We start from the raw sequence: 54,842 nt of genomic DNA, 5'->3' as shown, positions 1-54,842 counted from the left end.
CGAGCGTCCCGTCGGCGCGGTGCCGTACTCGACGCAGCTCAGCGCCGCGATGGCGACCGAGTTGCGCGCCCGACTCGACCAGTAGGCGGCTGCGCAGTCGACGCGCCGGTCACCAGCTGCGCAGGCACGAGGATCTTCCGGGACCCGCTCTCGCCTCGTGCCTGCCGCAGCACCTGGGCCACCGCCTGACGTCCGACCCCGGGCTGGTCCTGCGCGATGTGCGTGAACCGGAACAGCTGGCGGTCGAATGTCGCATCCGGGTGGTCGAAGCAGACGATGGAGACGTCGTCGGGAACCCGCTTGCCCACCTGCTCCAGAGCGTCCCGGAGCAGCAGCGCGATGTTGTACTCGCCGGCGACGAACGCCGTCGCCTCGGGGTGGGCCTCGACGAACGCGACGAGCCGAGCGACGTCGTCCTCCGGGCGGTCCGTCGACCCCGGCAGTGTCGACTCGACGTCGTGGAACGCCAGCGCGTCGTCGAGCGCCTTGTCGTTCCGGGCGTGCGCACCGACCCAGCCGCGGCGACGGTCGTCGTTGGACGTCACCCGGCTGTCCGATGTGACGAGGGCCACCCGCCGGTGCCCGAGGCCGAACAGGTGCTCCGTCGCTGCAGCACCGGCACCGATGTTGTCCGTGGAGATGTCCGACACCGGGATGCCCTCGTACCGACGGTCGAGGATCACGACGGGGAACCCCGTGGGCAGGAGCTCGAGGACCCCCGGTGGGATGAACTCGGAGCTGCTCGGCAGCACGACCAAGCCCTGTACCCGTGCCGCCAGCGCGCGGATCGCCGCATCCTCGGCATCGTGGTCACCGTGGGTGCGCTTGACGATCACGTCGGTGTCGGTGCCGGCCTCGTCGAGCATGCCCTCGAGGACCCGGGTGCCGAAGGTGTCGTCGAAGTTGGTGAGGACCACCCCGACGTCGATCCGGTCGGTCGGCCGGAGACGTGCCGTCGGCTCGGTGCTCACGACGGTCGTGCCGACCCGTGGTCGCCGGGCGACGTACCCGTCCTCGCGGAGCATGTCGAGCGCTCGCCGCAGCGTGATCGCGCTGATGTCGTAGTGCGCCAGGAGGTCGGCTTCGGACGGCAGGCGCGCCCCCACGGGGAACTCTCCGGACCGGATGCGGGACCGGAGGTCTTCGAACGTCGACTGGTACAGCATCATCGGCTCCTCAATACGTACATTGATAATACGACAAGAGCAGATGAACGGGATGGATCCGCCCGAGAGTGCGAGAGCCGGCGGTACCATCGCGTCGGCAGGTCGGCGAGCGGAGACTCATGCGGGACACGGACGAAGCAGGCGGAGGTCGTCCTGCGCTGGACCCGCCGCCACACACCCGCTGGTCCCTCATCGCCCTCGTGGCGTTCGGCGGCGCGATCGGCACCGCGGTCCGGGCCGTGCTCGCCCAGGCGCTGCCGGCCGTCGACGGCATCAGCTGGACGGTCCTCGCGATCAACGTCGTCGGCGCGTTCTGCCTCGGCCTGCTGCTCGACGCCCTCGCCCGCCGGGGGCCGGACGTCGGACGACGTCGGGCACTGCGGCTGTTCGTCGGCACCGGTGTGCTCGGCGGGTTCACGACGTACAGCACGCTGGCCGACGACACCGCACGGCTGCTCGACGTCGGACGCTGGGCTGCCGGCAGCGGGTACGCGCTGCTGTCGGTCGTGCTCGGGCTCGCGGCGGTGGTCGCCGGGCTCGCGGTCGCGGGCGCGCTCACGAAGCGAGCAGCGCGATGACCGCCCTCACCCTCCTGCTCGTCGCGGTCGGCGGCGGTGTCGGCGCAGCGCTCCGGTTCGTCCTCGACGGGTTCCTCAAGGCCCGGGTGACGCGTTTCCCCATCGGCACGCTGCTGATCAACGTCACCGGATCACTCGTCCTCGGGTTCGTGACGGGCCTCGGGGAGTCCGGTGCGATCGCTGCCCCGATGGTCGCTGTGGTGGGGACGGGCATGATGGGTGGGTACACGACGTTCTCGACGGCGAGCGTCGAGACCGTGCAGCTCCTCCGATCCGGCAAGACCCGGCTCGCCGTCCTGAACGGCCTCGGGATGCTCGTCGTCTCGGTCGGCGCCGCTGCGCTCGGCCTCCAGCTCGGAAGGAACCCATGACCTCGGAACGCCCCGGCGAACTCGTCCTCGTCCGCCACGGAGAGACGGAGTGGTCGAAGAGCGGGCAGCACACCGGCCGCACCGACATCCCGCTGACGGAGAACGGTGTGGCCCAGGCCGAGCGCGCCGGTCGGTTCCTGGCGGACCGTGACTTCGCGCTGGCACTCTCCAGTCCGCTCGCCCGCGCCCGCGAGACCGCCCGCATCGTCGGCGTCGACCCGGAACTCGACGAGGACCTGTACGAGTGGGACTACGGCGCGTACGAGGGGCTGACGACGCCGCAGATCAAGGTCCAGCGGCACGGGCCGTGGGACCTCTGGACCGACGGGGTCCCGGCCGGCGACACACCCGGTGAGAACGCCGCCGAGGTACGCGTCCGCGTCGAGCGCGTGATCAACCGCGCCCGACCCGTCCTGGCCGAGGGGCAGGACGCCATCTTCGTCGCGCACGGGCACGTGCTGCGTGCACTCGGCGCCGCGTGGATCCGGCTGGCTCCGCAGGACGGCGCGGTGCTGAAGCTCGGCACGGCCACGGTCAGCACGCTCGGGTACGAGCACGGTCGACCGGTCATCGACGCCTGGAACATCACGCCGTCCTGAGGGTCGGTTCAGCCCCCGGCGCCGAGCACCATCGCCATGCCGAGGCTCGGCGCCACGTCGTCGAACCCGAGCGACCGGTACAGCCGCTGTCCGGGCGGGTCACCGATGAGCGAGACGTACGCCCCTGCGGGCGCGCGGTCGCCGATGTCGGCCAGGAGCCACTCCACCACGGCTCGACCGAGCCCCTGGCGCTGGTGTGTCGGGTCGGTGGCGATGTCGACGACGTGGAAGTACCACCCGCCGTCGCCGATCACCCGTCCCATCGCGACCGGCGTGCCCGCTCCGTCGACGACGTGACAGGCCGACCAGGCGCCGACGACGGCCGGTGCGCCCTGCTCCGCGGTGACGGGCGTCAAACCGGAGTCGCGACGCAGGCGCAGGTAGTCGTCGAGCGGCGGGGCCGTCGGGAGCAGTGTGTAGGTCTCGTCCATGCACCCAGGGTGCCGGACGCGGCCGACAGGGGCGGGCTTCCCGGCTGGCACGCGCGATCCGGACGGGAGGCCCGCTGCGGCTCGTCCGCACCGCGCGCGTCCCTCAGACGGTCCGGATGCTGCTGGTCGCGCCGAGCGCGCGTCCTCGACGCCGCTCGACGACCCGTCCCACGGCGAGGAGGCAGACGCTGACGACGGCGCCGAGCAGGGTCTGCCCGATCCGGTCGAGGGCGAGGAGCCCGGGCGCCTCGGGGAGGCTCAGCCACGACACCGCGAGGGCGAGGGGCGTGAGGAAGAGCAGGCAGACGGCGTAGTTCCGGGCGACGAAGACCTCCGCCATGAACTGCCCGACCACGGCGATCACGACGATCCACCAGGCCGAGGGCTCGAGCAGCAGGATGCCGACCGCGACGACGGTGCCGCCGACGGTGCCGACGACACGCTGCACGGCGCGGGAGACCGTGTGGCGCTGCCGGAGCGCAGGCAGCGTCGACACCACGGCGATCACCGCCCAGTAGGGGTGTCCGAGACCGGGCAGGACCTCGGCGACGGCGCCGGCGACGAGCGCGCCGAGGACGTTGAGCGCGATGGTCTCCCAGAGCGCCGAGGTGCCGAGGACCGCGAGGGACCGGTGCTTCCGGGCGGCGAGCGGACGGAACCGGTGCGGCGCGTGCGGGTGCAGGACGCGACGGAAGGCGGCTCCGGACATCGCGACCAGCCACGCCCAGACGACCGAGCCGAGGATGATCGTGGCGACGAGCGGCAGGTCGCCCGTGCGCACCGGGACGAGGGCGGACACGACGAACGCGAAGACCGGGAAGATCGGCTGCGCGGGGATCGTCCGGAGTGCGCTGAGCGTGGCGACCGCGACGACGAGCACCAGGACGAGCCCCGCGCCCTGCAACCACAGCGGCGCGCCGAGGAGTGACACCGCGATGCCCGCGGCCATGCACACGACCTGCAGCGCGCCGGCGACCCCGGTGGTCACGGCACGCTGCCGGTAGGGCTCGGTCGCGCCGAAGATCGCGGTGAAACCGGCGAACATCGCGAACGCGGCGTACTGCGGCATCCCGAGTCCGATGAGCAGCGCGAGCGGGACGCCGCCCGCGATCGCGGCGCGGGCCGCGCCCTCGAGGTTGGTGGTGCGGGTCGAGTGCGGAGCGGTCGTCATGTCCAGGCCATCCTCTCACCGCGACGGGTGTCGTCGAGGAGGGGTGGGCCTCCCGGCAGGGGTCTTTGATTGGTATACCAAGCTGCTAGAGTGCTTGCACGGTGCCGTGACAGCGGCATCGGAACGCGAACGAGGAGGCACGGGCATGGGCAGGACGCTCGCCGAGAAGGTGTGGGACGACCACGTCGTCGTCAAGGGAGAGGACGGCAACCCCGACCTCCTGTACATCGACCTCCACCTCGTGCACGAGGTCACGAGCCCGCAGGCGTTCGACGGCCTGCGGCAGGCCGGCCGCCCGGTGCGGCGGCTCGACCTGACGATCGCGACCGAGGACCACAACACCCCGACGCTCGCCATCGACCGGCCGATCGCGGACCCGACGAGCCGCACCCAGATCGAGACCCTCCGCCGCAACTGCGAGGAGTTCGGTGTCCGCCTGCACTCGCTCGGCGACAAGGAGCAGGGGATCGTGCACGTCGTCGGTCCGCAACTCGGACTGACGATGCCCGGCATCACGGTCGTCTGCGGGGACTCGCACACCTCGACCCACGGTGCGTTCGGTGCGATGGCGTTCGGCATCGGCACCAGCGAGGTCGAGCACGTCCTGGCCACACAGACCCTGCCGCTCAAGCCCTTCAAGACGATGGCCGTCACGGTCGAGGGCACGCTGCGCCCGGGCGTCACCGCGAAGGACGTCATCCTGGCGGTGATCGCACAGATCGGCACGGGCGGCGGACAGGGCTACGTGCTCGAGTACCGCGGCTCGGCCATCCGGGCGCTCTCGATGGAGGGCCGGATGACGATCTGCAACATGTCGATCGAAGCGGGTGCCCGCGCCGGCATGGTCGCCCCCGACCAGATCACCTACGACTACGTGCAGGGCCGCGACCACGCCCCGACCGGTGCCGACTGGGACGAGGCCGTGGCCTACTGGGACACCCTCGCCACCGACGACGACGCCGTGTTCGACGCCGAGGTCTTCATCGACGCCGACGCCCTCGAGCCCTTCGTCACCTGGGGCACGAACCCCGGCCAGGGCGTCTCGCTGTCCGAGTCCGTGCCGGACCCGGCGGACTACGCGGACCCGAACGACCGCGCCGCGGCGTCCCGAGCGCTGGAGTACATGGACCTCCAGGCGGGCACGCCGATGAAGGACATCGCGGTCGACGCGGTCTTCATGGGGTCCTGCACGAACTCCCGCATCGAGGACCTCCGGGCCTTCGCGTCCGTGATCCAGGGCCGCGAGAAGGCGCCCGGCGTCCGCGTCATGGTCGTGCCGGGCTCCGCCCGCGTCCGGCTCGAGGCCGAAGCCGAGGGGCTCGACAAGGTGTTCATCGACTTCGGCGCCGAGTGGCGGTTCGCCGGCTGCTCGATGTGTCTCGGCATGAACCCCGACCAGCTCGCGCCGGGGGAGCGCTGCGCCTCCACCTCGAACCGCAACTTCGAAGGCCGGCAGGGCAAGGGCGGTCGGACCCACCTGGTCTCGCCGCTGGTCGCCGCCGCGACCGCCGTCCGCGGGACGCTGTCGAGCCCGTGGGACCTGGAAGACGACGACGCTCGCCTGGCCGTGCCGGCGACCGCAGGAGGGAACCACTGATGGACAAGATCGGCACCGTCACCGGGATCGCCGCACCGCTGAAGCGGTCGAACGTCGACACCGACCAGATCATCCCCGCGGTGTACCTGAAGCGGGTCACGAAGACCGGCTTCGAGGACGCGCTGTTCTCCGGTTGGCGCCAGGACCCCGACTTCGTGCTCAACCAGCCCGCCTACCAGGGCGCGAAGGTCCTGGTCGCCGGACCGGACTTCGGCACCGGGTCGTCCCGAGAGCACGCGGTGTGGGCGCTGCGCGACTTCGGGTTCCGCGTGGTCGTCTCACCCCGTTTCGCGGACATCTTCAAGGGCAACGCCGGCAAGCAGGGCCTGGTCACCGCGATGGTGTCCGAGCCCGAGATCGAGCGGATGTGGGCGGCGATCGAGGCCCAGCCCGGGATCGAGGCGACCGTCGACCTGGCGACACAGCGCGTGTCGATCGGCGACATGGACGTGGCTTTCGAGATCGACGCTTACACTCGTTGGCGGTTGATGGAAGGGCTCGACGACATCGGGCTCACCCTCCGTGACGAGACCTCGATCACGGAGTTCGAATCCCGCCGCTCCCGTTGGCGGCCGAAGACATTGCCGGTGAAGTAGTGAACTCTCTCGTACAGGACGCAGCAGCTGCAGGGGCGCGCGTCGGTCTCAAGTCGGACGAGATCGTCATCCGCGGGGGCAAGCCCCTCGTGGGACGCATCGAGGTCCGCGGTGCGAAGAACCTCGCGACCAAGGCCATGGTCGCGGCGCTCCTCGGAGACACCCCGTCGATCCTCAAGGACGTCCCGGACATCTCCGACGTCAAGGTCGTCCGCGGCCTGCTCGAGGTGCACGGTGTGCGCGTGACCGACCCCGCACGGGGCGAGCTCATCCTCGACCCGTCGCGGGTCGAGACGGCGCACTTCGCCGAGATCGACGCGCACGCCGGTTCCAGCCGGATCCCGATCCTCTTCTGCGGCCCGCTGCTGCACAAGCTGGGCGAGGCGTTCATCCCCGACCTCGGGGGCTGCCGCATCGGCGACCGTCCGATCGACTTCCACCTCGACGCACTCCGTGCGATGGGGGCCGTCGTCGACAAGCAGGTCTCGGGCATCCACATCACCGCCCCGAACGGCCTCAAGGGCGCGAACATCGAGCTGCCCTACCCGAGCGTCGGCGCGACCGAGCAGGTCCTGCTCTCGTCCGTACTCGCCGAGGGCACCACCGAGCTGCGGAACGCCGCGATCGAGCCCGAGATCATGGACCTCATCGCGATCCTGCAGAAGATGGGCGCGATCGTCACGGTCGAGCCCAGCCGCACGATCTTCATCGAGGGCGTCAAGTCGCTCCGCGGGTACACGCACCGCGCGATCAACGACCGCAACGAGGCCGCGAGCTGGGCCTCCGCCGCGCTGGCCACCAACGGCGACATCTTCGTCGAGGGTGCCAAGCAGCAGGAGCTCATGACGTTCCTCAACGTCTTCCGGAAGGTCGGCGGCGGGTTCGACATCCAGGAGGACGGCATCCGGTTCTACCGCGAGCTGGACGTCCTCAAGCCCGTCGTCATCGAGACCGACGTGCACCCCGGCTTCATGACCGACTGGCAGCAGCCCCTCGTCGTCGCGCTCACGCAGGCCGAGGGTCAGAGCGTCGTGCACGAGACCGTCTACGAGAACCGCTTCGGCTTCACCGACGCGCTCAACGAGATGGGTGCCGACATCGTCGTGCACAAGGAGGGCCTGCCGGGTCACGACCGCCGTGTCGCCCGTCGTCCCTTCGAGCAGGCCGCGGTCATCACCGGCCCGACGAAGCTGCACGGTGCGAACGTCCGTGTCCCCGACCTCCGCGGCGGCTTCAGCCACCTCATCGCGGCGCTGACCGCCGAGGGTGAGTCGCGGATCACGAACGTCGGCATCATCAGCCGTGGCTACGAGCACTTCATCCCGAAGCTCCGCAAGCTCGGCGCGGACTTCGACTTCGCGGAATGAGCGCCGAGCCGGCCGACGCCCGCGCCGGTGCGGTGGAGCAGGTCACCACGGGCCTCCCGAACCCCGGGAGGCGCTGGAAGCGTGGTGACCTGAACGTCGCGTTCCGGATCACCTCGGTCTTCGTGATCCCGCTGTTCCGTGCGGTCGCGGCGTACCGCTGGCACGGCCCGAACCGCCTGCCGGCGGACGGGGCGTTCGTGCTCGCGCCGAACCACTACACGAACATCGACCCGCTGGTGGTCGGCACCGCCGTCTGGGTGAGCCGCCGACCACCGCTGTTCCTGGCGAAGGCGTCGATCTTCGACGTGCCCGTCGTCGGCAAGCTGATGTCCGGCATGGGACAGATCCCCGTCGAACGCTCCGGGCGGACCCGCTCCAGCAACCCACTGCAGGGCGGTGGCGGACTCGTCCGGAACGGCGGGGCGGTCATCGTCTACCCGGAGGGCACGCTCACCCGTGACCCGGACCTGTGGCCGATGCGCGGCAAGACCGGCGCGGCACGGATCGCGCTCGAGAACGACGTGCCGCTCATCCCGATGGCCCACTGGGGCACGCAGCGGATCCTGCCGCGGTACTCCAAGCGCCTCAACCTGTTCCGGAAGGCGAACGTCGACATCCTGTTCGGCGAGCCGATGGACCTGTCCGCGTATCGCGGCAAGCCGATCGACCAGGCGCTCCTGCAGCAGGTCACCGACGCGCTGATGGCCGAGATCACCAAGCTCGTCGAGCAGCTCCGTGGTGAGCGTGCTCCGGAGCAGCGCTGGGACCCGAGCGCCAACCGCCAGAAGGAGACCGGCAAGTTTGAGTGACGCAGCTGACCGGGGGACCGCCCCCGGTCTCCGACCGCACGACGACCGCCCGGACCCCTCTGTCGCCGCCCGTGGCGCCGTCGACACCGCCGCGATCCGCGTCGTCATGCAGTCGACGGACAAGCCACGCGTGGCAGTCATCGGCGCGGGCAGCTGGGGCACCACGTTCGCGAAGGTGCTCGCCGAGGGCGGCGCCCAGACCGTCCTCTGGGCCCGGCGGCCCGAGATCGCACGGGAGATCACCGAGACCAAGCGGAACTCGGAGTACCTGCCCGGCATCAACCTGCCGCGGACCCTGACCGCGTCGACGTCCCTCGCCGCGGTGCTCGCCGGCGCCGAGCAGGTGTACGTCTCGGTGCCGTCGCAGACCCTCCGCTCGAACCTCGCCGCGATCCGGGAGCTCCTGCCGGCCGACGTGCCGGTCGTCAGCCTGATGAAGGGCGTCGAGAAGGCCAGCGGGCTGCGGATGAGCGAGGTGCTCCTCGAGGGGCTCGGCATCGACCAGGACCGCATCGCCGTGGCCAGCGGGCCGAACCTGGCGCTCGAGATCGCCCGCCGACAGCCGACCGCCGCCGTGGTCTCGTCCTCGAGCGTGGACACCGCGACCGCCGTCGCCGCGGTCGCGACGAACCCCTACTTCCGCTCGTTCATCAACACGGACGTCATCGGCACCGAGTTCGGCGGGGTCCTCAAGAACCTCATCGCGGTCGCCATCGGCATCGTCGACGGCGTCGGCTACGGCGAGAACACCAAGGCCTCGATCATCACCCGCGGTCTCGCCGAGATGACCGAGTTCGCGGTGTCCCTCGGCGCGCAGCCGTCGACGCTGTCCGGGCTCGCGGGCCTCGGTGACCTCATCGCCACGTGCCAGTCGCCGCTCTCGCGGAACAACACCGCGGGCCGGCTGCTCGGGCAGGGGTACCGCTTCGACGAGGTCGTCCGTCAGATGAACCAGACCGCGGAGGGCCTGGCCTCGGTCGCGCCGATCCTCGAACTGGCCCGGGCGAACGGTGTCGACATGCCCATCGTCGGGCAGGTCGGCGAGGTCCTCGCCGGTAGGCTCGATCCGCGCAACATCGCGCCGCACCTCACGGAGACCGACGAGCCCCAGGGCGAGTGACCGGTCCCGGTACCCACCGCTTGGAGCGTCCATGAGCAGCACCGCGCCCGCACCCGAACCGATCGACGCAGCCGTCCCCACGGTGTCGACCGACGCCGAGCGGACCACCGTAGCCGTGCTGTTCGGTGGGCGATCGAGCGAGCACGAGATCAGCTGCGTCACCGCGGGCGGGATCATGGACGTCGTCGACCGCGACCGGTACGACCTGCTGCCGATCGGCATCACCAAGGACGGCGCGTTCACCCTGCAGCCCGACGACCCGTCGGACTGGGCGCTGCTCGGCCAGGAGCTGCCGACGGTGCCGGACAACGGCACCCGCGTCCGCTTCCCGGTCTCCGGCGACTCCCGGGAGCTGTTCGTCGAGCTGCCCGACGGGTCGGTGGAGTCCCTCGGGTCGGTCGACGTGGTGTTCCCGATCCTGCACGGCCCGTTCGGTGAGGACGGCACGATCCAGGGCCTCCTGGAGACCGCCGGCCTGCCGTACGTCGGCGACGGCGTGCTCGCCAGTGCCCTGGCGATGGACAAGCACGTCGCGAAGGCCGTCCTCGAACACGCCGGACTGCGGGTCGCGCCCTGGACGACCGTGCTCCGCCGACAGTGGCAGTCGGACCCCGTCGACGTCGCCGAGTCGGTCGCCGCGCACGGGTTCCCGCTCTTCGTGAAGCCCGCCCGTGCGGGGTCGAGCATGGGTGTCTCACGCGTCGACGACCCCGCACAGCTCGGGGCCGCGATGGACCTGGCGTTCGAGCACGACAGCAAGGTCATCGTCGAGCCCCGGGTGATCGGTCGGGAGGTCGAGGTCGCCGTCCTGGAGGGCCGTGACGGCACTCCGCGCACGAGCCTGCCGGGTGAGATCGTCGTCGCTGCGGACGGCTTCTACGACTTCACCGCCAAGTACCTGGGCGGCGACGAGCAGCTGCTCTGCCCGGCCCCGCTGAGCGAGTCCGAGACCGACGAGATCCGGTCGATCGGCGCCCGTGCGTTCGAGGCGATCGGTGGCGCGGGACTGGCCCGCGTGGACTGCTTCCTGACGGACGACGGCTTCGTGGTCAACGAGGTCAACACGATGCCGGGCTTCACGCCGTTCTCGATGTACCCGCGCTGCTGGGCGGCGTCGGGCCTGGCCTACCCGGAGCTGGTCGCCGAGCTCATCGAGCTGGGACGCATCGCGGTCCGCTGACGCTCGGGGACGTCGGCTGCCGGGACGTCGGCTACAGGGATCTCGGCGGGGCGGGACGTCGGCCGTGCCAGGGTCCTGAGCGCCCTAGCCGACGTCCTGCGGGTCGAGGCAGCGGTGCCCGTCCTCCGGCAGCGTCGACACGGCGTCGCCCAGGTCCTGCAGGGCATCCGACGTGGCCCGCTTCGTGTCGATGACGACCTGCACCGCGGGGGAGCGCCCGAACGTCGTGTAGACCACATTCTGCCCCCGGGCGTCGCGGATCCAGTCGACCGAGCCCTGTGCGAAGCACGGCAGGTCGGAGACCGTCGGTACGGCCACGCCGCAGTGGTAGAGCACCGCAGCGGGGGAGCCCCACGCGGCGGTCGCCTGCGCGGAGGTGTTCCGCAGCGGGAGCGTCCCGTTCAGGGTGGCGGGCAGCCGGACCTGCGCACCGGCGCAGGCGGCGGCGTTCGCCGAGGGCGCGGCCTGCATGGCGACCGCGTTGGTGCAGCCGGTCAGTCCCACCACGACGGCGGCGGCGAGGGCCACACCGCCCAACGCGCTGCCCAGCCGACGGCGGGCGTTCCGGGGGCGGCGGGGTGCGGTGTCCATCGACGTCCAGGCTACCGTTCTCGTGTGGACGCGACGCACGAGCACAGCCCCGGCACCCCGGCGGAGACGGTGGGAGCGCTCGGTGAACTGGCGGTGCTCGACCGCGTGACCCGGCGTCTGCCGCCCGGTTCGCCGCTGCTCGGCCCCGGGGACGACTGCGCGGTGGTCGCCGCTCCCGACGGGCGGTTCGTCGTCACGACGGACATGATGGTGCACGGTCCGGACTTCCGGTGGGCGTGGTCCTCGCCCGAGGACGTCGGCTGGAAGGCCGCCGCCACGAACCTGTCCGACGTGGCCGCGATGGGCGCGGCACCCTCGGGCCTCGTCGTCGCCATCGCCGCCCCGCAGGAGACCCCCGTGACGGTGCTCGAGGGCATCGCCGACGGGTTCCGGCTCGCGATCGAGACGCTCGCTCCGGGCATCGGCGTCGTCGGCGGTGACCTGTCGACCTCGGCGACGTTCTCGTTGACCGTGACCGCGTTCGGCGACCTCGGGGGACGCGCCCCCGTCGTCCGCTCGGGCGCCCGCCCCGGCGACGTGCTCGCGGTCTCGGGCGAACTCGGGCCCGCCGCCCGAGGACTCGCCCGCCTGTTCCGCGACGGGGTCGACGACGCCGGTGAGCCGGACGCCGGTCGGGTGCGGGCGAACGGTGCGGACGCCGATCCTGACGTCGCCCGGCAGCGCCGTCCGGTCCCGCCGATCACCGACGGACCGCTCGCCGCCGCCGCCGGTGCGACCGCGATGCTCGACCTCTCGGACGGCCTGGCGATCGACGCCGGCCGGCTGGCCCGCGCGAGCGGGGTGACGCTGGAACTCGACGTCGAGCCGGCGCTGGACCCGGTCGCGCTGCACGGCGGTGAGGACCACGGACTGTTGGCGACCTTCCCGGCGGGGGCGGGCCTCCCGGGCGGGTTCCGACGGATCGGACTCGTCCGCGCTCGAGTCGCGGACGACGACCACGGCGGTGACAGGGGCCACGGTGTCGACCTCGTGCGCGGTGGGGAGCCGGTCCCCACGACGGGCTGGGACCCCTACGCCGACTGGGACGGCGCGGCGGGCTGACGGCCCGCGCCCGACTGCGCAGTGGGCGGTCGGCGCGGATCAGCCGGCGGAGTCGGCAACGGCTTCCCACGCGACGGTGTCGCCCCATGACCGTTTGCTGAACGGCGTCAGCCCGGTCGGCCACGTCGGTTCCGGCGACCGCGTGCCCCGCTCGACGACGACGACCGCCTCGGCCGTCAGCCGGGACACCAGGGCGTCGAGGACGTCGGTGAGCTCGGACTCCGGGACCTCGTACGGCGGGTCGATGAACACCAGGTCGAAGGTCTTCGCCGTGGTCCGCAGGTACCCGAGCGCGGGCTGCGCGTGCACGGCGATGCGGACGCCGGGGACACGTTTCTGCACCGCCTTGGCGTTGTCGCGGCAGGCGGCCGCGGCGGGTGCCGCCCGGTCGACGAGGGACACCTCCACCGCACCTCGTGACGCCGCTTCGAGCCCGAGGGCACCGGTCCCGGCGTAGAGGTCGGCAACCGAGGTGTCGTCGATCAGCCCGCGCGCCTCCAGCGACGAGAAGAGCGCTTCGCGCACGCGGTCGCTCGTCGGCCGGGTGCCGGACTTCGGCACCCGGAGCGTCGTGGAGCCGGCGGCACCGGCGATGATGCGGGTCATGTAGTCACCGTAGCGGGCCGTCAGCAGCCCTCCGGTGTTCTCCACAGGCGTCCGGGAGGCCCGTGACGGGTCGGTCGTCCCGGGTACCGTTGGCGTGTGGTCACCTCCCGCGCCGACACCGCTCCGACGACCCCCGACGGCTCCGCCGACGTGCCGACCCCTGACGTGCAGTGGGGCACGGCGCCGCTCGACGTGAAGCTGGCGAGCGTCCTCGGCGGGCGGACCGCGAAGGCGATCGAGAAGGCCTTCGGGCACCGCACGGTCGGCGAGTTCCTGGAGCACGCCCCCCGGCGGTACGCCGAGCGCGGCGCGTTGACCGCCCTGGACTCGCTGGCCATCGGCGAGCCGGTGACGATCGTGGCCGAGGTGGTCGAGGTCCGCGAGCGCACGATGCGGGCGCGGCGCGGCTCGATCCTCGAGGCGAAGATCGGGGACGGCAAGGGCCTGTTGACGCTGACGTTCTTCAACCAGGGGTGGCGCACGAAGGACCTCGTCCCCGGCGCCCGCGGGGTGTTCGCCGGCAAGGTGGGCGACTACCGCGGCGCTCGGCAGCTGGCGCACCCGGACTACGAGTTGTTCGACCGCGACGACCCGCGGGCCACGGCGGACCCCGAGTCGGACGAGGCGATCCGGTGGTCGCGGCAGCCGATCCCGATCTACCCGGCGACCGCGTCGCTGTCGTCGTGGCAGATCGCGAAGGCGATGGGGATCGTGCTCGACACCCTGCCGGACGTCGCCGACCCGATCCCCGCCTCGGTGCGCACCCGTCTCGACCTGGTGCCGTTCCGGAAGGCACTCGAGATGCTGCACCGGCCCGAGAAGGTGGCGGACTTCAAGCGCGCTCAGGACGCCCTGCGCTACCGCGAGGCCTTCGTGCTGCAGACCGCGCTGGTGCAGCGCCGGATCGCGGCCCGTGCGACGGCCTCGGTGTCACGGACGGCCGCACCGGGCGGGATCCTCGAGCGGTTCGACGCGACCCTGCCGTTCACGCTCACCGACGACCAGCGGGCGGTCGGTGCGGAGATCGCGCAGGACATGGCGGGCACCTGGCCGATGCACCGACTGGTGCAGGGCGAGGTCGGTTCGGGCAAGACCCTCGTCGCGATCCGGGCGATGCTCACCGTCGCCGAGTCGGGCGGCCAGTCCGCCCTGATCGCCCCGACGGAGGTCCTGGCGGCGCAGCACCTCCGGTCGATCGTGAAGTTCCTCGGCCCCGACCTCGCCGCGGAGCTCCGACCGGTGATCCTGACCGGTTCGCAGTCCACCGACGAACGCCGGCGTGCACTGCTGGCGGCGGCCTCGGGCGGGTCCCGGCTCGTCGTCGGGACGCACGCGCTGCTCGGTGACCGCGTGGACTTCGCCGAGCTCGGTCTGGTCGTCGTCGACGAGCAGCACCGCTTCGGCGTCGAGCAGCGTGAAGCCCTGCGGACGAAGGGCGCGACCCCGCCGCACGTGCTGGTGCTCACCGCGACGCCGATCCCGCGAACGGTCGCGATGACGGTGTTCGGCGACCTCGACGTCTCGACCATCCAGGGCATGCCCTCCGGTCGCGCCGGGGTGGAGACCTTCACGGTCGGACTGGCCGAGCACCCGGGGTGGGAGTCCCGGATCTGGACACGGATGGCCGAGGAACTGGCCGACGGCCGACAGGCGTTCGTCGTCTGCCCGGCCATCGACGACGCCCACGGTGAAGACGACGGCGCCCCCGAGCCGACCGGTGGCGACCCGGACGGCACACCGGCCCGGAAGCCCGCGACGGTCCTGGCGACCGCCGAACGGATGCGCACGATGCCGGTGCTCGAGGGTCGTCGGATCGAGGTGCTGCACGGGCGGATGACGGCTGAGGAGAAGGACCGGGTGATGACGTCCTTCGCCGACGGGGCCGTCGACGTCCTCGTCGCCACCACGGTGATCGAGGTCGGCGTGGACGTCCCGAACGCCTCGATGATGGCGGTGCTCGACGCCGACCGGTTCGGCGTCTCGCAGCTGCACCAGCTCCGCGGACGCATCGGCCGCGGGCAGTACGCCGGCGTCTGCCTGCTCGTCACCCACGCTGAGGCCGAGACGGTCTCGCGTGAGCGTGTGGACGCGGTCGCTGCTTCCGACGACGGGTTCGAACTGGCCCGGGTGGACCTGGAGCTCCGCCGCGAGGGCGACGTGCTCGGCGAACGGCAGTCCGGCGGCCGGTCGTCGCTGACCCTGCTGCGGGTGGTGCAGCACGCCGGCGTGATCATCGACGCCCGGGAAGAGGCCGAGCGACTCCTCGAGCGCGACCCGGACCTCAGCGGGAGCCCGGCGCTGCGGGACGCCCTCGCACGACGCCTCGACGAGTCCGACGCGGCGTTCCTCGGCAAGAACTGACCGCTGGCCGGCCAGGACCGGGCTGGCCAGGACCGGGCTGGCCAGGACCGAGCCGGCCAGGACCGGGCTGGCCAGGACCGGGCGCAGGTATGGTCGCCTGCATGACGAAGATCGCCGTCGTGCCCGGTTCCTTCGACCCCGTGACGCTGGGGCACCTGGACGTCATCGCCCGTGCCGCCGAGTTGTTCGACGAGGTGCACGTGCTCGTCGTGCACAACCCCGACAAGAAGTCCGCACTGTTCGACGCCGGCGACCGCGTGCGGCTCATCGAGGAGTCCCTGACCGAGGTCGGCGTGCCCGGCACCGTCGTGGTCGGGGAGTGGACGTCAGGGCTGCTCGTCGACTACTGCCGACAGGTCGGGTCCAAGATCCTGGTGAAGGGCGTGCGCTCCGGCGAGGACGTGGCGTACGAGACGCCGATGGCGATCATGAACCGCCACCTCGCCGGTGTCGAGACGGTGTTCCTGCTGCCGGACGCCGCCCGTGCGCACGTGTCGAGCTCGCTCATCCGGCAGGTCTCCGGCCTGGGCGGGGACGTCACGCCGTACGTGCCCCGGGTCGTGGCGCGAGCGCTCGACGACCGGCACTGACACCGCGCTGCCGTCGACGACCCTCGCCACGGTCCGCGACACGCGTCGGGTGCTCGACTCCTCGGCTCGGGCGCGCTAGGCTGGTTGATCGTGTATTCCTCCGTGAACAGCCCCTATGCCCTGCGTGTGCGTGACCTCGCGCAACGGGCGGGCGACATGCGCGAGGTCTCGGTCGACATCGTCGTGCCGAGCACGCTCGGTGCCGGTCTGATCGCCGTGCGTGAGGGCGACCAGATGCACCTCGACGTGAAGCTCGAGGGTCTGCACGAGGGCATCCTGGTCTCCGGACACGCCCGGGCTGAAGCGACGGGGGAGTGCTCGCGCTGCCTCATCGACATCAGCGAGCCCGTCGAGGTCGAATTCGCCGAGGTGTTCGCGTATGATGCCTCGGAGGAATTCGACTACCAGGTTCACGACGACCACGTGGATTGTGAACCGGTGGTCCGAGACGCGGTGGTGCTGTCGCTGCCGTTCACCCCGGTCTGCCGACCGGACTGCCCAGGACTCGACCCGGTGACGGGTGAGCGTCTGGCAGACGTCGGCGAACAACCGGCTCCGTCGGCCGCCGATCCCCGTTGGGCCGCGCTCGGCGGGATCCAGTTCGACAACGACGAGCCCGACGACAACGACGAGCACGACGACAGCAACGAGCACCAGAACACCAGCGGGCACCACGACGCTGACCAGACCACCGCGGACGAGGAGCGGACGCCGGCCGACCAGGCCGAGTGACCGCCACCATCCGCGACTGACCACCGACCAAGCGAAAGAGAACCACCATGGCCGTCCCCAAGCGCAAGCAGTCCCGTGCGAACACGCACGCCCGTCGATCGCAGTGGAAGGCCGCACCGGTCCAGCTCGTGAAGACGATCGAGAACGGCAAGGTCGTCTACAGCCTCCCGCACCGCGCGAAGGTCGTCGAGGACTCCGCCGGCACCCCGCTGTACATGGAGTACAAGGGCCGCAAGGTCGCCGACGTCTGATCGGACTGCACTCATGACTGCGACGTCCGGCGCCGCGGGGTCCAGCCCCGTGGGGCCGGACGTCGTTCGTCTTCGTGACCTCCTCGGGGTCCCTGTGGACCTCGAGCTCCTCCAGCTCGCGCTGACCCACCGCTCGTACGCGTACGAGCACGGCGGGATCCGGCACAACGAGCGGCTGGAGTTCCTCGGCGACTCCATCCTCGGCCAGGCCGTGACCGTCAAGCTCTTCCGGGACTACCCGGAGCTCGACGAGGGCGAGCTCGCCAAGCGGCGTGCCAGCCTCGTGTCGACGGTCGCCCTGGCGGAGATCGGCCGACTCATCGGCCTCGGCGCGTACCTCCGGCTCGGCAAGGGCGAGGAGCAGACGGGCGGTCGGGACAAGTCCTCGATCCTCGCCGACACCGTCGAAGCCGTGATCGGTGCGACCTACCTGTCCGCGGGTGCGGACGCCGCGACGGACCTGGTACTGCGTCTCGTGGCGCCGCTGCTCGTCGACCCCGCGCGGTTCGGTGCGGCGATGGACCCGAAGACGAGCCTGCAGGAGCTGGCGTCCGCGCTGACCCTCGGCAACCCGGCCTACCGGATCACCGAGGCGGGCCCGGACCACGACAAGACCTTCCACGCCACCGTCGTGCTGCAGGGCGAGGACATCGCCACCGGCACCGGGACGAGCAAGAAGACCGCCGAGATGTCGGCCGCGCTGGACGCCTGGACGCGACTGTCCGGTCGGACCGCCGGAGCCTGACCAGGTGCCCGAACTCCCCGAGGTCGAGGTCGTCCGCGCCGGCCTCGAACCCGCGGTGACCGGCGCTCGGGTGCTGGACGTGCAGGTGCTCGACGAGCGCGCCCTGACCCGGCACGACGGCCCGGCCGAGGACTTCGCGCACCGGCTGACCGGCCGGACGATCGCCGCCGCCGTCCGCCGCGGCAAGTTCATGTGGTTCCCGCTCGAGGACGACCTCGAGGCCGAGCGCCCCGAAGCCGGACACCCCGCAGCCCAGCACCCCGCAGCCCAGCACCCCGAGGCTCTCGTCGCACACCTCGGCATGAGCGGCCAGATCCTCCTCGGCCGCGACCGGCCCGCAGCCCGACACCGGCGCATCGTCCTCGACGTGCAGCCTCCCGGCACGGACCGCGACGGCACTCCGGAAGCTCCCGTGCAGCTCGAGTTCGTCGACCAGCGCACCTTCGGGTCGATGGCGATCGACCGCATGCTGCCGACGATCGACGGTGCTCCCGCGGGGCTCGCCGGTGCCGTGGACACGACCGACCCGGACGCGGCCTGGCGTCGCCGGATCCCGTTCCAGGTGTCACACATCGCCCGCGACCCGCTCGACCCCGCGTTCGACGACGACCGGTTCCTCGCCGCCGCACGGAAGCGGTCGAGCGGCATCAAGCGGGTCCTCCTCGACCAGGGTGTCATCAGCGGCATCGGGAACATCTACGCGGACGAGTCGCTGTGGGCCGCGAAGCTCCACTTCGACCGCCCCGCCGACCGGCTGCCACGCGCCACCCTCCGAGGGCTCCTCGACGAGGTCCGGGCGGTGCTGCGGCGTGCGCTCGAGGACGGTGGCACGAGCTTCGACGCCCAGTACGTCAACGTGAACGGGCAGTCCGGCTACTTCTCGCAGCGCCTGGCGGTGTACGGGCAGCAGGGCGAGCCGTGCCCGCGGTGCGGGACGCCGATCGTGCGCGAGCCGTGGATGAACCGCTCCAGCCACCGTTGCCCCGTGTGCCAACCGAGACCCCGGGCGCGGCTGCGTTAACCTGACGCCGACCGAGGACCCGGAGACCGCATGTACCTGAAGAGCCTGACCATCAAGGGGTTCAAGTCCTTCGCGCAGCCGACCACCTTCGCCTTCGAGCCCGGCGTCACGTGCATCGTCGGTCCGAACGGTTCCGGCAAGTCGAACGTGGTCGACGCCCTGGCCTGGGTGATGGGCGAGCAGGGCGCGAAGACCCTGCGCGGCGGCAAGATGGAGGACGTCATCTTCGCCGGGACCGCCACCCGCGGGCCGCTCGGTCGTGCACAGGTCACGCTGACGATCGACAACGCGGACGGCCTGCTGCCGATCGAGTACGCCGAGGTGACGATCTCCCGCACGCTGTTCCGCAACGGCGGCAGTGAGTACGCCATCAACGGCGAGAACTGCCGACTGCTCGACGTGCAGGAGCTGCTGAGTGACACCGGCCTCGGCCGCGAGATGCACGTCATCGTCGGGCAGGGTCAGCTGGACAAGGTGCTGCACGCCACCCCGGAGGACCGACGCGGCTTCATCGAGGAGGCCGCGGGCATCCTCAAGCACCGTCGCCGCAAGGAGAAGACGCTCCGCAAGCTGGAGGCGATGCAGACGAACCTCACCCGGTTGTCCGACCTGGCGGGGGAGATCCGTCGCCAGCTCAAGCCGCTCGGTCGTCAGGCCGAGGTGGCCCGCAAGGCGCAGTCCGTCGCCGCGGTCGCACGCGACGCCAAGGCGCGGCTCCTGGCGGACGACGTGGTGCGCCTCCGCCGCGAACTCCGTGACCACCTGGCGGTCGAGACCGGTCGGAAGTCCGAACGAGGCGTCCTGCAGGAGCGGCTCGACCAGATCCGGCAGCGCCAGCAGCAGGTGGAGGCGAGCATGGTCGGCGACGACGTGGACCGCGCTCGCACCGTGGTGCACCGGCTCGAGAGCGTCCAGGAGCGCCTCCGCAGCCTGTCGATGCTCGCCAACCAGCGCCTGATGTTCCTGGCGCAGCAGGCCGAGGCGCCGCAGCAGGGTCCGACGATCACCCCGGAGCGGGTCGCCGGTGTCCGCGCCGAGGCCGACCGGCTCGACGAGCGGGCCCGCGACATGCAGGGCGGCACGACGAGCGTCGGCGACCAGGTCCGTGCCGCCCGTGCCGCGCTCGACGCCCTCGACGAGCAGATCGCCGCGCAGGCCGCCCTCGTCGCGCAGCACGACCTCGACGGGCAGCGTCTGGCCAGTGCGGTCGAGGTCGCCCGGTCGAAGCGCTCCGCGGCGGCGGGCGACCGAGAGCGTCGGGAGCGTTCGCTGACCGAGGCCGTCGCCCGCGCCGAGGAGGCGGCCACTGCGCTCGAGGACGTCGGCCGTGACCCCTCCCTCGACACGGACGAGGACGCCCTGTCCGCGACGCTCACCGCCGCGCGCGAGCAGCTGGACCACGCCCAGGGTGACCGTGACGGCCACCGTGATCGCCTGCACGCGCTCGAGCGGGAACGGGACGCGCTCGACGCCCGGATCGCGGCCCTGGCGCTGTCGATCGACGTGCGCGACGGGTCCCAGGCGGTCATCGACGCCGGCCGCGACGGCATCGTCGGTCGTCTTGCCGACGGCCTCACCGTCACGCCCGGGTTCGAGGCGGCCGTCGCGACGGCGCTCGACGGGTTGGCCGACGCCGTCCTCGCTGACGACCGCGCAGGCGCACTCGGCGCCGTCGAGCACGCCCGGTCCGCCGACCTCGGCCGCATCGACGTGGTCGTCGCCGACGTCGCCGGCTCCGGGTCCCGACTGCCGGCCGTGCTGCCGTCGTCCGTCCGGCGGGCACTCGACCTGGTGGACGGACCGCCGGCCCTCACCGCCCTGCTGGCCGACACGCTGGTCGCGGACACCGACGACGTCGACCTGGAGGCCGTGCTCGCCGCCGCCCCGGACTCCATCGTCGTCACGCGGTCCGGTGACCTGGTCCGTGCTGCCCGGGTGACCGGGGGCGGGGCACGGACCACCTCCCGCATCGAGCTCGTCGCCGACCGGGACGCCGCCGTGACGCGACGACGGACGGTCGTGACGGAGGCGGAGGACGCGGCCACGGGCCTCCAGGCCGCGCGCACGGCGGTCGAGGCGGCGCGACGTGCCGTGGACGAGGCCGACCGTGCCGCCCGTGAACACGCCCGCGCGAGTGCCGAGTACGACCGGGCCAGTGCGTCGGCCCGGGCCCGCGCGGAGAACACGGCCGCCGAGGTCGAGCGTCTGCGGGCCGCGCTGGCCGAGACCGACGGCACGACGGCCGTGACCGAGGCGGCGCTGGCAGAGGCGGAAGCGGCGCTCCGGCACTTCACCGACCGGCCGAGGCCGGTCGTCGACGCCTCGGCACGGCCGGCGGCGCAGGACGCGGTGGACGCCGCCCGGGCCGCGGAGATCGAGCACCGGCTGCAGGTCGAGACCGCCCGGGAACGGGCGCGCGCCGAGCGCCGACGTGCCGACCAGCTGGAACGGCAGCTCGAGGCCGAGCGGGCCGCGGCGGAGGAAGCGGCGAGGCTCGCGGTCATCCGCCGCGCCCAGATCGCGTCGGCCGAAGGGGTGCTCGCGGACCTGCCGGTCGTGCTGGCCGCCGTCGACCGGTCGCTCGCGGAGGCGCGGGTGCAGCTCGCGACCGAGGAGTCCGAGCGCTCCCGTCGTAACTCCGAACTGCAGACGATCCGGAACGAGGAGCGCGAGCTGCGCGACCGGCTGCAGACCCTCACGGACGGCGTGCACTCCCTCGAGATGGAGATCTACGAGAAGCGGCTGCACGTCACCGGGGTCCTGGACCGGGCGCAGAGCGAGCTCGGGTTGGGGGAGTCCGTCCTGGTCGCCGAGTACGGGCCGGACGTGCCCGTGCCGGTCGACGTGTTGGTGGACCCCCGTGTCCTGGCACGACGCCACCGAGAGGCTGCCCGTGCGGCTGCGGCGGCCGGAGCGCAGGCCGAGGCCGACGACTCGGAAGCCGCCCCGGACACGGAGGCCGACGCCGACACCGCGCTCGTCGACGCCGAGTCGACCCTGCCCGGTGGCCCCGCGCTCCCGGAGTTCGAGGCGCCCCACGTCGACCCGGCGGACGTCCCGACGACCCCCTACGTCCGCGAGGAGCAGGAACGCCGGCTCGCTGCCGCCGAACGCGACCTCGGGCGGCTCGGCAAGGTGAACCCGCTGGCGCTCGAGGAGTTCCAGGCGCTCGAGCAGCGGCACGCGTTCCTGTCCGAGCAGCTCGAGGACCTGCAGCAGACGCGCACCGACCTGCTCACGATCATCGAGGAACTCGACGGCAAGATGCAGACGATCTTCGCGTCGGCGTTCGAGGACACCCGGGCCGCGTTCGACGTCGTGTTCCCGATCCTGTTCCCGGGCGGTTCGGGCTCGATCTCGCTGACGAACCCCGACGACATGCTGACCACGGGCATCGACGTGCAGGTGAAGCCGGCCGGCAAGAAGATCGACCGGTTGACGCTGCTGTCCGGTGGTGAGCGGTCCCTGGCTGCGGTGGCGCTCCTCGTGGCGATCTTCACCGCCCGGCCGAGCCCGTTCTACATCATGGACGAAGTCGAAGCGGCCCTCGACGACGCCAACCTCGGCCGTCTGCTGACCGTGTTCGGCCGCCTGCGCGAGGCGTCGCAGCTCATCGTCATCACGCACCAGAAACGAACCATGGAGATCGCGGACGCGCTCTACGGGGTGTCGATGCGGCAGGACGGCGTCTCGGCGGTCGTCGGCCAGCGGGTGCAGCGACCGGAGCCGGGCACGGAGCCGAGGTCGGAGCCGGCGGTCGCCTGACCGCGTGACCGCCTGACCGCCTGACCGCCTGACCGCCTGACCCACGACGGACGGGAGGCCCGGTACCAGCTGGTACCGGGCCTCCCGTCGTGCGGTGCGGACGCCTACTTCACGTCGGCCTCGACCGGCTTGTCGCCCGTCGGGGTGAGGCCGCGCTGCTGACGGCGCTTCGACACCACGAGGCTCGCCACCGTGGCCACGGTGATCGTCACCAGGATGAACCCGAGCGAGAACCAGATCGGGATCTCCGGTGCCCACTCGACGTGCTGGCCGCCGTTGATGAACGGCACCTCGTTGACGTGCAGCGCGTGGAAGACGAGCTTCACGCCGATGAAGGCGAGGATGACGGCGAGACCCTGGCCGAGGTAGATGAGGCGTTCGAGCAGCCCGGCGATGAGGAAGTACAGCTGGCGCAGCCCGAGCAGCGAGAACGCGTTCGCGGTGAACACGATGAACGCGTCCTGCGTGAGCCCGAAGATCGCGGGGATCGAGTCGAGCGCGAAGAGCACGTCCGTCAGGCCGATCGAGACCATCACGAGGAGCATCGGGGTGAAGAGGCGCTTGCCGTTCACCCGCGTGGTCATGCGGTCGCCGTCGAAGTGGTCCGAGGTCGGGATGACGCGGCGGAGCAGGCGGATGAGCTTCGAGTCGCCGTCCTCAGCACCGTGCTCGTCGCCCCCCTTCGCCTGCGACCAGGCGAGCCAGAACAGCAGGAGACCGAACAGGTAGAAGACCCACGAGAAGTTCTCGATGATCGTGACACCGAGGGCGATGAAGACACCGCGAGCGACGAGGGCGATCGCGACACCGACCAGCAGGACCTTCTGTTGGAACTCCTTCGGCACCGCGAACGTCGTCATGATGATGAGGAAGACGAAGAGGTTGTCGACGGACAACGCCTTCTCGGTCAACCAGCCGGCGAAGTACTCGCCGCCGGCCTGTCCGCCGCCGAACACCCAGACGCCGACGCCGAACAGGATGGCGAGCGCGATGTAGACCACGGACCAGAAGGCCGATTCGCGGATGTGCGGCACGTGCGGGGTGCGCACGTGCGAGAAGAAGTCGAACACGAGCAAGGCGAGGATGCCTGCGATCGTGATGAGCCACACGTACAGGGGAACGTCCACTGGAACCTCCAGGTCAGGGGCGCACCACATCGTCCATCGACGAGCTCCGACCACGGAAGTGGTTCGGAAAACGGGTACGCCAGAGCCTGAAGGTCTCTTCCGCCGCGGTCCTGTCCGGTGTCCGACGAGGTCGGTTCCGATCTGGGCCGCGACCGACGCCCCGGGTCCGGGTCGTTCCGGGCCGTACTGACGGGGTCGCCGAGAGGGAATACTCCCCTTCGCGTCTCCGACACTACCGAAGGTCGCGCTCACCCGGGCCCCTCTAAGCTGGGAACATGGCGAGTAGTTGGTCACTGTCCTCCCGGCTCCGGGGTCTCTTCCAGCGGAAGACCATCGACGAGACGACGTGGGAGGACCTGGAGACCGCACTCATCGGCGCCGACTTCGGTCCGGACATCTCCGAGGAGATCATCGAGGACCTCCGCGCCCGGGTCGACCGGTACGGCACCACCGACCCCGCCGACCTCAACCGCATGCTCCGCGAGGTCCTCGAAGAGCGCCTGTCGAAGCTCGACACCACGCTGAAGCTCAGCGCCCGACCGGCCGTGGTGCTCGTCGTCGGCGTGAACGGCGTCGGCAAGACCACGACCATCGGCAAGTTCGCGAAGTTCCTCCGCACCTACGACCGCACGGTCCTGGTCGGCGCGGCCGACACCTTCCGAGCCGCGGCCGTCGAGCAGGTCGCGACGTGGGCGCAGCGCGCCGGCGTCGACGTCGTCCGGCCCTCGCAGCCCGGGCAGGACCCGGCCTCGGTCGCGTACCAGACCGTCGAGCAGGCGATCCGGCAGGGCATCGAGATCGTCGTCATCGACACCGCAGGCCGACTGCACACCAAGGCCGGGTTGATGGACGAGCTCGGCAAGATCAAGCGCGTCGTCGAGAAGCAGACCGAGATCGCCGAGGTCCTGCTCGTCCTCGACGCGACGACCGGCCAGAACGGCCTGGCGCAGGCGCAGGCCTTCATCGAGGGCGCCGGCGTGACCGGTCTCGTCATCACGAAGCTCGACGGGTCGGCGAAGGCCGGGTTCGTGCTCAGCGTGCAGGAGAAGACGGGCATCCCGATCAAGCTCATCGGGCAGGGCGAGGGCATCAACGACCTCACGGGCTTCACCCCCCACGTCTTCGTGCAGAACCTCGTCGGCTGAGCCTCCGCGCCCCTCGAGGCTGCCTGCCCCGGTCGTCGGGCACGGCGGGCGTGTACCGTCCGCCTGGTACGTGACCGACCGGGAGAGGAACCCCACATGCCTGCACTGTTCATCATCGCCTTGATCGTCGGCGTCGTCCTGCTGGTGACCGGCATCGTCAGCGCTGCGCTGAAGGTCCTGCTGTTCATCGGCCTGGTGCTCATCGTCCTGGCCGTCATCGGCTGGATCCTCCGCCGCGTCCGCGGTGGCGGGTCGCGCGTCTGACGCACGGCACGACGACGGACGGGAGGCTCCCCACCAGCTGGTGGGGAGCCTCCCGTCCGTCTGCGGCGGGGCCGGACCGGTCGACGGCTTGCCGCGCCTCCCGGGCCGCATGCCACGGACGGTAGGATGGTCGGATCATGGCGCAATTCGGTTCACTCTCCGATCGGCTCACCGAGACCTTCCGCAACCTGCGGAGCAAGGGACGGCTGACGCCGTCCGACGTGGACGGCACCGTCCGCGAGATCCGGCGGGCGCTGCTCGACGCGGACGTCGCGCTCGAGGTCGTGAAGTCCTTCACCGCCTCGGTGCGCGAGCGGGCGCTCTCGGACGAGGTCAACAAGGCGCTCAACCCGGCGCAGCAGGTCGTCCAGATCGTCAACGAGGAACTCGTCGGCATCCTCGGCGGGCAGCAGCGGCGCCTGGAGTTCGCGAAGCGTCCGCCGACGGTCATCATGCTCGCGGGCCTGCAGGGTGCCGGCAAGACGACCCTGGCGGGCAAGCTCGGCAAATGGCTCAAGAAGGACGGCCACACCCCGATGCTCGTCGCGGCGGACCTCCAGCGTCCGAACGCCGTGCAGCAGCTGCAGGTCGTCGGGGAGCAGGCCGGCGTGCACGTCTTCGCTCCGGAGCCCGGCAACGGCGTCGGCGACCCGGTCAAGGTCGCCAAGAACGCGATCAAGGCCGCGGTCGACCAGCAGTACGACACCGTCATCGTGGACACCGCCGGTCGCCTGGGTGTCGACGCCGAGCTGATGAAGCAGGCCGCGAACATCCGCAAGGCCGTCGACCCGGACGAGGTCCTCTTCGTCATCGACGCGATGATCGGTCAGGACGCCGTCACGACGGCCCGCGCCTTCCAGGAGGGCGTCGACTTCACCGGCGTCGTCCTGTCCAAGCTCGACGGTGACGCCCGCGGTGGTGCGGCCCTGTCGGTCGCGTCGATCACCGGCCGCCCGATCATGTTCGCGTCCACGGGTGAAGGACTGGACGACTTCGAGCCGTTCCACCCGGACCGGATGGCGAGCCGGATCCTCGACCTCGGTGACATCCTGTCCCTCATCGAGCAGGCGCAGTCCGCCTTCGACGAGGACGAAGCCCGTGCGGTCGCCGAGAAGATCGCGACCGACAACTTCACGCTGAACGACTTCCTGCAGCAGATGCAGCAGCTGCGGAAGGCCGGTTCGATCAAGGGCATGCTCGGCATGCTCCCCGGCGCGAAGGGCATGCGGGAAGCGCTCGACAACTTCGACGAGCGCGAGATCGTGCGTACCGAGGCGATCATCCAGTCGATGACCCCGCAGGAGCGCGAACTGCCGAAGCTCCTCAACGGGTCCCGGCGCCTGCGGATCGCGCGCGGTGCCGGCTCCACGGTGACCGAGGTCAACGCGCTCGTGAACCGCTTCGAGCAGGCCGCGAAGATGATGAAGACCGTCGCCCGTGGCGGGGTGCCGCAGATGCCCGGCATGGGCCCGATCCCGGGCATGCACGGCGGCAAGAAGCAGCAGCCGCAGGGCAAGAAGAAGAAGGTCGGCAACCCGGCGAAGCGCGCTGCGCTCGCCTCCGGTACCGCCCCCGCGCCGCAGCAGGCGCCGAAGGGCGCGGGCCTCGGGCTCGGCATGGGCGCCGGCAAGAACGGTGGGGTGCCATCCGAGGAAGAGCTCGCCTCGTTGCAGAAGTTCCTCGGTCGCTGACCCGACCACCTGACGGACGGGCGCGCCCCGCTCAGCGTGACGCGCCAGCGGCACGCGGGGCGCGCCGACCGAGCCTGCGAGGGAGGGGTACCAGCTGGTACCGGGCCTCCCGTCCGTCCGTGGTCGCGTCGCGACGGTTCAGAGCGAGTCGCGGAGTTCGCCGACCAGGTGCTGGACGACCGCGCGGAGGTCTCCGCCGTTCGCCTGCGCGACCGCCAACTGACGCTGGTACGAAGCACCGCGCTCGATCATCGTGTCGAGGTGGTGCAGTTCCTCCTGACAGCCGAGCCGTTCGGCGATCGGGTCCAGGCGGGTGACCAGGTCGTGGACCTCGTCGGTGACCAGCCGTTCGTCGCCGGCGACGTTCGTGATGATCTCGGCATCCATGCCGTAGCGGGCCGCACGCCACTTGTTCTCGCGGACGAACCAGGGCTGCATCGCCTGCAGGGTCTCGCCGGCGTCGATCCGGTCCGAGCTCTCGGTGACCAGGCACTGCACGAGGGCCGTGACCGCGCCGACCTCGTGGAGCGTGGAGATGCCGTCCGAGACGCGGTTCTCGAGCGTGCCCCAGCCCGGCGAGGGACGGATGTCCCACCGCAGGTCCTTCACGCCGTCGATGACGCCGGTGTGCACGAGGTCGCCGACGACCTCCTCGAAGTTCGCCCACGCCCCGAGCTGCGGCGGGAGCCCACCGGTGGGCAGCTGCTGGAACATCAGGGCCCGGTTCGAGGCGTACCCGGTGTCGGTCCCCGCCCAGAACGGGCTCGAGGCCGTGAACGCCTGCAGGTGCGGGACGTAGCCGAGCATCGCGTTCATGATCGGGACGGCCTTGTCACGGTCGTCGATGCCGACGTGCACGTGCACGCCCCAGATGAGCATCTGCCGACCCCACCAGCGGGTGCGGTCGATGAGTTCCGTGTAGTGCTCGCTGTCCGGCGTGATCTCCTGCTGGTCCCACACCGCGAACGGGTGGGTGCCGGAGCACATCACCTGCGCACCGAGGGGCTCGGCGGCGTCGATGACCTGGCCGATGATCCCGGAGAGCTCGCGGGTGGCGCCACCGACGCTGCGGTGCACGTCGGTGACGACCTCGACCGTGTTCGTGAGGAGCTCCTCCGTCACCCGGTCCGGATCGTCCAGGCGTTCCCGGACGGCGGCGAGCACCGCCGGGGCGCGCGGTGTGAGGTCACCCGTCGCACGGTCGACGAGGGGCAACTCCCACTCGACGCCGATCGTCGACGGGGCGGATTCGGAGAACCGGATGTCCATGGGGCCATCCTGCCCGTCCGCCCCGCGGGAACGACGGAGAGCCCGGCGTGTCCGGTCTGCCGGTGAGCGGGCACGTTCGCCTAGTGTTCGTTGCGTGACCGCTGTCGTTCCGCCCGTTGCCGACGTGCCCGCCGAGCTCCGCACCGTGGCCTCGTCCTGGATGCTCGGCCCCCTGCACCTGTCCAACCGGGTGGTGATGGGGTCGATGCACACCGGACTCGAGGTCCTGGACGACGGCGGGGTCGCGATGGCCGAGTTCTACCGGGAGCGCGCTGCCGGCGGTGCCGCGTGCATCATCACCGGGGGGATCGCGGTGAGCGACGAGGCTCGCGGCGGCCCGGACTTCGCCGTGTTCGGGGTCGGCGGTGCGGACGAACGCTTCCGCCGGGCGGTCGCGTCCGTGCACGACGAGGGCGGCACCGTCCTGGCGCAGTTGTTCCATGCCGGCCGCTACGCGCTCGTCGGCGGTCTGACGGACCGTTCCGGTCGACCGCAGCGCGCCGTGGCCCCCTCGGCGCTGCCCTGGGCGGCCGCGCGGGGCGTGCTGCCGGAGGAACTGACCGCGGACGAGGTCCGGCGGACGATCGAGGACTTCGCGACGGCCGCCCGGACCGCCGCGGCGATCGGCTTCGACGGCGTCGAGATCATGGCCTCCGAGGGGTACCTCGTCAACCAGTTCCAGTCGCCGCTGACGAACCTGCGCGACGACGAGTGGGGCGGGACCCCCGAGCGTCGGCGTCGTTTCGCGGTCGAGGTCGTCCGGGCCGTCCGCGCCGCGGTGCCCGACCTCGCCGTCACGGTCCGACTCTCCGGCGCCGACTTGATGCCGGGGTCCTCCACCGACGCGGACGTCGACGCCCTGGTGCGCGAACTGCTGCCGCTCGGACTCGACGCGATCTCGGTCGGCATCGGCTGGCACGAGTCGCGGACCCCGACGATCCAGGCGTCCGTGCCACACGGCGCGTGGATCGAGCAGGCGGCGCGGATCGCGGACGTGGTCCGGGCCTCCGACCACCCGGAGGTGCGGGTGATCGCGTCGAACCGGATGACGGACCTGCGTGACGGCGAAGCGGTCCTCGCCGACGGTCGGATCGACGCGGTGGCGCTCGCCCGGCCGTTCCTCGCCGACGCGGGGCTCGTCGAACGCTCCCTGGCCGGACGGTTCGACCTCGTGAACACCTGCATCGGGTGCAATCAGGCGTGCCTCGACCGGTCCGTCGTCGGCGCGCCGGTGTCGTGCCTGGTGAACCCGCGGGCCGCGCGCGAGGTGCAGTTCCCGCTCCGTCCGACGACCGCGCCGAAGCGTGTGGACGTCGTCGGCGGGGGACCGGCTGGGCTCGCCGCCGCCGTCGACGCTGCTCGGCGTGGACACGACGTCCGGCTCTGGGAAGCGTCGGACGTCCTCGGCGGACAGTTCGGACTCGCCGCCGAGATCCCGGGGAAAGAGGACTACGCCGGCCCCGTGCAGGCCGCGCGCGCCGAACTGGTGGAACGGGGCGCGACGATCCACCTGGGTCGCGCCGCCACCCTGACGGACCTCGGGGACAGCGACGCCGTCGTGCTCGCGTCGGGGGTGACCCCGCGCGTGGTCGACCTCCCCGGGGCGGACCTGCCGCACGTCCTGACCTACGAGCAGGCCCTCCGCGACGGCGTGCCCGACGGGACGGTCGCGGTGATCGGCGGCGGCGGGATCGGCGTCGACACCGCGGCGTTCCTCACCGAGTCCCCGGACGAGGCGGTCCGCGCCACCGAGTTCGGCGCGCGCTGGCAGGTGCCGGTCTCCGACGAACTCGTCGGGGACCGGCCGCAGCGCCAGCCCACCGCGCACCGTACCGTGCGGCCCGGGTCCCAGGTCACGGTGCTCCGCCGGACCGGGAAGTTCGGGCAGGGGATCGGCCTCACCTCACGCTGGGTCGCGCTCGGACGGCTCCGGGACGCCGGGGTCCGCATGGTCGGCGGGGTGCAGGAGTACCTGCGGATCGAGCCCGGCCGGCTCTGGATCCGGGACGAGTCCGGCAACGACGTCGCGGTGCCGGCCGACGTCGTCGTGGTGTGTGCCGGACAGGAGGCGCGGGACGAGTTGGCCACGGGCCTCCAGGCCGCAGACGTCCCGTACGCGGTCGTCGGCGGAGCACGGGACGCCCGCAGCGTCGATGCGGTCCGGGCCACGAGCGAGGCCCTCGAGGCCGTCCGACACCTGGCGCCGTAGCGGTCCGCCGACGCGCCGCGGGAGGTGGCTCGCTTCCCGCTCCGGAATCTGCAAGAATGAACGGTCGAATCGTGTCCGCTCGACCCTCTATCCAGCGGATCACGATCTCATCGAGCTTCCACCGTGTGTGCCCCCACGCCCGCGGTTCCGGTTCAACCACAACACGTACGCAACAGGAGTCATTGTGGCTGTCAAGATCCGTCTCAAGCGCCTCGGCAAGATCCGAGCGCCCTACTACCGCATCGTCGTCGCCGACTCGCGCACCAAGCGCGACGGTCGCGTGATCGAGGAGATCGGCAAGTACCACCCCACCGAGGAGCCCTCGTTCATCGAGGTGCAGTCCGAGCGTGCGCAGTACTGGCTCAGCGTCGGTGCGCAGCCGACCGAGCAGGTCGCCGCGCTCCTCAAGCTGACCGGTGACTGGGCCAAGTTCAAGGGCGAGAAGGACACCGAGTCCAAGGTCAAGGTCCGCGAGCCGAAGCCGGCCTTCACGGTCGACAGCTCCAAGAAGGCCGTCCTCAAGCCCAAGTCGGAGAAGACGGCCCCCGCCGCTCCGGCCGCAGCCGAGACCGCCGACGAGACGACCGAGGCGTAGTCCTTGCTCGAATCCGCGCTGACGCACCTCGTCAAGGGGATCGTCGATCACCCTGACGACGTGCGCGTCGCCAGCTCCACCTCTGCGCGTGGCGAGGTCCTCGAGGTGCGTGTGCACCCCGAGGACCTCGGCCGCGTGATCGGTCGCGCCGGTCGCACTGCGAAGGCGCTCCGCACGCTCGTCACGGCCCTGGCCGACGGCAAGCGCGTGCGGGTCGACGTGGTGGACAGCGATTCCTAGGGAGACGACCCAGCTCCGGGTGGGTCGCATCACGAAGGCGCACGGGCTCAAGGGCGGCATCAAGCTCGAGCTCTACACCGACGACCCGGATCGTCGGTTCACGCCGGGAGCGGTCTTCACGCTCCAGGTCCCCGACGACTCTCCCTGGTCGGGGAAGACCATCGCGCTCGATGAGTTGCGCTGGTACAACTCGCACCCGGTCGCCTTCTTCGAGGGCATCGCCGACCGGAGCGCCGCCGAGACCCTCGCGCGCGCCATCCTCTGGGTCGAGCAGGACACCGAGGAAGAGACCGGCGAGGACGACGCCTGGTACGACCACCAGCTGGTCGGCCTGAAGGTGCTCCGCGACGGCGTGCAGGTCGGCACCGTCGCTCGGGTCGACCACATGCCGGCCCAGGACCTGCTCGCGGTGGACACCGAGTCCCGCGGAGAGGTCCTCGTGCCCTTCGTCGCGGCGATCGTCCCCGCGGTCGACCTGGAAGCCGGCACCGTCACGGTGACGCCCCCGACGGGTCTGTTCGAGGACCCCGAGGACCTGAGCCGTCCCGAGACGGTGACGCCGTCCGAGCCGGCTCCCGAAGCGCCGGCTCCCGACACCGAGGACTGATCCGTGCGGATCGACATCGTCACGATCTTCCCGGAGTTCTTCGGGGTGCTCGACGTCTCCCTGCTCGGCAAGGCACGGCAGGGCGGCCTGCTCGACCTGCACGTCCACGACCTGCGGTCGTGGACGACCGACCGCCACCGGACGGTCGACGACACCCCGTACGGCGGCGGCGCCGGCATGGTCATGAAGCCCGAACCGTGGGCCGAGGCGCTGTCCTCGATCCTGCGGTCCGACGGCTCCTCCACCCTCGTCGTCCCGACGCCCGCGGGCACGCCGTTCCGCCAGACCATCGCGCGGTCCCTCGCCGAGCACGAGCACCTCGTCTTCGCCTGCGGACGGTACGAGGGGATCGACGCCCGGGTGTTCGAGTGGGCCGCGACCCGCAGCACCGTCGTCGAGCTCTCGCTCGGGGACTACGTCCTGAACGGCGGTGAGGTCGCGGCGATGGCCATGATCGAGGCCGTCGGCCGGCTGGTCCCCGGTGTGGTCGGCAACCCCGAGTCCCTGGTCGAGGAGTCCCACGAGGACGGCCTGCTCGAGTACCCCTCGTACACGAAGCCGGCGTCCTGGCGTGGTCTCGACGTACCCGACGTCCTGCTCAGCGGGCACCACGGCCGGGTCGCCGCGTGGCGGCACGACCAGCAGGTGGAACGGACGCGACGCGTCCGGCCGGACCTGCTGCCGGACTGAGCGGGTCGCGCACCGACCACGGACACCACGGGAGGCCCGTCACCAGCTGGTGACGGGCCTCCCGTGACGTCTGTGGTCCCGGGTCAGGCGTCGCGCTGGGCGCGACGGAGCGTCAGGACCTCGGGGCCCTGCTCGGTCACCGCGACCGTGTGCTCGACGTGCGCCGCGCGCGAGCCGTCGACGCTGCGGAGGGTCCAGCCGTCCTCGTCCTGGTAGAGCTCGTCCGTGCCCTGCATGAGCCAGGGTTCGATGGCGACGACCAGGCCGGGGCGGAGCTTCAGGCCGCGGCCGGGCCGCCCGTCGTTCGGGACGTGCGGGTCGCCGTGCATGGTGTGTCCGACGCCGTGGCCACCGAACTGCAGGTTCACGTCGTAGCCGGCACCGCGGGCGACCGAACCGATCGCGGCCGAGACGTCACCGAGCTTGTTGCCGGGTGCCGCCTGCGCGATGCCCGCGGCCAGGCACTGCTCGACGGTCGCGATGAGTCGCTGGTCCTCGTCGCGCGGGTTGCCGACCTGGACCGTGACGGCGGAGTCCGCCACCCAGCCGTCGACGCTCGCCGCGAAGTCCAGGCTGACCAGGTCGCCGTCCTGCAGCACGAGGTCGTACGGCAGACCGTGCAGGGCGGCGTCGTTCACCGAGGTGCAGAGGTTCTTGCCGAAGGGCGACTTGCCGAACGACGGGTGGTAGTCGACGTAGCAGCTCTCCGCGCCGCGCTCGGCGATCATGCGCGCGGCGACGCGGTCCAGGTCGAGCAGGTTCACACCGACGTCCACGGTCTCGAGCAGGGCGTCCAGGACGTCGGCGACGAAGCGGCCGGCGACGCGCAGTCCGTCGAGTTCGGCGGGGGTGCGGAGTTCGATCATGGGACCATCGTGCCGGTTGGCCGCAGTGCACTTGTTGTGGCATGATGATCGATCGTGCCCTGGCTGGACTCTGCCACGGGGGAGTCGCCGACACCTGGCACGTCTCGTTCTTTCCGAAATCGATCCGCGGCGACCCGTGTGCGTCCGCAGGAAGTGACACCATCATGCAGCTCCTCGACCACGTGACCGCCGGTGCCCTGCGCACCGACCACCCTGACTTCCGCCCCGGCGACACCGTCAAGGTCCACGTCAACATCGTCGAAGGCACGCGCTCGCGTGTCCAGGTCTTCCAGGGCGTCGTCATCGGCCGCCAGGGCCACGGCATCGGCGAGACCTTCACGGTCCGCAAGGTGAGCTTCCAGGTCGGCGTCGAGCGCATGTTCCCCGTGCACTCCCCGATCATCGACCACGTCGAGATCGTCACCCGCGGTGACGTCCGTCGCGCGAAGCTCTACTACCTCCGCGAACTCCGCGGCAAGGCGGCCCGCCGCAAGATCAAGGAGAAGCGCGACAACTGATCGCCTTCACAGGGAGCGCCGGAAAGCCGGTTCCTCTGCGAGCCCCTCGCCCATGTACGGTTGTGCATCGGCGGGGGGCTCGTTCGTTCCTGGAGTCCGTCGCCACCGGGGCAGAACCATCTCGGGAGCAGTGCCGGGAACAGGTCGACGAGAGCGGAAATGACGGACACGACAGAGGGTGGAGCCCGTCGGCCCCGGACGGCGAAGAAGCCGCGCAACGGGGTCCTGACCTTCCTGCGAGACCTCGTCATCATCTTCATCGCGGCCCTCCTGGTCTCCTTCCTGGTCAAGACGTTCCTGATCCGGTCGTTCTACATCCCGTCCGAGTCGATGCAGAACACGCTGCAGGTCAACGACCGCGTGATCGTCAACGAACTGGTCCCCGGGGCCGTCAAGCTGCAGCGCGGAGACGTCGTCGTGTTCAAGGACCCGGGCGGGTGGCTCACCGGAGAGACCCTGCCGAACGTCCAGCCGACGACCTCGATCGGCAAGGCGGCCGACTGGCTGCTCACGCAGGTCGGACTGGGCACCGGCGACAGCGACGACCACCTCATCAAGCGGGTCATCGGGCTGCCGGGCGACACCGTGAGCTGCTGCAACGACCTCGGGCAGATGTCCGTCAACGGGGTCCCGCTCACCGAGCCGTACCTCAAGCTGCCTGCGGGCGACACCCGTGCGTCGCAGACCGACTTCTCGGTCACCGTGCCGAAGGGCACCATCTGGGTGATGGGCGACAACCGCAACAACTCGCGTGACTCCCGGTACAACGGCGACACCCCGTCGAAGGGGTTCGTGCCACTGTCCGACGTCACCGGTCGGGCTTTCGTGATCTCGTGGCCGACCAACCGCTGGACCTGGCTCGACGACCACCCCGAGGTCTTCGCCGGCGTGGAGGAGCGGGACGAGTGAGCCCGGTCCGGCCCTCGCTCCGGCTCGAGAAGTCGCTCCTCGCCGCGGGACGGGTCACCGTCATCGGCGTCGACGAGGTCGGCAGGGGAGCGATCGCCGGTCCGGTCGGGGTCGGCGTCGCCGCCGTCACGCTCGACGTACGACGGGTGCCGCAGGGCCTCGCCGATTCCAAGCTGCTCAGCCAGGCCCGGCGGGAGGCGCTGGTCCCAGTGGTGACACGCTGGGCGCGGACCGCGGTCGGGATGGCGTCGGCCCAGGTCGTCGACGAGCAGGGCATCGTCGCCGCGCTCGGTCTGGCCGGAGCCAGTGCGATCGGGGCGCTCGTGCAGGACGGCGTCCCGCTCGAGGGTGCCGTGGTCGTCCTCGACGGGTCGTTCGACTGGCTCACCCGTGCGCTGCCGGCCGAACACCGGTCGCTCGACGTCCAGGTGCGTGTGAAGGCCGACCGTGACTGTGCTTCCGTCGCAGCGGCGTCCGTCGTGGCCAAGGTCGCGCGCGACGACCTGATGATCGCGGCCCACGACGAGGCGCCGCACTACGCGTGGGCCTCGAACAAGGGCTACGGGTCGAGTGCGCACTACGACGCCATCCGCGCGGTCGGCCCGCACGAGCTGCACCGGAAGACCTGGCTGCATGCGGCGTCGAGTGTCGCGCTCGACGGGTTCGAGGAACTGGGCGCGGTCGGCGGCTGAGCGTGACGGTGCTCCTGTGCCGACGGGTGCGGGTCGTGCGTGCTCGCGCGGTTCTGCACGGTCGGGCGGTCAGGAGGCCGTGGTCGCTCTAGACTGGGCGGGCCATGGATGACGAAGAATTCGACGACTACGACCGCGAGGTCGAACTGGCCCTGTACCGCGAGTACCGCGACGTCGTGGGGCAGTTCCGGTACGTGGTCGAGACCGAGCGGCGGTTCTACCTGGCGAACGAGGTCGAACTCGTCCGCCGGGACACCGAGCATGACTTCTACTTCGAATTGACGATGAACGACGTGTGGGTCTGGGACGTCTACCGATCCGACCGCTTCGTGAAGTCGGTCCGGGTGTTGACGTTCAAGGACGTGAACGTCGAAGAACTCACTGCGCGTGAACTCGAACTCCCGAAGGAACTCGCACTCGACGAGTAGGGCTCGCCGGGGAATGTGACCCTTCGGCATTGTGCTGCGATACTCTGAGTTGCAATCCCGACTCTGAAGGAGTGAGAAATGGCGCAGAAGGTCACTGTCCAGCTCGTCGACGATCTCGACGATTCGCCGATCGCCGCTGGCGATGGCCGCACGGTCGAGTTCGCGTTCGACGGTTCGTCGTACGAGATCGACCTGTCGAACGACAACGTCGACAAGTTCCGGGACGCGATCTCGGACTACATCGCCGCGGCACGCAAGACCGCTGGTCGTCGCACCGGTTCGACGGGCAAGAGCCCGTCGGCCGCGAAGCGCGGGAACTCCGAGGAACTCGGCAAGATCCGCGAGTGGGCGAAGGAGAACGGGTACGAGGTCTCTTCTCGTGGTCGTATCTCGACGCAGGTGCAGGAAGCGTACGCAGCCGCGCACTGAGCATCTGACCGGCGTTCAGTCGCTGGTCTCGGCAGGAGCCGGACATTTCCGTGAGGAATTGTCCGGCTTTTGTCATGGTGCGTGAGATGTCCACGCATTCGTTCCTGCACAGGACGGTCGTTCCGCTCATCTGTCCACAGATTTCCGCTGCCGACTCGATCGATTCCTGACCCGGTTCATCGTTGGTCCATGACGAATCGTGCAGACCGACCGGATGCCGTCCGCTGCCGTCCCGGCCCTGATCCGCGCCGTGCGACGGGCAATGCCGGAGAAGACCACGCCGTGGAATGGCTCGAGCGCCACGGGTTCTCGATCATCGACCGGAACTGGCGATGTGCGCGCGGAGAAGTGGACATCGTTGCGCGAGAGGACGACACGATCGTCTTCATCGAGGTGAAGACCCGAACCGGGCAGAGCGCTGGACACCCGTTCGAGGCCGTGACGCCGCGCAAGCTCGCACGGATCCGACAGCTCGTCCCCGCGTGGTTCCACGCGCACCGCGACCAGACGGCGCGAGCGATCCGGATCGACTGCATCGCCGTGACCATGGTCGAGGACCACGTGGCGGTCGAACACGTCGAGGCACTCGGGTGAGCGACATCGGACGGACCTCGGCGGTCGCGCTGGTCGGGGTGCAGGGCAGCCTCGTCGAGGTGGAGGCGCACCTCACCAGCCAGCTGCCCGCGTTCAGCATCATCGGGCTGCCGGACACCTCGCTCGGGGAAGCCCGCGAACGAGTGCGGTCGGCAGCCGCGATGGCGGACTGCCCGCTGCCCTCACGGCGGATCACGGTGAACCTCACCCCGGCCAGCGTTCCGAAGCGCGGCTCCGGGTTCGACCTGGCGATCGCGATGGCCGTCCTCGCGGCCGCCGGTACCGCTCCCGGGGCCGACCGCCGTGTGGTCTACGTCGGGGAACTCGGACTGGACGGGCGGGTGCGACCAGTGCCGGGGATCATCCCGGTGGTCCTGGCCGCGCGCGCCGCCGGGATCGAACGTGTGGTACTGCCGGTGGGCAACCTCACCGAGGCGCGGGTCGTGCCGGACATCGCGCTCACCGCAGTGGACTCACTCCGCTCGGCTGCGATCGACGCGGGTGCCGACCTGCCGGCGGGCTTCACCGACCCCGTCCTGCCGCCACCAGTCCCGGACGACACACTCCCGTCGCTGGAGCTCGCGGACGTGGTCGGCAACGCGATCGGCGTGCGTGCGGTCATCGCCGCGGCCGCCGGCGGACATCACGTGCTGCTGCTGGGACCGCCGGGCGCCGGCAAGACGATGCTCGCTGAACGGCTCCCGGCCCTGCTGCCCGACCTGGACCCGGACGCCGCGCTCGAAGTCGCGGCAGTTCGCTCCGTCGCCGGCCACGGGGAGCGCTCGTGGACACTGCGACCGCCGTGGGAGGCCCCGCACCACTCCGCCTCGGCCGCCGCCCTGATCGGCGGGGGGACCGGGCAGCTCCGGCCCGGTGCGGTGTCGCGAGCCACCCGCGGCGTGCTGTTCCTCGACGAGGCCACCGAGTTCCCACGGGCCGTGCTCGACGCGCTCCGACAGCCGCTCGAAGCCGGACGCATCACGGTCCACCGTGCAGGAGGGTCGGCGGAGTTCCCCGCGCGCTGCCAACTCGTGTTGGCCGCGAACCCGTGCCCGTGCGGCAACGCCGGGTCCACCGGCGGCGCCGCCTGCTCGTGCGTGCCGAGTGCGGTCCGACGCTACCTGGGGCGGCTCTCCGGACCGCTGCTCGACCGGATCGACATCCGCGTCGCGGTCCCGCGGGTGACGACCGGCATGCTCCGGGCCGACGAGGGAGCGACGCCGACCACCACCGCCGCGCGAGGGGTCGTGCTCGACGCCCGGAGCCGGATGGGGGACCGGTTGCGGGGGACCGGCTGGACCCGGAACGCTGAGGTGACCGGGTCGTGGTTGCGCGAAGACGGCCGCGCGGCCCCCGGTGCGACGGACCTGCTCGACCGGGGGCTCGACCTCGGGACGTTGACCATGCGGGGGTGGGACCGGGTGATGCGGCTGGCGTGGACGATGGCCGACCTCGACGGGGACGACCGACCGGAGCGGCGGCACGTCGAACGGGCGCTGGCGTTGCGGACCGCGCTGTGAGCGGCGTTGCGGACTCGCGGTCGCAGCGGGATCGGGATGCCGCCCTTGACCGGCTCCGGGGCGCCTCGGCCCATCGGTCCGGCGAGCGCGACGAGGTCCTCGCCCGTGTTGCGTGGTCGACCGTCGTCGAACCGGGGGACGCCGATGCAGGACAACTCGTCGCGCGACTCGGGGCTGGCCGGTCGATCCGGGCCGCCCTCGCTGCCCTCGACTCCGGGCCTGCAGAGTTGGCGGAGCTGCTGGTCGGTGCCGGTGCCGGTGCCGGTGCTGTTGCTGGCGCGGGTGTGGGTACCGGCACGGATGCGGGAGCCCGGGGCTCCGTGGACTCCGTGGACTCCGTGGACTCCGTGGGCTCCGCGGGCTCCGCTGTCGGAGCCTGCGACGAGGACGAGGTCCGCGACCGGCTGGTCGAGTCGACGGCCGCGGCGCTCGTCCCGGCGATCGCCCGGTGGCGGCCACGGCTCCTGCGGTTCGACGTCGACGCCGTGCTGTCGGCAGCGTCCGTCATCGGTTGCGCGCTCGTCGTCCCCGGCGACCCGGACTGGCCCGCGGGCGTCGACGACCTCGGACCGCACGCCCCCCTCGTCCTCTGGCGACGCGGTGCACCGTGCACCGCCGGACGGCCCTCGGTGGCGGTCGTCGGGTCCCGGGCGAACACGGTCCTCGGCGCCGAGGCAGCGGCCGAGATCACGTCCGCCGCGGCCGACGTCGGCTGCGTGATCGTGTCCGGAGGTGCCCACGGCATCGACGCCGTCGCACACCGGGTCGCGATGGCCGCCGGTGCGCCGACGGTCGCCGTGCTCGCCGGCGGGATCGACCAGCTCTACCCGGCCGCGAACACGGCGATGCTGCGGGCTGTCGCCGAGCACGGCGCCCTGCTCGCCGAGTGTCCGCCGGGGACCCGACCCTCGCGCTGGCGGTTCCTCGCGCGCAACCTTTAACAGACGGTACCGTTGCGCTGTGATTGCTGCCGCCATCTACGCCCGCCAGTCGAAGGACAACGACGAGGGTATTGAACGTCAGCTAGAGCGCATTCGAGCCCTCGTCGCCGCGCGCGGCTGGCAGGTCGTCCGCGAGTACAGCGACAACGACCGCTCAGCATCCAAGCCCCGCGGTGCCGGTTCCGATTGGGCCGCACTACTGGCCGACGCAGACCGAGACGTCTTTACGCACCTGGTCGCCGTGGACCTCGACCGGCTAGTGCGGTCGCAGACTGACCTACTTGGACTCATCGAACGCCGTCTTGCCGTCGTCACTGTGGACGGGGAACTCGACCTATCGACCGCGGATGGTGAGTTTCGGGCCAGCCTCGCCGCTTCCCTGGCACGGTTTGAGGTTCGCCGCAAGGGCGAACGAACACGCCGCGCTAACCAGTATCGGCGTTCACAGGGCAGGCTTACGCCCGGTCGCCGCCTGTACGGGTATGAATCGGACGGCGTGACGGTCCGCGAGGCAGAAGCGGCGATCGTCCGCCGCGTATACGCACACGTCGCCGGCGGCGGGACCATCTACAGCATTGCCGCCGCCCTTCGGACCGAGGGCGTTCCCATGACGACAAGCGCCGCCGCCCGCCGCGACGATCCGGCCGCAGGATGGATTCCAGCCCGCATCCGGGACATGATCCTCAATCGACGCTATTCGGGCATGGTGCCCCTAGTCCCGGATACGAACGAGGACGGTGACCCGCTGACGGCAACGGAGCGAGCACGTGCCCGTCGTGACCCGGCCAACTGGCAGCCATCGTCTAACGTGCCCTCCGTCGTCCCCGCCGACGATGCTGAGCGCGCACGCGCTATCGTGCTCGATCCGACGCGCCGAATCACGCCGGGTCCTGCGCGCCGCCACCTGTTGTCCGGGCTTGTGACTTGCGGACACCGGAACGACGACGGCTCGGTGTGCGGCGCTGGCCTAAAGCGCACGCGCACTGAGTACAGGTGCTCCAAGACGCCCCGACACCCGTCGATCCTCGCTCGCACGATCGAACCGATGGTGCGGGCGGCGGTGGTCTGGGACATTGCGACGAGTGGGCCTGAGCTCGTGTCACGCGCAGAACCGATGCGGGATGTAGGCGGCTTGCTCCGGCGTCACGCGGCTAACGAGCGCGCACAAGCTCAGACCGTGCGCGACCGGGACGACGGGTTGCTGTCGGCCGCGGTGGCGCACGCTCGTCTCGTCGAGCTACGCGCTGAACGAGAGAGCGTGGAGGCCGAGCTTGATCGGCTCCGCACCGAGCAGTCAGCACTAGGCGCGCTACTGACGATCGCCGCGGGCCTGCTCGGCAGCACGCGCTCGCCGTCGTCGCTCGCGATTGCTCGCGCTGGCAGCGACGTGCGCGAGGGCGTCGCCGCACGATTCGACGCGCTCGACCTCGACCGTCAGCGTGAGGTCATTCGGGCGCTACTCGACGTGCAGTTGCAGCCGGGTCGCGGGATGCGCCGCGTGATCATAGAACACCGGCTGACTGGCGACCTCGACCCCGCCGAGTGAGGACAGCCGAGTGACACGAGTGCGCTTAGTCGTTCGCGTCACTCGGCCTCGGCTCCAACACCCCTGCAAACGGGCCACCACGACTTGACACGACCCACCCGGAAGTGACGTCCCGCGGCCGCACGGTGCCCGTTGCCGCGTGAGTGACGCAAGTACCTGTGTGCGCGCGTCACTGCACGGGTTGCTGGTCCTGTAGCACATTAACGCGCCACTCTTGCCCCCCGACGTCCTCGGTTCGGCCTGTTTCTGCGGATCGCCTCTACGGCTGGGGGGCAATCCAGGGGCAGTCTTTCCGCCCTGGCCGCACCGCACCTGCACCGCACCGGTGATCCTGAGTGAAGTATCACCGTTCGGAATCACGCATCCCAGGCGGTTCTCAGCCAGGGCGGGCCGCACGGGTGATTACCCATATGTACCAAGCGAAACGTGACGCTTGCCCCCGACAGCTCAACCGCAACAAGAGAGGCCACCCATGCGCCATCAGCTCTCGTGCGCGCGGTGCGGACGTAGCTTCCAGGCCGCTCGCTCGCACGCCAAGTTCTGCACCGACTCGTGCCGGGCACTCGCCTCAGCGGAGCGCCGCACCGCCCGGAAGGACCAGCTCGCCGCCGAGCTGGCAGCGCTCGCCGCCACGGCAACCGATGCCGATACCCCCGAAGCGATCGAAGCGCTCCGTACCCGGCTGCTCGCGCCGGACACATCGGCACTCATCGAGCCGACGCTACTCGGCGCGATGCTCGCACTAGCAACGCTCGGCATTGTGCAGGCCAAGGCGAGGGGGTGACCATACCCGTGCCATCCCTCATCGACTGGGCAGCGGACCCGCTCAACTCGACGCCACCGATCGCACTCGATTCCCCGACAAGCCCTGACGGTGCCCTACTACTCGGATTCCTTAACCCCGATGTCCTCGCCGCGGACATCGCCCGTGACGGCTTCACCGCGACCCCCGGGGCGCGAACGGTCTACCGCCGACACGGCACGCGCGTCCGGGCGTATGACGTCGGCGACGCTATCGCTGACGCGCTCAGCACGGCCGCCGATTGGCTCCGTGCAGCTCTGACCGACGACCCGAAGCTCAGCGCCCACGCCGCCGCTGTAGCCGCTGCTGACGCCGCCCGCCCCCGGGGGGACTGGCGCAGCTCGACCGAGGCCGAGCTAGACGAGTACCACCACCGCGACGCCCACGCCGACGCACTCGAAGCGGCGTTCCCGATCGACCCGGCCAGCGGTGCCCCTGTCAGCTCGACGCGGCTCCGCATGCTCGCCGACGCCCTCGGCCACACCGCATTCGCGATCCGCGCCTACACGCGCGTTCGTAGCGCCGCTGTCACCCGCGCCGCCTCGGCGCTCCCCGTCCCCGACTCCGAAGACCTCGCCGTCGCCGACTGGCTCGATGCGCTTCCGGCAGGCCGCGTGCGTCGCTCAGAGCTGCACTCGCAAGCCCTGGACGCTGGCCTCGACGTGTCGCCCCAGCGCCTCTACGCCCTCGCTGCCACGCGTCCGCGCATCGGCAGCCCGCGCAAGCAACACGGCATCTACTACTTCACCGTGTCCGCCTGACGGCGTAGCCGTCCCCCTACCTCGCACACCCGGTCCCGCTGCACCGGCCGTGCCCTTTCGCGCGCCCGCGCACCAACCCGCAGCCCGAGCGTCGGCAGGACCGACGCAGATAAGGAACACCGCACCCCCATGTCCGAAGCTCTGAACGCCAACACACGGATGCAGGCCATCCGCAGCGCCGCGCGTGCGAAGGCAACCGCCGAGGTAGACCGCATCATCGGCCGCGACCGCACCGGAGTCGATGCCGCCAAGGCTGCGCTCGATGCCGCAAACGCCCGTGTCCGCGAGGCCCGCGCCCACCGCGACGCGCTCACCGACGGTCGTCGCGACCCGGAGACCGGCCGCTTCCGGCGCGCCCGCGGCGTCTCGATCGACGAGTGGGAGACCGCGCACGACGACGCAGCCGCCGCCGCTGCTGTCTGGAGCGTCGCTTCCAACCGCTACACCGAGGCGCACGCCGCGCTCCGACGTCAGCGTCCTGCCAACCTCGACACCGCTGTCGCCGCCGCGTCCGAAGCCCTCGACGCTCACCTCGACGCGCTGCCCGAGGCAATGACGGCCGCGGTCGAACACCTCGAAGCTATCCGCGCCCTGTCGGAACTCGCCGGTCGGCCGGTCACTTCCGCACTCGGCAGCGACCCGATCGCCGCAGTCGATCACCTCATCCCCGCCATCGCCGACGCCATGCGCCGCGCGCAGCGAGAGCGCGCCGCGTTCGCTCGCGACGCAGTCGCCCACGCCGAGCACGTCGGCCCGCAGGTCCCTCAGCCCGCCGCCCGCGGGGTTGACCTCGACGCCATCAACGCACAGCTCGCCGCTCACAAGTAAGGAACCGACATGCCTACCGCAGACCACGCCCGCGCCATCGCCAACGCCGTGCTGGTGAATACCTCGCCCGACACAGCCCACCCGTACTCCGCCCTCACGTGGGGTGAGCAAGTCGTCATCCGCGGCGAAGCCGACCGGCAGGGCGTCACGCCCGAAGTGCTGTACGCCGCGCAGCTCGCCGCCCTGACACAGCATCAGACCGCAGAGCGGTCCCGCATCGCCAGCGCTCAGGCCATCGCCGCCGCGATCCGCGAGGCGCGCCGATGACGCACTCACCCGACCGTCCGGCTTACCCGTCATCCGTGACCGTGTACCCACGCCCGAAGCCGCGCCCACTGACCTCCGATGAGTGGGACGGATGACCCGAGGAACGATGACCACGCACCGCCCGCCAATCCACCCAGCCGACCTACCTGACCTGCCCGGGCGTGAGTCGCGCGCCGACCGGCAACGTCGCGCCGACCGCCTCGCCCGCGACGGTATCGCCGTCGTGGTCCCCGGCCGCTACGGGCTGACACCCGCACTGCCCACCAACGTCCTCGCATCACTGCTCGCCCCGCGTCCGCAGGCCGGCCCAACGTCCGAGCCGCCGCGACGACCGACGCTCAGGCCGGTCGCGGGCATGCGCTACCGCATCCCGTGTGCGCACTGCGGCAAGTTCCGCAACTGGGACAAGCCGACGGCTCCGCGACCCGTCTACTGCAAGGACCACCAGACGCGCGCGAGCCGCAGGACCCAAGCGGTGTAGTCGGGCCACTCGCACTCATCCGGGCGATTTCTCGTCTGTCAACGAACCAGCCGCACCGCGGCCGACAGATAGGGAGCACCCAATGCCCGCAACCACCAGTCAGCCCCCCGCCGAGGCCCTGCCCCTGGCACTGACCACCGCCCAGGCAGCCAGCATGCTCGGCACGACGCGTGCACACGTCGGCGTGCTCTCGTCGCAGTATGGCCTGCCGTACTTCTATCTCGGCGGCCAGAAGCGCTATCGGCCGAGCGACCTCGCACAGTATGTCGATGCACAGACGACGACCAAACAGCTCAATCCGACCTGGTACTAGCAACAAGAGCGAACGCCGCCACCGATCCCACGCATCGGCTGGCGGCGTTCGTGTGTCCGCCTCAACGAGTGCCAGCGACGCGCGCGTGTTCGCATCGTTCGCGTGCGCACGCGTTGATCGATCGCCAGGACGGCGCGCACGTCCAGGCTCACCGCGGCCCGCCCGAGCGCGTCGGACTCCTCCCCGCCCCGGTCGCCCTGATCGGGACGGCATAGCGCTTCCGTGTATGTCTCGTGCGCCCTCTGGTTTTTGAAGCCCTCCCAGAGTCGCACTGGCCTCTCATCTGGGCTTTCCCCGAACACGACGTCCCCTAGTCGGGTGCAGAAACCGCGACTCAGAGCACCGCTAGTCGCCGCTGCCGCCCTCGCGTCGCCCCTCACCCCCGAACGGATACCCCATGACCTCCGACCTCTACGTGCCGATGGCCGTGCCGGACGACGACGCGGCTCCGGCGCTTCCGCGCCACTGGAGCGCCGAGGCCAAGCGCGCCCACGCGCGCATCCTCGCCGAGCGCCCCGCCATCGCCGGTGCTGACCTGTCGTCGCTTCATCAGGCATGCACGATGATCGCTACCGCCGACCGATACGACCGGACGATCCGAGCCGACGGTTCGACGGTCCCCGGCTCGACCGGCCAGCTCGTCGCTCATCCTCTCGTCTCCGAAGTCCGCCAGCTCCGGACCGCCGCCGCGTCGATCCTCGATCGCCTGTCGCCGGTGCAGTCTCGCGCCGAGAAGCGCCAGCAGGCGGGCCTCAACCGCACCGGCCGGACCACCCGATGATTGCCGTAGACGTTCCCACGCTGCCCCGTGTCGGCCCCCTGCCGATGCTCCGGCTCCGCGCCCTGCCGACGACGCTCGACGCTGCCGCCGCCGTCGCCGTCGCCTACGCAGACGACGTGCGCATCGGCTCCGGCGCGACGCGCGCCGAGGTCGCCGACATCGCCATGCGAGCACTGCTCCACAACGCCGGACCGGCTCAGGCTGGCCCCTCACCGCTGGCGTTCGCCGACCTACGCGCCCTCATGGCGCGTGAGCCGAGCGCCGACGATCACCTACGCGCCGCGCTCGCTCGCAGCTAGCTACCACTCATCAGTCCCGCCTTGGTCCCACCGAGCGGGCCTAGGCGCTCATGCCCGACTACTCGGCCTCCTCTACTGGCGTGGACACTGCTTCCGCATCCACAGCGGCGTCTTCCCTCGCGTTGTCAAGCGCACCGACCACGGCGCAACCGCTTCCGAGTTCGTGGACATCGCACTGCGACCTGAGCGAGCTGGCGGCTGTCCTCCACGAAGCCCGCCGCCAGCCGTTCCCGAAGGATGACCCAGAGCATGACGGGCTGTCGCGCCGGCGGCCCGGCCGCATTACTTCAGCCTTGCCGCGTCCCGCGTTGTGGCTGGTGAAGGCAACCCGGCCAACGGCACCTCCGCGTAGGCGCGAACTTGACCCCTGTGCGAAGACCGGACGCGCGGAAGGTCTCTGGGGTCTTGCGGCTCAGCGGAACCTCAGCGGGGTGACGTTCCCGGCTAGCGCCAGCCCGTCATCGTCAGCAGCTGCGGCTCCGAGCCACTGGCGCAAGCGAGACGGCTCAATCCCCAAACCGTGGGAGGCCGCGAAGGGCCCCGCTGGATAGACCTTGGTGAGCGCTTGCTTGAACAGCATCGGTCGCTCCGGTACGACCTCCACAGGTTCCTGGTCGCGCCAGCCTCGGGAGGCTATCTGAATCTGGAGTGTCCGTGCCCTCGCGTCGCTGATGACCCCCAGTCGATTCGCGTAGTAGACGATCGCGCCCACAGAGATACCGAACTCGGACTTGAGCCCGAGCAGTTGCTTCAGGGTGGACGACTCCCTGACCCGGCTACGCACCGTTGAGGGAGGCATGAGTAGCGCGCGCCCGAACGCGAACGCCGCTTGCTCCTGCGGGCTCCGAGTCGAACAACTTACAGTTGGCGCATTCCGATCGAGAATGAGGTGTCCCAACTCATGCGCGAGAGTGAGGCGCTGCACGTCGCCTCGCCCGATGGAAAGCGTGGCAACCAGTGGCCGGTGATTATGCAACGACGGCGCGGTGATCCCCGAGACCTCGGACGCACTGTCCCCGTCAGGCCGGACATCAAGGTCCGCAACGACACCGACGCCGAGTCGTTCCATCAGCCGCGTAACGTTCCGGACCGGCTGATCCCCAGAGAGGCCCGCCTCAACGCGAACGGCTGACGCAGCTGACTCCGGGTCGTCAAATCTTCCATCGAAGTTAGCCGTGAACTCGTGATACCCGGATCGGTCGCTGACAGTTGCGAACGCGCGGGAGGCCTCTCTGTAGAGTGCCGTGACACGGTCACGCTCCGCGGCACGCATGGTCGACTTGCGTCGGAACGCAGTGGGGCCGGCTGTTGCCAGCGATGGCGTTACCCGGAAGAACTCCAATGGCTCGGAGAAGCTGGAGCTCGCCACTGCTGCGAGTTCTGCGGACAGGGTCGCATCCCCCCGTTCGATCCGGGAGAGCTGAGACTGCGTTACCCCGATTCGAGAGCCCAGCTCTCGCTGGGTAAGGCCATGAATGTGTCGAAGAGTTTCGAGCCGGGCACCGTTGAAGGCGTCAGACATCACCAAGGCCCGCCTCGTCCTCGCCCTCGACGTTCGCGAAGAAGTCCAGGTGCTCCTCTTCGGTGTCGAACACTGCGTTCCCGACGTCATCGAACTCACGGATCATCGAAACGAGGAAGTCACACGCGACCTTCCCCTTGTACTTGCCTTCCTCGATCGGGTGCACGATGCGCAAGGACGGCTCCTCCGCACGGGTGTCCATGAGAAGGAGCAGGTCACGATGGCGGCGGGCAACCTCCTCCGCACCGAAGAACGCAAACTGTGCCCACTGCGCTCGTCGCGCCCGGCTGGTTCCGGCGTGAGGAACGCCGTTCATCGTGACGCGACTCTCGGACAGCAGGCGAAGCGTGGTCCCGTACTGGACGTTCGTCAGGAACGTCTGGCCGGTGGAACGCGTGTTGCCGGTCACAGTCCACCCTTCGGGCAACTCCTCGTGTTCCAACGCCCCCCGGAAAACTGCACGCACGTGCATTGCATGAGCGTGCGGGAACCGGTCGCGCGGGTAGGGCAGGCCCGCGGCGGACGCGACGGCCTCATCGAGGCAACCAAAGAGCGACGGGCTCAGGGAGCTCGCCTCGCGCTGGATCAGCTGTCGAGTGAACTCGTCCATGGTGCCTCCAGGGTTACATCCGGCCGGTTTATATGCAGACTAGCACCTTGGTGGGTATTACGCGCCCACATGTAACACCCGGCGCGACAAACCAGCCGGCTCGGGAGCCCACGGTTGACCGAGGTGCTGTCCTCCACCCGCACTCGAAGGGATGCTGACCGACATGAGTACTTAGCGCCCCAAGTCATCCACCCCGCACGTCGCTTGCGCTCGTCCCGGCTCAGCACTCCGCTGCGCGCCGCGACACTCCGTGGGCGGCGGCACCAACGTGCGCAGCGCCGACTCCGACCGCGTTCGCTCGCTCCGCGCTACTTACCAAGAACGAGAAGGTTCACGATGCTCAGACTCTCCCTACCGGATACCAAGGCCGCATCCGCGCACACCCCTCGCGCTGTGCGCGAAGCTCAGGCTCGCGGCGGCGACCTCGCGACGCTCCGCCGCGCGCAGCAGTACGGCACGCACCCAAGCGCCCCACAAGAACCATCCCGATTCGTGCCGGGTCTCGACTACGCGTACTAGCCGACTAGGCCCAACCGGCTAGCGTGTGATATTTGCCACACTGGGTAGACTTGCTTTATGGTGCTGCCGGTGCCGCAAGGTGCGACGCCAAGAGTCACCGGGAGGCACCAACCATGCAGCTCTACGCCACCGACGCAGCCAACGTCATCGACACCACCACCGGCGCGACCGCGGCGTTTCTCGACGCAGACACCGCGGAACTCGCTGCCGCTGACCTAAACGCGGGCTACCTCGACCCCGCATGTCTCGCCTGGCAAACCAACGCCCCGGCCGACATGCTGCTCGCCATCCCCGACGTGCAGGTCCGCCTCGCCGTGTCCCGCGCAACCGTGTACCGGCTGCTCGACGACAACGCGCTCGCAAGCGTGTCGCTCGGCACCGCACGCCGGGTCCGCGAGTCCGAGGTCAACCGCTACATCGCAGCCCTGCCCGCCGCGTAAGACAGGCCGGGAGTGAAGTACGTATCCCCGGCCGTCGCGAGCAACGTACAGCCCCCGACCTCAACCCGAGGCCGGGGGCTTGTCGTGGTTCTATGCCCCACCGATGGCGTGGAGGAAGGCTTTCCCCGCATCGAGTGCAGTTTGACCTGTCGTGGCCAGCCCTCCCGCGATGACGACAAGCTGTCCGACGACATCAAGCAGCTTCTTGGCTTTGTCCATCTTGCCGGCCGTTGACAAGCTTCCCGCCGCACGAAGCAGCGCGCCGTTCAGGACGTCCAAGTGGTCCCGGAGGTCCGAGTCCGACAGGACGGATCGTTCTTCCAGCAATGCCCTTGCCGCGGACAGAAGCTTGAGGACGTAGGAGCGCTCATCTTCCGTCAGGTCCGCGCCGACCTCTGCCATGAGGTCGTCAAGTTCCTTCAACACCCGGCTGAAGTCGTGGCGCTGTGCAGCGGTTACAGACCCGCCCCAGTTCCTCGCCATCCAAGGCGATAGCTGGTGAAGTGCGAGCAGCGCCGACTTGCCGATGGGAGCGGAAGCCCCGTTCGCTCCAGCCCTCCAGCCTAGGTTCTCGCTGAACGCGGCGGCATACCACTCGTCTACGTAGTAAGCGAGACCGCGCACCTCAATCCCAGCGCGCTCCATCGCCTGAACCGCCGCATCGCAGTCGCGCACGAGCGTTACGGCCCGCGCCTGGTCCCGCCAAAACGACAGGGCATCGTTGTCCCCTGCGCGCACGCTTCGAGGGGTTGAGCCCGATGGGACGACCCAGCTTTCGAAGAGGGTGGCAAGCTCGCTAGCAGGGTTCGACATAGCCTCAGATCATATCGCGGAGGAAGAACGCACGGGCGAGTTGCAAACCGTCTAACTGATCTTGCTTGCCCGCAACCGGTTGATCGCGGCCCTCGCGACCACGACCGTGATCGTCGAGGCCGGAGCCCGATCCGGGGCGCTCAACACCGCGAACCACGCCGGACAGCTCGGACGGCCGGTGTTCGCCGTGCCCGGCCCGTACTCGTCGTCCGCGTCGGTCGGATGTCACCGACTGATCGCGGACCGGCGTGCCGAGCTCGTGGTGCAGCCCCGCGACCCGGCGGAGACGGCGGTGCGCCTGTGCTCCGGGGACCGGATCGTCGCCGGGGCCGAGGTCCCGATCGCGGGCGCGCGGATCGACCCGGAGGTGCTCCGCGTGGTCGACGCCCTCGCTCCGCGTCGGCCGACACCGGCGGACGAGGTGGCTCGGCGGTCGGGGTTGTCCCTCGTCGACACCACGGACGCCCTGGCGCTCGCGGAGCTGCAGGGTCTGGTGCAGCACGGCCCCGGCGGATGGACGACCTCGTGACGCGGGCGGCGGGACGAGTCCGGCGCGGGCGCGTCGATGCGCGAGCCCGCCCGGCGCGCCTACCCTGGCGTCATGCGGGACACCGAGGGCGACCGGGAGCGACAGCGCGGCATGCTCGGCGACGTCGTCCGGGTGTTCCTGGGCCACTGTCGGCACGGTCGGGGCCTCAGCGAGCAGACCGTCCGGGCGTACCGCGCCGACCTCGACGACCTCGTGGCGTTCGCGGCCGAGCGCCAGGTCGTCTCGGCGGCGGGTCTCACGCTCGAGGTGCTCCGGGACTGGCTCTGGGCAGCGACGGAACGCGGCCTCGCGCGGTCGACGATCGCCCGACGCAGCGCTTCGGTCCGGGCCTTCACCCGGTGGGCGAGCGAGACCGGTGTCCTGACGGTGGACCCGGGCGTCCGGCTCCGGGCTCCGAAGGGCGCTGCGCACCTGCCCCGGGTCGTCGCGCAGGACCAGGTGCGCTCGATGCTCCACGGGCTCGCCGTCCGTGCCGCGGATGACGATCCGGCAGCGCTCCGCGACCGCGCCGTCGTCGAACTGCTCTACGCCGCCGGCATCCGGGTGAGCGAACTCGTGGGGCTCGACCTCGGGGACGTCGACCGGACCCGGCTGACCGTCCGCGTGTTGGGCAAGGGCGGCAAGGAGCGGGTCGTGCCGTTCGGTGTCCCGGCACACGACGCCCTCGAAGCGTGGCTCGACCGCGGACGCCCGGTGCTCGCCGCAGCGGCAGCCGGAGCCGCGGGCGCGGTCGGAGCCTCACACGCAGCCGGTTCGGCGGGCACCGCCCTGTTCCTCGGCGACCGGGGGGCCCGACTCGGCACCCGGAGCGCCTACCGTGTCGTCGCCCGGCTCCTCGAGGCGCTGCCCGGTGAGGGCCCGAGCGGACCGCACACCTTCCGGCACACCGCGGCGACGCACCTGCTCGACGGGGGAGCGGACCTCCGTGCGGTGCAAGAGCTCCTCGGGCACGCGAGCCTCGGCACGACGCAGATCTACACCCACGTCTCGTCGGCCCGGCTCCGCGAGGTCTACCGCACCGCTCACCCCCGCGCCTGACGGTCCGGCAGCAGCACCGGCCACGCGGGGCTCGGCAGCAGCGGCAACGGGTCGACGTACGCGCCGTCGACCCGGGCACCGAGGTGCAGGCACGACGTCGTCAGCGGGCAGTGCCCGGCGCCGACCGTCCCGACTCGATCGCCCCGACGGACGAGCGTCCCCGCTGACACCGACGGCTCGACCGGGTCGAGTGTGCTCACCAGCCCGCCGCCGTGGTCGATCGTGACGACCGTCCGTCCGCCGACCTGCCCGGCGAACGCCACCATGCCGTCCGCTGGTGCCGTCGCCGGGGTGCCGGGTGGGGCCGGGACGTCGAGCCCGCGGTGGCCCGGCCCGTAGTCGGTGGCGGGAGCGTCCCACGGCCGGAGGACGACCCGGGTCGTCGTCGGCCACGACCACGGTGCCGGTGACCCGGGGGCCGCGTGCTGCGCCGGGTCCGATGCGGCGCCGGTGCCGGCGACGAGCACCAGCAGGACGATCAGCACCGCTGTCACCAGCACCGCCAGTACCACGAGCACGGCCCTCCCCGGAGGCACCGGACCCGCACGGACCCCCACCTGCCATGCCGCCTCGCACCGTCGCATCCCGACCTCCCGCATCCCGTCCTCCCGCTTCCGCCCTTCCCGCATCCCGACCTGCGCGTCCACGTTCCCGCGTCCGACGCGGCCACGGGGCCGACCGGACGCGGTCTGTGGAGGGCGACCCGGGCCTCCCGTCCGGTGCAGGACAGGTCGGACTGCACCACACCTGATGTGCTGAGCAGTCGCGGAAGGGGTACTGTCGGGGCCGCTCCGGACACCGCAACGCCGCTCGGACGGCGATCCAGCCGACCGCCGGGGCACCGTGCAGCACCCGGCACGGCGGCGGGAACCCAGGAGCATCGTGTCGACCACGACCACCGGACACGGCGACGACCGTGCGTTCAAGGGGAAGGTCACACTGTTCGCCATCGCGGCGGCGGTCGGTGGCTTCCTCTTCGGCTTCGACTCATCCGTGATCAACGGTGCGGTCGACGCGATCAAGGGTGAGTTCGACCTCTCCGACGCCGCCAGCGGCTTCGCGGTCGCCTCGGCCCTCATCGGCTGCGCCTTCGGCGCCTACTTCGCCGGCCGCCTCGCCGACCGCTTCGGCCGCACCAAGATCATGTTCTGGGCCGCCGTCCTGTTCTTCGTGTCCTCGATCGGCAGCGCGTTCGCATTCGCGACCTGGGACCTCGTCATCTGGCGCCTCGTCGGTGGCCTCGGCATCGGCACCGCCTCGGTCATCGCACCGGCGTACATCTCCGAGGTCTCACCGAAGGCCATCCGCGGGCGTCTGGCGTCGTTCCAGCAGCTCGCCATCACGCTCGGCATCTTCGCCGCGCTGCTCTCCGACCAGCTGTTCGCCGTGACCGCTGGCAGTGCGTCCTCAGAGGTCCTGGGCCTCGCCGCCTGGCGCTGGATGTTCCTGGTCGGTGTGATCCCGTCGATCGTCTACGGCGTCCTCGCGATCACCCTGCCGGAGTCGCCGCGCTACCTGCTCACGAAGGGCCGGAGCGACGACGCGCGCGAGGTGATGGGCAAGATCGTCCCGCGCGACACGGTGAACACGAGCCTGGAGGAGATCCAGGACGGCATCAAGAAGGAAGCCAACGAGAAGAAGGGCTCCATCCGGGGCAACCGCTTCGGGCTCCAGCCGATCGTCTGGGTCGGCATCATCCTGGCCGTGCTGCAGCAGTTCGTCGGCATCAACGTGATCTTCTACTACTCGACGACGCTCTGGCAGGCGGTCGGGTTCAAGGAGGAGCAGTCCTTCCTCATCTCGACGATCACCTCGGTGGTCAACGTCGCCGTCACCTTCATCGCGATCTTCCTGGTCGACAAGGTCGGTCGGAAGCCGCTGCTCATCGCGGGTTCCGCGGGCATGTTCGTGTCGTTGACGATGGTGGCGATCGCCTTCTCGCAGGCCTCGATCGTGAACGGCGAACCGCAGCTCCCCGGAGCGTGGGGCGTCATCGCGCTGGTCTTCGCGAACCTGTTCGTCGTGTCGTTCGGCGCCACCTGGGGTCCGCTCATGTGGGTCCTGCTCGGTGAGATGTTCCCGAACCGCATCCGAGCCACAGCGCTCGGCGTCGGCTCGGCCGCCAACTGGATCGCGAACTTCATCGTCACGATCTCGTTCCCGGTGCTCTCCGGCTTCAACCTCACGGTCACGTACGGCATCTACGCGCTGTTCGCCCTGCTCTCGCTCTTCTTCGTCATCGCGAAGATCCCCGAGACGAAGGGCCGCTCCCTCGAGGAGATGGGCATCAGCGCCGAGGGCGACGCCGTGAGCGCCAAGTCCTGATCCGCTCCGTCCCCGTCCGGGAGGCCCGGATCAGGTCAGCCGCTCGGCTCGCGTGATCCGGGCCTCCCTTCTGTTAGCATTTCCCCAGCAGCGCGCCGAGCGCGCTGACTTCGCGTGTCCACGCAGTACACACGGTCATCGGTCCCGCTCTCGCGAGCGGGCGGCTGTGTGTCAGGGCACCAGGGACCATGACCTCCGGTCGTGGTCGACACAACCGCACCAGGTGCACGGTCATGCCGTGCGCCTAGAAGACAGAAGGAGGACGGCACATGGCCGTCGTCACCATCCGCCAGCTGCTCGACAGCGGCGTCCACTTCGGACACCAGACCCGTCGGTGGAACCCGAAGGTGAAGCGATTCATCCTCGCTGAGCGCTCCGGCATCCACATCATCGACCTGCAGCAGTCGCTGGCCTTCATCGACCGCGCGTACGACTTCGTCAAGGAGACGGTCTCGCACGGTGGCACGATCCTCTTCGTGGGCACCAAGAAGCAGGCGCAGGGCTCCATCGCCGAGCAGGCGACCCGCGTCGGCCAGCCGTACGTCAACCAGCGTTGGCTCGGCGGTCTGCTCACGAACTTCCAGACGGTCTCCAAGCGCCTCGCGCGCATGAAGGAGCTCGAGGAGATCGACTTCGACGACACGACGAAGGGCTTCACCAAGAAGGAGCTCCTCATCAAGAAGCGCGAGCTGGACAAGCTCCACAAGACCCTCGGTGGTATCCGCAACCTCACGCGGACCCCGAGCGCGCTCTGGATCGTCGACACCAAGAAGGAGCACCTCGCCGTCGACGAGGCGCAGAAGCTCGGGATCCCGATCATCGGCATCCTCGACACCAACTGCGACCCGGACGAGATCACGTACCCGATCCCGGGCAACGACGACGCGATCCGCTCCGTCGGTCTCCTCACCCGCATCGTCGCCGACGCGGCGGCCGAGGGTCTGAAGGCCCGTCACAACGGTGGCGACGACGACGCAGCCGCCGAGCCGCTCGCCGAGTGGGAGCAGGAGCTCCTCGGTGGCGACAGCGCGACCCCGGCCGCCGACGCCGCTCCGGAGGGCGCGACCGTCCAGGAGAACGACGCCGACGCACAGGCCGCGGCGAAGGAGATCGGCGAGCCGATCGCCGACGCCGACAAGAACGCCGAGCCGACGGCCGAGGCCGCCGCCGCTGCGGAGGCCACCCCCGCCGAGTGAGCACCCGGGGCGCCGGACCGTCACCGGTCCGGCGCCCCTGCTCCGCTCCCCACTCTCCACACACGCACAGTCCAGAAAGGACTCCAGGCAATGGCAAACTTCACCGCTGCTGACGTGAAGAAGCTCCGCGAGGACCTCGGCGCCGGCATGATGGACGCCAAGAACGCCCTCGTCGAGGCTGACGGCGACTACGACAAGGCCGTCGAACTGCTCCGCATCAAGGGCGCGAAGGCGGTCGCCAAGCGCGACGACCGTGCGACCTCGGAAGGTGTCGTCGTGGCATCGGCCGACAACGGTGCCGCCACCGT

Annotated in this window: 61 protein-coding genes (2 of these 61 cut by a window edge); 49 read left to right on the top strand and 12 right to left on the bottom strand. The window is 70.6% G+C overall.

All coding sequences use genetic code 11. The features are described 5' to 3' along the window. On the top strand, positions 1 to 85 hold the 3' portion of the coding sequence (locus DEJ31_RS02930; RefSeq protein ID WP_111121155.1) for a glycoside hydrolase family 76 protein. 971 nt of this gene lie to the left of the window's left edge; only the last 85 of its 1,056 coding nucleotides appear in the window; its start codon lies off the left edge, out of view; the stop codon is at positions 83 to 85. Here the strand turns inward: DEJ31_RS02930 and DEJ31_RS02925 are convergent. Continuing rightward, complete coding sequence (locus tag DEJ31_RS02925) at positions 39 to 1,169, bottom strand: GntR family transcriptional regulator (protein ID WP_181427342.1); 1,131 nt, start codon at positions 1,167 to 1,169, stop codon at positions 39 to 41. The two genes, DEJ31_RS02930 and DEJ31_RS02925, sit on opposite strands and share 47 nt — an antisense overlap. A gap of 116 nt (positions 1,170 to 1,285) precedes the next feature. Between DEJ31_RS02925 and DEJ31_RS02920 the strand changes: the two genes are divergently transcribed. The 3 genes from DEJ31_RS02920 to DEJ31_RS02910 are packed head-to-tail and all read left to right on the top strand — an operon-like array spanning position 1,286 to position 2,714. Continuing rightward, complete coding sequence (locus DEJ31_RS02920) at positions 1,286 to 1,744, top strand: CrcB family protein (RefSeq protein WP_111121154.1); 459 nt, start codon at positions 1,286 to 1,288, stop codon at positions 1,742 to 1,744. Next, positions 1,741 to 2,115, top strand: a complete 375-nt coding sequence (crcB, locus tag DEJ31_RS02915; RefSeq protein WP_110902016.1) for a fluoride efflux transporter CrcB — start codon at positions 1,741 to 1,743, stop codon at positions 2,113 to 2,115. Before DEJ31_RS02920 ends, crcB begins: the two co-directional genes overlap by 4 nt. Then, a complete protein-coding gene (locus tag DEJ31_RS02910) occupies positions 2,112 to 2,714 on the top strand; it encodes a histidine phosphatase family protein (RefSeq protein WP_110902017.1) in 603 nt (200 codons plus the stop codon). Before crcB ends, DEJ31_RS02910 begins: the two co-directional genes overlap by 4 nt. A gap of 8 nt (positions 2,715 to 2,722) precedes the next feature. Here DEJ31_RS02910 and DEJ31_RS02905 read toward each other — a convergent pair whose 3' ends face one another. Beyond that, positions 2,723 to 3,145 (bottom strand): GNAT family N-acetyltransferase, encoded by a 423-nt coding sequence (locus DEJ31_RS02905; RefSeq protein ID WP_110902018.1) that lies wholly within the window; start codon positions 3,143 to 3,145, stop codon positions 2,723 to 2,725. A 103-nt stretch (positions 3,146 to 3,248) separates the two neighbouring features. Further along, entirely contained in the window at positions 3,249 to 4,316 is a 1,068-nt protein-coding gene (locus DEJ31_RS02900) for an FUSC family protein (RefSeq protein ID WP_111043875.1), read from the bottom strand. Positions 4,317 to 4,461: 145 nt separating this feature from the next. On the opposite strand from DEJ31_RS02900, the gene leuC reads away from it, so the two are divergent. The 6 genes from leuC to DEJ31_RS02870 all read left to right on the top strand — a co-directional run bounded on the left by leuC (position 4,462) and on the right by DEJ31_RS02870 (position 10,985). Then, positions 4,462 to 5,913 (top strand): 3-isopropylmalate dehydratase large subunit, encoded by a 1,452-nt coding sequence (leuC, locus tag DEJ31_RS02895; protein WP_111121153.1) that lies wholly within the window; start codon positions 4,462 to 4,464, stop codon positions 5,911 to 5,913. Continuing rightward, positions 5,913 to 6,509: a 3-isopropylmalate dehydratase small subunit gene (leuD, locus tag DEJ31_RS02890; protein ID WP_111043873.1), complete on the top strand. Its 597-nt coding sequence runs from the start codon at positions 5,913 to 5,915 to the stop codon at positions 6,507 to 6,509. The genes leuC and leuD overlap by 1 nt, the downstream gene beginning before the upstream one ends. Continuing rightward, positions 6,509 to 7,876: a UDP-N-acetylglucosamine 1-carboxyvinyltransferase gene (murA, locus tag DEJ31_RS02885; RefSeq protein ID WP_110902022.1), complete on the top strand. Its 1,368-nt coding sequence runs from the start codon at positions 6,509 to 6,511 to the stop codon at positions 7,874 to 7,876. Before leuD ends, murA begins: the two co-directional genes overlap by 1 nt. Next, positions 7,873 to 8,685, top strand: coding sequence for a 1-acyl-sn-glycerol-3-phosphate acyltransferase (locus tag DEJ31_RS02880; RefSeq protein ID WP_110902023.1), 813 nt, complete (start codon positions 7,873 to 7,875; stop codon positions 8,683 to 8,685). The genes murA and DEJ31_RS02880 overlap by 4 nt, the downstream gene beginning before the upstream one ends. Before the next feature lie 106 nt (positions 8,686 to 8,791). Further along, the gene (locus DEJ31_RS02875) at positions 8,792 to 9,805 is read left to right on the top strand and encodes an NAD(P)H-dependent glycerol-3-phosphate dehydrogenase (protein ID WP_111079244.1); all 1,014 of its coding nucleotides are present in this window, start codon (positions 8,792 to 8,794) and stop codon (positions 9,803 to 9,805) included. A gap of 31 nt (positions 9,806 to 9,836) precedes the next feature. After that, positions 9,837 to 10,985 carry a D-alanine--D-alanine ligase family protein gene (locus DEJ31_RS02870; RefSeq protein ID WP_110902024.1) on the top strand — a complete coding sequence of 383 codons (1,149 nt, stop codon included), beginning with the start codon at positions 9,837 to 9,839 and terminating at the stop codon, positions 10,983 to 10,985. Between the two features lie 84 nt (positions 10,986 to 11,069). Here DEJ31_RS02870 and DEJ31_RS02865 read toward each other — a convergent pair whose 3' ends face one another. Then, positions 11,070 to 11,576, bottom strand: coding sequence for a DUF3515 domain-containing protein (locus tag DEJ31_RS02865; RefSeq protein WP_258366093.1), 507 nt, complete (start codon positions 11,574 to 11,576; stop codon positions 11,070 to 11,072). A 24-nt stretch (positions 11,577 to 11,600) separates the two neighbouring features. On the opposite strand from DEJ31_RS02865, the gene thiL reads away from it, so the two are divergent. Then, positions 11,601 to 12,638 carry a thiamine-phosphate kinase gene (gene thiL / locus DEJ31_RS02860; RefSeq protein ID WP_375537608.1) on the top strand — a complete coding sequence of 346 codons (1,038 nt, stop codon included), beginning with the start codon at positions 11,601 to 11,603 and terminating at the stop codon, positions 12,636 to 12,638. 39 nt (positions 12,639 to 12,677) lie between these two features. Here thiL and DEJ31_RS02855 read toward each other — a convergent pair whose 3' ends face one another. Then, a complete protein-coding gene (locus tag DEJ31_RS02855) occupies positions 12,678 to 13,244 on the bottom strand; it encodes an RsmD family RNA methyltransferase (RefSeq protein ID WP_111043911.1) in 567 nt (188 codons plus the stop codon). A gap of 165 nt (positions 13,245 to 13,409) precedes the next feature. On the opposite strand from DEJ31_RS02855, the gene DEJ31_RS02850 reads away from it, so the two are divergent. The 7 genes from DEJ31_RS02850 to DEJ31_RS02815 all read left to right on the top strand — a co-directional run bounded on the left by DEJ31_RS02850 (position 13,410) and on the right by DEJ31_RS02815 (position 22,709). After that, positions 13,410 to 15,605, top strand: coding sequence for an ATP-dependent DNA helicase RecG (locus DEJ31_RS02850; protein ID WP_111121193.1), 2,196 nt, complete (start codon positions 13,410 to 13,412; stop codon positions 15,603 to 15,605). A gap of 101 nt (positions 15,606 to 15,706) precedes the next feature. Continuing rightward, on the top strand, positions 15,707 to 16,195 hold the full coding sequence (gene coaD, locus DEJ31_RS02840) for a pantetheine-phosphate adenylyltransferase (RefSeq protein WP_111043909.1): 489 nt from the start codon (positions 15,707 to 15,709) through the stop codon (positions 16,193 to 16,195). A 90-nt stretch (positions 16,196 to 16,285) separates the two neighbouring features. Continuing rightward, positions 16,286 to 16,927, top strand: coding sequence for a DUF177 domain-containing protein (locus DEJ31_RS02835; RefSeq protein ID WP_258366092.1), 642 nt, complete (start codon positions 16,286 to 16,288; stop codon positions 16,925 to 16,927). Positions 16,928 to 16,974: 47 nt separating this feature from the next. Further along, positions 16,975 to 17,178, top strand: a complete 204-nt coding sequence (gene rpmF, locus DEJ31_RS02830) for a 50S ribosomal protein L32 (RefSeq protein WP_110902027.1) — start codon at positions 16,975 to 16,977, stop codon at positions 17,176 to 17,178. 13 nt (positions 17,179 to 17,191) lie between these two features. Next, positions 17,192 to 17,923 (top strand): ribonuclease III, encoded by a 732-nt coding sequence (rnc, locus tag DEJ31_RS02825; protein ID WP_111121150.1) that lies wholly within the window; start codon positions 17,192 to 17,194, stop codon positions 17,921 to 17,923. A gap of 4 nt (positions 17,924 to 17,927) precedes the next feature. Further along, positions 17,928 to 18,944, top strand: a complete 1,017-nt coding sequence (mutM, locus tag DEJ31_RS02820; protein WP_111043871.1) for a bifunctional DNA-formamidopyrimidine glycosylase/DNA-(apurinic or apyrimidinic site) lyase — start codon at positions 17,928 to 17,930, stop codon at positions 18,942 to 18,944. 30 nt (positions 18,945 to 18,974) lie between these two features. Next, positions 18,975 to 22,709, top strand: a complete 3,735-nt coding sequence (locus DEJ31_RS02815) for a chromosome segregation SMC family protein (protein WP_111043870.1) — start codon at positions 18,975 to 18,977, stop codon at positions 22,707 to 22,709. A gap of 104 nt (positions 22,710 to 22,813) precedes the next feature. On the opposite strand, the gene DEJ31_RS02810 is transcribed toward DEJ31_RS02815, so the two are convergent. Continuing rightward, positions 22,814 to 23,836, bottom strand: coding sequence for a TerC family protein (locus DEJ31_RS02810; RefSeq protein WP_111121149.1), 1,023 nt, complete (start codon positions 23,834 to 23,836; stop codon positions 22,814 to 22,816). A 275-nt stretch (positions 23,837 to 24,111) separates the two neighbouring features. On the opposite strand from DEJ31_RS02810, the gene ftsY reads away from it, so the two are divergent. From ftsY to ffh, 3 genes are all read left to right on the top strand, one after another. Next, positions 24,112 to 24,981, top strand: a complete 870-nt coding sequence (gene ftsY / locus DEJ31_RS02805; RefSeq protein WP_110902032.1) for a signal recognition particle-docking protein FtsY — start codon at positions 24,112 to 24,114, stop codon at positions 24,979 to 24,981. 96 nt (positions 24,982 to 25,077) lie between these two features. Further along, a complete protein-coding gene (locus DEJ31_RS17095) occupies positions 25,078 to 25,245 on the top strand; it encodes a hypothetical protein (protein WP_181433446.1) in 168 nt (55 codons plus the stop codon). 137 nt (positions 25,246 to 25,382) lie between these two features. After that, entirely contained in the window at positions 25,383 to 26,936 is a 1,554-nt protein-coding gene (gene ffh, locus DEJ31_RS02800) for a signal recognition particle protein (protein WP_110902033.1), read from the top strand. Between the two features lie 138 nt (positions 26,937 to 27,074). On the opposite strand, the gene DEJ31_RS02795 is transcribed toward ffh, so the two are convergent. Next, a complete protein-coding gene (locus DEJ31_RS02795; RefSeq protein WP_110902034.1) occupies positions 27,075 to 28,205 on the bottom strand; it encodes a glutamate--cysteine ligase in 1,131 nt (376 codons plus the stop codon). Positions 28,206 to 28,299: 94 nt separating this feature from the next. Here DEJ31_RS02795 and DEJ31_RS02790 point away from each other — a divergent pair, with 94 nt between their 5' ends. The 5 genes from DEJ31_RS02790 to trmD all read left to right on the top strand — a co-directional run bounded on the left by DEJ31_RS02790 (position 28,300) and on the right by trmD (position 32,546). Next, positions 28,300 to 30,414, top strand: coding sequence for an FAD-dependent oxidoreductase (locus DEJ31_RS02790; RefSeq protein WP_181433445.1), 2,115 nt, complete (start codon positions 28,300 to 28,302; stop codon positions 30,412 to 30,414). A 184-nt stretch (positions 30,415 to 30,598) separates the two neighbouring features. Beyond that, entirely contained in the window at positions 30,599 to 31,009 is a 411-nt protein-coding gene (gene rpsP / locus DEJ31_RS02785) for a 30S ribosomal protein S16 (RefSeq protein WP_110902036.1), read from the top strand. A 3-nt stretch (positions 31,010 to 31,012) separates the two neighbouring features. Beyond that, positions 31,013 to 31,249: an RNA-binding protein gene (locus tag DEJ31_RS02780; protein WP_110826143.1), complete on the top strand. Its 237-nt coding sequence runs from the start codon at positions 31,013 to 31,015 to the stop codon at positions 31,247 to 31,249. 19 nt (positions 31,250 to 31,268) lie between these two features. Beyond that, positions 31,269 to 31,856 carry a ribosome maturation factor RimM gene (rimM, locus tag DEJ31_RS02775; protein WP_110902037.1) on the top strand — a complete coding sequence of 196 codons (588 nt, stop codon included), beginning with the start codon at positions 31,269 to 31,271 and terminating at the stop codon, positions 31,854 to 31,856. A 3-nt stretch (positions 31,857 to 31,859) separates the two neighbouring features. After that, the gene (gene trmD, locus DEJ31_RS02770) at positions 31,860 to 32,546 is read left to right on the top strand and encodes a tRNA (guanosine(37)-N1)-methyltransferase TrmD (protein ID WP_111121147.1); all 687 of its coding nucleotides are present in this window, start codon (positions 31,860 to 31,862) and stop codon (positions 32,544 to 32,546) included. Positions 32,547 to 32,629: 83 nt separating this feature from the next. Here trmD and map read toward each other — a convergent pair whose 3' ends face one another. Further along, positions 32,630 to 33,412: a type I methionyl aminopeptidase gene (gene map, locus DEJ31_RS02765; protein WP_111121146.1), complete on the bottom strand. Its 783-nt coding sequence runs from the start codon at positions 33,410 to 33,412 to the stop codon at positions 32,630 to 32,632. 164 nt (positions 33,413 to 33,576) lie between these two features. On the opposite strand from map, the gene rplS reads away from it, so the two are divergent. The 17 genes from rplS to DEJ31_RS02685 all read left to right on the top strand — a co-directional run bounded on the left by rplS (position 33,577) and on the right by DEJ31_RS02685 (position 45,521). Beyond that, positions 33,577 to 33,930, top strand: a complete 354-nt coding sequence (gene rplS / locus DEJ31_RS02760) for a 50S ribosomal protein L19 (RefSeq protein ID WP_110902040.1) — start codon at positions 33,577 to 33,579, stop codon at positions 33,928 to 33,930. 159 nt (positions 33,931 to 34,089) lie between these two features. Then, entirely contained in the window at positions 34,090 to 34,839 is a 750-nt protein-coding gene (gene lepB, locus DEJ31_RS02755; protein ID WP_110902041.1) for a signal peptidase I, read from the top strand. After that, a complete protein-coding gene (locus tag DEJ31_RS02750; RefSeq protein WP_111121145.1) occupies positions 34,836 to 35,531 on the top strand; it encodes a ribonuclease HII in 696 nt (231 codons plus the stop codon). Before lepB ends, DEJ31_RS02750 begins: the two co-directional genes overlap by 4 nt. A gap of 104 nt (positions 35,532 to 35,635) precedes the next feature. Further along, complete coding sequence (locus tag DEJ31_RS02745; protein WP_110826150.1) at positions 35,636 to 35,959, top strand: DUF2469 family protein; 324 nt, start codon at positions 35,636 to 35,638, stop codon at positions 35,957 to 35,959. A gap of 78 nt (positions 35,960 to 36,037) precedes the next feature. Further along, positions 36,038 to 36,388, top strand: a complete 351-nt coding sequence (locus DEJ31_RS02740) for an Lsr2 family protein (RefSeq protein WP_111121144.1) — start codon at positions 36,038 to 36,040, stop codon at positions 36,386 to 36,388. Between the two features lie 189 nt (positions 36,389 to 36,577). Further along, complete coding sequence (locus DEJ31_RS02735) at positions 36,578 to 36,982, top strand: YraN family protein (protein WP_111121143.1); 405 nt, start codon at positions 36,578 to 36,580, stop codon at positions 36,980 to 36,982. Then, entirely contained in the window at positions 36,979 to 38,502 is a 1,524-nt protein-coding gene (locus tag DEJ31_RS02730) for a YifB family Mg chelatase-like AAA ATPase (RefSeq protein ID WP_111121142.1), read from the top strand. Before DEJ31_RS02735 ends, DEJ31_RS02730 begins: the two co-directional genes overlap by 4 nt. Further along, entirely contained in the window at positions 38,499 to 39,443 is a 945-nt protein-coding gene (locus DEJ31_RS02725; protein WP_181433444.1) for a DNA-processing protein DprA, read from the top strand. Before DEJ31_RS02730 ends, DEJ31_RS02725 begins: the two co-directional genes overlap by 4 nt. A 19-nt stretch (positions 39,444 to 39,462) precedes the next feature. After that, the gene (locus DEJ31_RS02720) at positions 39,463 to 40,989 is read left to right on the top strand and encodes a recombinase family protein (RefSeq protein ID WP_181433443.1); all 1,527 of its coding nucleotides are present in this window, start codon (positions 39,463 to 39,465) and stop codon (positions 40,987 to 40,989) included. A 472-nt stretch (positions 40,990 to 41,461) separates the two neighbouring features. Then, positions 41,462 to 41,773 carry a hypothetical protein gene (locus DEJ31_RS02715; protein ID WP_111121139.1) on the top strand — a complete coding sequence of 104 codons (312 nt, stop codon included), beginning with the start codon at positions 41,462 to 41,464 and terminating at the stop codon, positions 41,771 to 41,773. Next, entirely contained in the window at positions 41,770 to 42,552 is a 783-nt protein-coding gene (locus tag DEJ31_RS02710) for a hypothetical protein (protein ID WP_111121138.1), read from the top strand. The genes DEJ31_RS02715 and DEJ31_RS02710 overlap by 4 nt, the downstream gene beginning before the upstream one ends. 129 nt (positions 42,553 to 42,681) lie before the next feature. Next, the gene (locus DEJ31_RS17090) at positions 42,682 to 43,380 is read left to right on the top strand and encodes a hypothetical protein (RefSeq protein ID WP_111121137.1); all 699 of its coding nucleotides are present in this window, start codon (positions 42,682 to 42,684) and stop codon (positions 43,378 to 43,380) included. Positions 43,381 to 43,389: 9 nt separating this feature from the next. Further along, positions 43,390 to 43,647: a hypothetical protein gene (locus DEJ31_RS02700; RefSeq protein ID WP_111121136.1), complete on the top strand. Its 258-nt coding sequence runs from the start codon at positions 43,390 to 43,392 to the stop codon at positions 43,645 to 43,647. Between the two features lie 106 nt (positions 43,648 to 43,753). Continuing rightward, entirely contained in the window at positions 43,754 to 44,128 is a 375-nt protein-coding gene (locus DEJ31_RS16810; RefSeq protein WP_146243087.1) for a hypothetical protein, read from the top strand. Positions 44,129 to 44,210: 82 nt separating this feature from the next. Continuing rightward, positions 44,211 to 44,441: a helix-turn-helix domain-containing protein gene (locus DEJ31_RS02695; RefSeq protein ID WP_111121135.1), complete on the top strand. Its 231-nt coding sequence runs from the start codon at positions 44,211 to 44,213 to the stop codon at positions 44,439 to 44,441. Positions 44,442 to 44,838: 397 nt separating this feature from the next. Continuing rightward, a complete protein-coding gene (locus DEJ31_RS02690; protein WP_111121134.1) occupies positions 44,839 to 45,222 on the top strand; it encodes a P27 family phage terminase small subunit in 384 nt (127 codons plus the stop codon). Beyond that, positions 45,219 to 45,521, top strand: a complete 303-nt coding sequence (locus tag DEJ31_RS02685) for a hypothetical protein (RefSeq protein WP_146243086.1) — start codon at positions 45,219 to 45,221, stop codon at positions 45,519 to 45,521. Before DEJ31_RS02690 ends, DEJ31_RS02685 begins: the two co-directional genes overlap by 4 nt. Positions 45,522 to 45,933: 412 nt before the next feature. Here the strand turns inward: DEJ31_RS02685 and DEJ31_RS02680 are convergent, their stop codons facing one another. Together DEJ31_RS02680 and DEJ31_RS02675 are read right to left on the bottom strand one after the other, a co-directional pair. After that, a complete protein-coding gene (locus DEJ31_RS02680; protein ID WP_181433442.1) occupies positions 45,934 to 47,043 on the bottom strand; it encodes an XRE family transcriptional regulator in 1,110 nt (369 codons plus the stop codon). Then, positions 47,036 to 47,653, bottom strand: coding sequence for a hypothetical protein (locus tag DEJ31_RS02675; RefSeq protein WP_111121131.1), 618 nt, complete (start codon positions 47,651 to 47,653; stop codon positions 47,036 to 47,038). Before DEJ31_RS02675 ends, DEJ31_RS02680 begins: the two co-directional genes overlap by 8 nt. A 632-nt stretch (positions 47,654 to 48,285) precedes the next feature. Here DEJ31_RS02675 and DEJ31_RS17410 point away from each other — a divergent pair. Beyond that, positions 48,286 to 48,612: an AlpA family transcriptional regulator gene (locus DEJ31_RS17410; protein ID WP_220034841.1), complete on the top strand. Its 327-nt coding sequence runs from the start codon at positions 48,286 to 48,288 to the stop codon at positions 48,610 to 48,612. A 90-nt stretch (positions 48,613 to 48,702) separates the two neighbouring features. Here DEJ31_RS17410 and DEJ31_RS02665 read toward each other — a convergent pair whose 3' ends face one another. Beyond that, the gene (locus tag DEJ31_RS02665) at positions 48,703 to 49,425 is read right to left on the bottom strand and encodes a hypothetical protein (RefSeq protein WP_146243085.1); all 723 of its coding nucleotides are present in this window, start codon (positions 49,423 to 49,425) and stop codon (positions 48,703 to 48,705) included. Positions 49,426 to 49,486: 61 nt separating this feature from the next. On the opposite strand from DEJ31_RS02665, the gene DEJ31_RS17500 reads away from it, so the two are divergent. Both DEJ31_RS17500 and DEJ31_RS02655 read left to right on the top strand, forming a co-directional pair. Then, the gene (locus tag DEJ31_RS17500) at positions 49,487 to 49,954 is read left to right on the top strand and encodes a DNA-processing protein DprA (RefSeq protein WP_258366091.1); all 468 of its coding nucleotides are present in this window, start codon (positions 49,487 to 49,489) and stop codon (positions 49,952 to 49,954) included. Positions 49,955 to 50,026: 72 nt separating this feature from the next. Further along, complete coding sequence (locus DEJ31_RS02655) at positions 50,027 to 51,013, top strand: tyrosine recombinase XerC (RefSeq protein WP_375537607.1); 987 nt, start codon at positions 50,027 to 50,029, stop codon at positions 51,011 to 51,013. Here the strand turns inward: DEJ31_RS02655 and DEJ31_RS17080 are convergent. Next, on the bottom strand, positions 50,998 to 51,531 hold the full coding sequence (locus DEJ31_RS17080; RefSeq protein WP_181421431.1) for a murein hydrolase activator EnvC: 534 nt from the start codon (positions 51,529 to 51,531) through the stop codon (positions 50,998 to 51,000). The two genes, DEJ31_RS02655 and DEJ31_RS17080, sit on opposite strands and share 16 nt — an antisense overlap. A gap of 364 nt (positions 51,532 to 51,895) precedes the next feature. Between DEJ31_RS17080 and DEJ31_RS02645 the strand changes: the two genes are divergently transcribed. From DEJ31_RS02645 to tsf, 3 genes are all read left to right on the top strand, one after another. After that, entirely contained in the window at positions 51,896 to 53,338 is a 1,443-nt protein-coding gene (locus DEJ31_RS02645) for a sugar porter family MFS transporter (protein WP_258366090.1), read from the top strand. A 269-nt stretch (positions 53,339 to 53,607) separates the two neighbouring features. Continuing rightward, entirely contained in the window at positions 53,608 to 54,534 is a 927-nt protein-coding gene (gene rpsB / locus DEJ31_RS02640) for a 30S ribosomal protein S2 (protein WP_110902048.1), read from the top strand. Between the two features lie 90 nt (positions 54,535 to 54,624). Continuing rightward, a protein-coding gene (gene tsf, locus DEJ31_RS02635) for a translation elongation factor Ts (protein WP_110902049.1) crosses the window boundary here: on the top strand, positions 54,625 to 54,842 show its beginning. 610 nt of this gene lie beyond the right edge of the window; the window shows 218 of its 828 coding nt (coding positions 1–218); it begins with the start codon at positions 54,625 to 54,627; its stop codon lies off the right edge, out of view.

Origin of the sequence: Curtobacterium sp. MCPF17_031 (assembly GCF_003234035.1) — a bacterium.
Taxonomy (GTDB): Bacteria; Actinomycetota; Actinomycetes; order Actinomycetales; family Microbacteriaceae; genus Curtobacterium.
This window is presented reverse-complemented; position numbering and strand designations above follow the sequence as displayed.

What these genes read in the sequence shown, in the direction of transcription:
- rpsB (WP_110902048.1), top strand. Translation starts at nt 53,608, where the DNA reads ATGGCCGTCGTCACCATCCGCCAGCTGCTCGACAGCGGCGTCCACTTC.
- DEJ31_RS02715 (WP_111121139.1), top strand. Translation starts at nt 41,462, where the DNA reads ATGCGCCATCAGCTCTCGTGCGCGCGGTGCGGACGTAGCTTCCAGGCC.
- DEJ31_RS02815 (WP_111043870.1), top strand. Translation starts at nt 18,975, where the DNA reads ATGTACCTGAAGAGCCTGACCATCAAGGGGTTCAAGTCCTTCGCGCAG.
- ffh (WP_110902033.1), top strand. Translation starts at nt 25,383, where the DNA reads ATGGCGCAATTCGGTTCACTCTCCGATCGGCTCACCGAGACCTTCCGC.
- DEJ31_RS02920 (WP_111121154.1), top strand. Translation starts at nt 1,286, where the DNA reads ATGCGGGACACGGACGAAGCAGGCGGAGGTCGTCCTGCGCTGGACCCG.
- ftsY (WP_110902032.1), top strand. Translation starts at nt 24,112, where the DNA reads ATGGCGAGTAGTTGGTCACTGTCCTCCCGGCTCCGGGGTCTCTTCCAG.
- DEJ31_RS02675 (WP_111121131.1), bottom strand. Translation starts at nt 47,653, where the DNA reads ATGGACGAGTTCACTCGACAGCTGATCCAGCGCGAGGCGAGCTCCCTG.
- rplS (WP_110902040.1), top strand. Translation starts at nt 33,577, where the DNA reads ATGCAGCTCCTCGACCACGTGACCGCCGGTGCCCTGCGCACCGACCAC.
- DEJ31_RS02655 (WP_375537607.1), top strand. Translation starts at nt 50,027, where the DNA reads ATGCGGGACACCGAGGGCGACCGGGAGCGACAGCGCGGCATGCTCGGC.
- DEJ31_RS17090 (WP_111121137.1), top strand. Translation starts at nt 42,682, where the DNA reads ATGTCCGAAGCTCTGAACGCCAACACACGGATGCAGGCCATCCGCAGC.
- DEJ31_RS02695 (WP_111121135.1), top strand. Translation starts at nt 44,211, where the DNA reads ATGCCCGCAACCACCAGTCAGCCCCCCGCCGAGGCCCTGCCCCTGGCA.
- crcB (WP_110902016.1), top strand. Translation starts at nt 1,741, where the DNA reads ATGACCGCCCTCACCCTCCTGCTCGTCGCGGTCGGCGGCGGTGTCGGC.
- map (WP_111121146.1), bottom strand. Translation starts at nt 33,412, where the DNA reads ATGATCGAACTCCGCACCCCCGCCGAACTCGACGGACTGCGCGTCGCC.
- leuC (WP_111121153.1), top strand. Translation starts at nt 4,462, where the DNA reads ATGGGCAGGACGCTCGCCGAGAAGGTGTGGGACGACCACGTCGTCGTC.
- rnc (WP_111121150.1), top strand. Translation starts at nt 17,192, where the DNA reads ATGACTGCGACGTCCGGCGCCGCGGGGTCCAGCCCCGTGGGGCCGGAC.
- DEJ31_RS02690 (WP_111121134.1), top strand. Translation starts at nt 44,839, where the DNA reads ATGACCTCCGACCTCTACGTGCCGATGGCCGTGCCGGACGACGACGCG.
- DEJ31_RS17095 (WP_181433446.1), top strand. Translation starts at nt 25,078, where the DNA reads ATGCCTGCACTGTTCATCATCGCCTTGATCGTCGGCGTCGTCCTGCTG.
- DEJ31_RS02865 (WP_258366093.1), bottom strand. Translation starts at nt 11,576, where the DNA reads ATGGACACCGCACCCCGCCGCCCCCGGAACGCCCGCCGTCGGCTGGGC.
- leuD (WP_111043873.1), top strand. Translation starts at nt 5,913, where the DNA reads ATGGACAAGATCGGCACCGTCACCGGGATCGCCGCACCGCTGAAGCGG.
- DEJ31_RS02665 (WP_146243085.1), bottom strand. Translation starts at nt 49,425, where the DNA reads ATGTCGAACCCTGCTAGCGAGCTTGCCACCCTCTTCGAAAGCTGGGTC.
- DEJ31_RS02735 (WP_111121143.1), top strand. Translation starts at nt 36,578, where the DNA reads ATGACGAATCGTGCAGACCGACCGGATGCCGTCCGCTGCCGTCCCGGC.
- DEJ31_RS02925 (WP_181427342.1), bottom strand. Translation starts at nt 1,169, where the DNA reads ATGATGCTGTACCAGTCGACGTTCGAAGACCTCCGGTCCCGCATCCGG.
- DEJ31_RS02680 (WP_181433442.1), bottom strand. Translation starts at nt 47,043, where the DNA reads ATGTCTGACGCCTTCAACGGTGCCCGGCTCGAAACTCTTCGACACATT.
- rpmF (WP_110902027.1), top strand. Translation starts at nt 16,975, where the DNA reads ATGGCCGTCCCCAAGCGCAAGCAGTCCCGTGCGAACACGCACGCCCGT.
- DEJ31_RS02745 (WP_110826150.1), top strand. Translation starts at nt 35,636, where the DNA reads ATGGATGACGAAGAATTCGACGACTACGACCGCGAGGTCGAACTGGCC.
- DEJ31_RS02910 (WP_110902017.1), top strand. Translation starts at nt 2,112, where the DNA reads ATGACCTCGGAACGCCCCGGCGAACTCGTCCTCGTCCGCCACGGAGAG.
- DEJ31_RS02855 (WP_111043911.1), bottom strand. Translation starts at nt 13,244, where the DNA reads ATGACCCGCATCATCGCCGGTGCCGCCGGCTCCACGACGCTCCGGGTG.
- DEJ31_RS02740 (WP_111121144.1), top strand. Translation starts at nt 36,038, where the DNA reads ATGGCGCAGAAGGTCACTGTCCAGCTCGTCGACGATCTCGACGATTCG.
- lepB (WP_110902041.1), top strand. Translation starts at nt 34,090, where the DNA reads ATGACGGACACGACAGAGGGTGGAGCCCGTCGGCCCCGGACGGCGAAG.
- DEJ31_RS16810 (WP_146243087.1), top strand. Translation starts at nt 43,754, where the DNA reads ATGACCACGCACCGCCCGCCAATCCACCCAGCCGACCTACCTGACCTG.
- DEJ31_RS02875 (WP_111079244.1), top strand. Translation starts at nt 8,792, where the DNA reads ATGCAGTCGACGGACAAGCCACGCGTGGCAGTCATCGGCGCGGGCAGC.
- DEJ31_RS02870 (WP_110902024.1), top strand. Translation starts at nt 9,837, where the DNA reads ATGAGCAGCACCGCGCCCGCACCCGAACCGATCGACGCAGCCGTCCCC.
- DEJ31_RS02700 (WP_111121136.1), top strand. Translation starts at nt 43,390, where the DNA reads ATGCCTACCGCAGACCACGCCCGCGCCATCGCCAACGCCGTGCTGGTG.
- DEJ31_RS17410 (WP_220034841.1), top strand. Translation starts at nt 48,286, where the DNA reads ATGCAGCTCTACGCCACCGACGCAGCCAACGTCATCGACACCACCACC.
- DEJ31_RS02795 (WP_110902034.1), bottom strand. Translation starts at nt 28,205, where the DNA reads ATGGACATCCGGTTCTCCGAATCCGCCCCGTCGACGATCGGCGTCGAG.
- DEJ31_RS02880 (WP_110902023.1), top strand. Translation starts at nt 7,873, where the DNA reads ATGAGCGCCGAGCCGGCCGACGCCCGCGCCGGTGCGGTGGAGCAGGTC.
- DEJ31_RS02900 (WP_111043875.1), bottom strand. Translation starts at nt 4,316, where the DNA reads ATGACGACCGCTCCGCACTCGACCCGCACCACCAACCTCGAGGGCGCG.
- DEJ31_RS02685 (WP_146243086.1), top strand. Translation starts at nt 45,219, where the DNA reads ATGATTGCCGTAGACGTTCCCACGCTGCCCCGTGTCGGCCCCCTGCCG.
- DEJ31_RS02905 (WP_110902018.1), bottom strand. Translation starts at nt 3,145, where the DNA reads ATGGACGAGACCTACACACTGCTCCCGACGGCCCCGCCGCTCGACGAC.
- coaD (WP_111043909.1), top strand. Translation starts at nt 15,707, where the DNA reads ATGACGAAGATCGCCGTCGTGCCCGGTTCCTTCGACCCCGTGACGCTG.